General features: G+C 73.6%; 37 protein-coding genes. 13 read left to right on the top strand and 24 right to left on the bottom strand.

Annotation, left to right across the window (positions count from 1 at the left end; translation table 11 throughout):
* Positions 1-420: 420 nt before the first annotated feature.
* The 3 genes from ACFWMZ_RS23890 to ACFWMZ_RS23880 all read right to left on the bottom strand — a co-directional run bounded on the left by ACFWMZ_RS23890 (position 421) and on the right by ACFWMZ_RS23880 (position 3,227).
* On the bottom strand, positions 421-1,509 hold the full coding sequence (locus tag ACFWMZ_RS23890) for a branched-chain amino acid aminotransferase (RefSeq protein WP_383179654.1): 1,089 nt from the start codon (positions 1,507-1,509) through the stop codon (positions 421-423).
* 414 nt (positions 1,510-1,923) lie between these two features.
* Positions 1,924-2,964 (bottom strand): 3-isopropylmalate dehydrogenase, encoded by a 1,041-nt coding sequence (locus ACFWMZ_RS23885; protein ID WP_383179651.1) that lies wholly within the window; start codon positions 2,962-2,964, stop codon positions 1,924-1,926.
* Between the two features lie 128 nt (positions 2,965-3,092).
* Complete coding sequence (locus ACFWMZ_RS23880; protein ID WP_383179648.1) at positions 3,093-3,227, bottom strand: hypothetical protein; 135 nt, start codon at positions 3,225-3,227, stop codon at positions 3,093-3,095.
* Between the two features lie 648 nt (positions 3,228-3,875).
* Between ACFWMZ_RS23880 and ACFWMZ_RS23875 the strand changes: the two genes are divergently transcribed.
* The 3 genes from ACFWMZ_RS23875 to ACFWMZ_RS23865 are packed head-to-tail and all read left to right on the top strand — an operon-like array spanning position 3,876 to position 6,678.
* Positions 3,876-4,619, top strand: a complete 744-nt coding sequence (locus ACFWMZ_RS23875) for a CDP-alcohol phosphatidyltransferase family protein (RefSeq protein ID WP_383179645.1) — start codon at positions 3,876-3,878, stop codon at positions 4,617-4,619.
* Positions 4,616-5,479, top strand: coding sequence for a phosphatidate cytidylyltransferase (locus ACFWMZ_RS23870; protein ID WP_383203951.1), 864 nt, complete (start codon positions 4,616-4,618; stop codon positions 5,477-5,479). Before ACFWMZ_RS23875 ends, ACFWMZ_RS23870 begins: the two co-directional genes overlap by 4 nt.
* On the top strand, positions 5,476-6,678 hold the full coding sequence (locus tag ACFWMZ_RS23865) for a 1-acyl-sn-glycerol-3-phosphate acyltransferase (RefSeq protein ID WP_383179640.1): 1,203 nt from the start codon (positions 5,476-5,478) through the stop codon (positions 6,676-6,678). The genes ACFWMZ_RS23870 and ACFWMZ_RS23865 overlap by 4 nt, the downstream gene beginning before the upstream one ends.
* Positions 6,679-6,726: 48 nt before the next feature.
* Here ACFWMZ_RS23865 and ACFWMZ_RS23860 read toward each other — a convergent pair whose 3' ends face one another.
* From ACFWMZ_RS23860 to ACFWMZ_RS23850, 3 genes are all read right to left on the bottom strand, one after another.
* Positions 6,727-7,461, bottom strand: coding sequence for a tyrosine-protein phosphatase (locus ACFWMZ_RS23860; RefSeq protein ID WP_383179637.1), 735 nt, complete (start codon positions 7,459-7,461; stop codon positions 6,727-6,729).
* A gap of 175 nt (positions 7,462-7,636) precedes the next feature.
* A complete protein-coding gene (gene pruA, locus ACFWMZ_RS23855) occupies positions 7,637-9,268 on the bottom strand; it encodes an L-glutamate gamma-semialdehyde dehydrogenase (RefSeq protein ID WP_383203949.1) in 1,632 nt (543 codons plus the stop codon).
* Positions 9,269-9,316: 48 nt separating this feature from the next.
* Positions 9,317-10,243, bottom strand: coding sequence for a proline dehydrogenase family protein (locus ACFWMZ_RS23850; RefSeq protein ID WP_383179631.1), 927 nt, complete (start codon positions 10,241-10,243; stop codon positions 9,317-9,319).
* A gap of 225 nt (positions 10,244-10,468) precedes the next feature.
* Here ACFWMZ_RS23850 and ACFWMZ_RS23845 point away from each other — a divergent pair, with 225 nt between their 5' ends.
* From ACFWMZ_RS23845 to ACFWMZ_RS23830, 4 genes are all read left to right on the top strand, one after another.
* Complete coding sequence (locus tag ACFWMZ_RS23845) at positions 10,469-11,722, top strand: PucR family transcriptional regulator (protein WP_383203946.1); 1,254 nt, start codon at positions 10,469-10,471, stop codon at positions 11,720-11,722.
* Between the two features lie 208 nt (positions 11,723-11,930).
* A complete protein-coding gene (locus ACFWMZ_RS23840; RefSeq protein ID WP_383179625.1) occupies positions 11,931-12,575 on the top strand; it encodes a helix-turn-helix domain-containing protein in 645 nt (214 codons plus the stop codon).
* Positions 12,576-12,691: 116 nt separating this feature from the next.
* Positions 12,692-13,648: a sterol desaturase family protein gene (locus ACFWMZ_RS23835; RefSeq protein WP_383179622.1), complete on the top strand. Its 957-nt coding sequence runs from the start codon at positions 12,692-12,694 to the stop codon at positions 13,646-13,648.
* 178 nt (positions 13,649-13,826) lie between these two features.
* Positions 13,827-14,687 (top strand): putative protein N(5)-glutamine methyltransferase, encoded by an 861-nt coding sequence (locus ACFWMZ_RS23830; RefSeq protein WP_383179619.1) that lies wholly within the window; start codon positions 13,827-13,829, stop codon positions 14,685-14,687.
* A gap of 65 nt (positions 14,688-14,752) precedes the next feature.
* On the opposite strand, the gene serA is transcribed toward ACFWMZ_RS23830, so the two are convergent.
* The 6 genes from serA to ACFWMZ_RS23800 all read right to left on the bottom strand — a co-directional run bounded on the left by serA (position 14,753) and on the right by ACFWMZ_RS23800 (position 24,986).
* Entirely contained in the window at positions 14,753-16,375 is a 1,623-nt protein-coding gene (serA, locus tag ACFWMZ_RS23825; protein WP_383179616.1) for a phosphoglycerate dehydrogenase, read from the bottom strand.
* 331 nt (positions 16,376-16,706) lie between these two features.
* Positions 16,707-17,705 carry a ketol-acid reductoisomerase gene (gene ilvC / locus ACFWMZ_RS23820; RefSeq protein ID WP_383179613.1) on the bottom strand — a complete coding sequence of 333 codons (999 nt, stop codon included), beginning with the start codon at positions 17,703-17,705 and terminating at the stop codon, positions 16,707-16,709.
* Between the two features lie 175 nt (positions 17,706-17,880).
* The gene (gene ilvN / locus ACFWMZ_RS23815) at positions 17,881-18,405 is read right to left on the bottom strand and encodes an acetolactate synthase small subunit (RefSeq protein WP_003951028.1); all 525 of its coding nucleotides are present in this window, start codon (positions 18,403-18,405) and stop codon (positions 17,881-17,883) included.
* 32 nt (positions 18,406-18,437) lie between these two features.
* The gene (locus ACFWMZ_RS23810; RefSeq protein ID WP_383179608.1) at positions 18,438-20,285 is read right to left on the bottom strand and encodes an acetolactate synthase large subunit; all 1,848 of its coding nucleotides are present in this window, start codon (positions 20,283-20,285) and stop codon (positions 18,438-18,440) included.
* Between the two features lie 260 nt (positions 20,286-20,545).
* Positions 20,546-23,590: a putative bifunctional diguanylate cyclase/phosphodiesterase gene (locus tag ACFWMZ_RS23805; RefSeq protein ID WP_383203943.1), complete on the bottom strand. Its 3,045-nt coding sequence runs from the start codon at positions 23,588-23,590 to the stop codon at positions 20,546-20,548.
* Between the two features lie 445 nt (positions 23,591-24,035).
* Positions 24,036-24,986, bottom strand: coding sequence for a 2-hydroxyacid dehydrogenase (locus ACFWMZ_RS23800; protein WP_383179602.1), 951 nt, complete (start codon positions 24,984-24,986; stop codon positions 24,036-24,038).
* An 82-nt stretch (positions 24,987-25,068) separates the two neighbouring features.
* Here ACFWMZ_RS23800 and ACFWMZ_RS23795 point away from each other — a divergent pair, with 82 nt between their 5' ends.
* The 3 genes from ACFWMZ_RS23795 (at position 25,069) to ACFWMZ_RS23785 (ending at position 27,744) form a co-directional block, all read left to right on the top strand.
* Complete coding sequence (locus ACFWMZ_RS23795) at positions 25,069-26,079, top strand: aldo/keto reductase (RefSeq protein WP_383179599.1); 1,011 nt, start codon at positions 25,069-25,071, stop codon at positions 26,077-26,079.
* A 324-nt stretch (positions 26,080-26,403) separates the two neighbouring features.
* Positions 26,404-27,522 carry a PQQ-dependent sugar dehydrogenase gene (locus tag ACFWMZ_RS23790; RefSeq protein WP_383203954.1) on the top strand — a complete coding sequence of 373 codons (1,119 nt, stop codon included), beginning with the start codon at positions 26,404-26,406 and terminating at the stop codon, positions 27,520-27,522.
* A gap of 45 nt (positions 27,523-27,567) precedes the next feature.
* The gene (locus ACFWMZ_RS23785) at positions 27,568-27,744 is read left to right on the top strand and encodes a DUF6191 domain-containing protein (protein ID WP_383179596.1); all 177 of its coding nucleotides are present in this window, start codon (positions 27,568-27,570) and stop codon (positions 27,742-27,744) included.
* Positions 27,745-27,758: 14 nt separating this feature from the next.
* Here the strand turns inward: ACFWMZ_RS23785 and ACFWMZ_RS23780 are convergent, their stop codons facing one another.
* Positions 27,759-30,992, bottom strand: a complete 3,234-nt coding sequence (locus tag ACFWMZ_RS23780; RefSeq protein WP_383203940.1) for an AAA family ATPase — start codon at positions 30,990-30,992, stop codon at positions 27,759-27,761.
* A gap of 605 nt (positions 30,993-31,597) precedes the next feature.
* Between ACFWMZ_RS23780 and ACFWMZ_RS23775 the strand changes: the two genes are divergently transcribed.
* Positions 31,598-31,909: a hypothetical protein gene (locus ACFWMZ_RS23775; RefSeq protein ID WP_383203937.1), complete on the top strand. Its 312-nt coding sequence runs from the start codon at positions 31,598-31,600 to the stop codon at positions 31,907-31,909.
* A 145-nt stretch (positions 31,910-32,054) separates the two neighbouring features.
* Here ACFWMZ_RS23775 and ACFWMZ_RS23770 read toward each other — a convergent pair whose 3' ends face one another.
* The 11 genes from ACFWMZ_RS23770 to ACFWMZ_RS23720 all read right to left on the bottom strand — a co-directional run bounded on the left by ACFWMZ_RS23770 (position 32,055) and on the right by ACFWMZ_RS23720 (position 46,276).
* A complete protein-coding gene (locus tag ACFWMZ_RS23770) occupies positions 32,055-32,666 on the bottom strand; it encodes a hypothetical protein (protein ID WP_383179587.1) in 612 nt (203 codons plus the stop codon).
* A 35-nt stretch (positions 32,667-32,701) separates the two neighbouring features.
* Positions 32,702-34,966, bottom strand: a complete 2,265-nt coding sequence (locus ACFWMZ_RS23765) for an MMPL family transporter (protein ID WP_383203934.1) — start codon at positions 34,964-34,966, stop codon at positions 32,702-32,704.
* Positions 34,967-35,356: 390 nt separating this feature from the next.
* The gene (gene gatB / locus ACFWMZ_RS23760) at positions 35,357-36,865 is read right to left on the bottom strand and encodes an Asp-tRNA(Asn)/Glu-tRNA(Gln) amidotransferase subunit GatB (RefSeq protein ID WP_383179581.1); all 1,509 of its coding nucleotides are present in this window, start codon (positions 36,863-36,865) and stop codon (positions 35,357-35,359) included.
* Between the two features lie 17 nt (positions 36,866-36,882).
* Positions 36,883-37,122 (bottom strand): hypothetical protein, encoded by a 240-nt coding sequence (locus ACFWMZ_RS23755; protein WP_023416869.1) that lies wholly within the window; start codon positions 37,120-37,122, stop codon positions 36,883-36,885.
* Complete coding sequence (gatA, locus tag ACFWMZ_RS23750) at positions 37,119-38,615, bottom strand: Asp-tRNA(Asn)/Glu-tRNA(Gln) amidotransferase subunit GatA (protein WP_383203931.1); 1,497 nt, start codon at positions 38,613-38,615, stop codon at positions 37,119-37,121. The genes ACFWMZ_RS23755 and gatA overlap by 4 nt, the downstream gene beginning before the upstream one ends.
* 5 nt (positions 38,616-38,620) lie before the next feature.
* Positions 38,621-38,917, bottom strand: a complete 297-nt coding sequence (gene gatC, locus ACFWMZ_RS23745) for an Asp-tRNA(Asn)/Glu-tRNA(Gln) amidotransferase subunit GatC (protein WP_003951011.1) — start codon at positions 38,915-38,917, stop codon at positions 38,621-38,623.
* Positions 38,918-39,246: 329 nt separating this feature from the next.
* Entirely contained in the window at positions 39,247-41,424 is a 2,178-nt protein-coding gene (locus ACFWMZ_RS23740) for a putative bifunctional diguanylate cyclase/phosphodiesterase (RefSeq protein ID WP_383179572.1), read from the bottom strand.
* A gap of 228 nt (positions 41,425-41,652) precedes the next feature.
* Entirely contained in the window at positions 41,653-43,839 is a 2,187-nt protein-coding gene (gene ligA, locus ACFWMZ_RS23735) for an NAD-dependent DNA ligase LigA (RefSeq protein ID WP_383203928.1), read from the bottom strand.
* A 20-nt stretch (positions 43,840-43,859) separates the two neighbouring features.
* Positions 43,860-44,873 carry a methionine synthase gene (locus ACFWMZ_RS23730; RefSeq protein WP_383203926.1) on the bottom strand — a complete coding sequence of 338 codons (1,014 nt, stop codon included), beginning with the start codon at positions 44,871-44,873 and terminating at the stop codon, positions 43,860-43,862.
* 96 nt (positions 44,874-44,969) lie between these two features.
* Positions 44,970-45,668 carry an SDR family oxidoreductase gene (locus tag ACFWMZ_RS23725; RefSeq protein ID WP_383179563.1) on the bottom strand — a complete coding sequence of 233 codons (699 nt, stop codon included), beginning with the start codon at positions 45,666-45,668 and terminating at the stop codon, positions 44,970-44,972.
* 59 nt (positions 45,669-45,727) lie between these two features.
* A complete protein-coding gene (locus tag ACFWMZ_RS23720; protein WP_383203923.1) occupies positions 45,728-46,276 on the bottom strand; it encodes a TIGR00730 family Rossman fold protein in 549 nt (182 codons plus the stop codon).
* Positions 46,277-46,361: 85 nt separating this feature from the next.
* Here ACFWMZ_RS23720 and ACFWMZ_RS23715 point away from each other — a divergent pair, with 85 nt between their 5' ends.
* A complete protein-coding gene (locus tag ACFWMZ_RS23715; protein WP_383179557.1) occupies positions 46,362-46,724 on the top strand; it encodes a DUF427 domain-containing protein in 363 nt (120 codons plus the stop codon).
* 55 nt (positions 46,725-46,779) lie between these two features.
* The gene (locus tag ACFWMZ_RS23710; RefSeq protein WP_383203920.1) at positions 46,780-47,553 is read left to right on the top strand and encodes an alpha/beta fold hydrolase; all 774 of its coding nucleotides are present in this window, start codon (positions 46,780-46,782) and stop codon (positions 47,551-47,553) included.
* Positions 47,554-47,573: the final 20 nt, after the last annotated feature.

The raw sequence follows: 47,573 nt of genomic DNA, 5'->3' as shown, positions 1-47,573 counted from the left end.
TGCGGTGAAGACTCGACACCTCCACCACACCGGAGGTCTTCGCCATGATCAAGACCCGTCGGCGTTAACAATGCTCGTGGTCAATACAGCTAGGGCGTCCTGGCGGATGCGTAGGGGTCAGCGGGACGGAGCTGACCCTTACTTCGACCGGCTCCTGCTCGGCATCGCGCAGGGGCAGCGGGCCGGAGATGCCCCTTCCTCCGGCTGGGCCACCCTAGGCCGACGCGCACGGAGCAACGGGCGGCGTACGGGGTAAGGGGTAAGGGACCCGCCGGAAGCGCCCCGTACGCCGCGCGCCCCGCGCCCCGGCACGACGCGAAACGGCCCGCCGCCCCGTGAGATCCACGGGAGCGACGGGCCGCCCCGACCACTCGGACAGCCCGGCCACCGGGCGGCCACCCGGCACCGGACCCGCCCGGCTCACCCCAGCGGGTGCATCCACCCGTGCCGGTCCTCCGCGCGCCCCGTCTGGAGGGCGAGGAGGGCCTCGCGGAGGCGGAGGGTGACCTCGCCGGGCTCGCCGTCGCCCTGGGCCCACTGGCCGGTGGCGGTCTTCACGGAGCCGACGGGGGTGATGACGGCGGCCGTGCCGCAGGCGAAGACCTCGGTGAGGGCGCCGCTGCGGCTGTCCTCGCGCCACTGGTCGATGGAGACGCGGCCTTCCTCCGCCTGGTAGCCGAGGTCGGCGGCGAGGGAGAGCAGCGTGTCGCGGGTGACGCCGGCGAGGAGGGAGCCGGTGAGGGTCGGGGTGACGAGGCGGTCCCCGTAGACGAAGCAGAGGTTCATGCCTCCCAGTTCCTCGACCCACTTGTGCTCGACCGCGTCGAGGTAGGCGACCTGGTCGCAGCCCTCGGCGGCGGCCTCGGCCTGGGCCAGGAGGGAGGCGGCGTAGTTGCCGCCGGTCTTGGCGTCGCCGACGCCACCGGGGACGGCGCGGACGCGGTTCTCGGAGAGCCAGATCGAGACCGGCTTGACGCCGCCGGAGAAGTAGGCGCCGGCCGGGGAGGCGATGACGACGAAGAGGTACTCGTTGGACGGCTTGACGCCCAGCCCGACCTCCGTGCCGATCATGAAGGGCCGCAAGTAGAGCGATTCTTCCCCGCCGTGCGGCGGGACCCACGCCTTGTCCTGGGCGACGAGCAGGTCGCACGCCTCGATGAAGGTCTCGACGGGCAGCTCGGGCATGGCGAGGCGGCGCGCGGAGGCCTGGAAACGCCGGGCGTTGGCGTCGGGGCGGAAGGTCGCCACGGAACCGTCGGGGCGGCGGTACGCCTTGAGCCCCTCGAAGATCTCCTGGGCGTAGTGGAGGACGTTGGTGGCGGGGTCGAGGGAGAGCGGCCCGTAGGGGACGAGCTGGCCGTCGTGCCAGCCGCGGCCCTCGGTCCACTTCACGGTGACCATGTGGTCGGTGAAGTGTCGGCCGAAGCCGGGGCGGGCGAGGATCGCCTCGCGCTCGGCCTCCGGGAGCGGGTGCGCGGAGGGCTTCAGTTCGATCGTCGGCGTCGTCATGAGTGGTGTCCTTCACGTGTGGTGGTGACGGACCGCGCTCACGCCCGTACCCCTGAGTGGCGCGCGGCCGGGGTACTGTCTCGCACTCCGGTCCGCTGCGAACCACACGGACGTCCGGGTATCGCCTCATTTTCCGCGGCCCCACGTTCGATTATCGCGCCGGAAGGGGCGGTGAGGGAACGCCGAGGAGCCCGCCTCCCCCGCCGAACGCGTCACGTGCGGCGACCTGGCCGGCGGGGAGGTGGGGAACGGAGGACGAAGCGGGGGTACGAGACCGCAGACGTACGGCGCCGAGGGCGGTACGGGGTGCGGGGTGAGAGCGGGCCCTGGGTTTCGGCACCCGGGGCCGCCCATGAGGAAGCCGCCGGGTTGTCCCGTGGGGACCCGGCGGCTTCGGGATGCTCGCGCGCCGGGTCAGCCGGCTACTCGTCCGGCGAGCGCGTCGCCGATGGCGTCGGTCGTCCGCGCGGTGGAGTCGCGCTCCGCGAGGTCGGCGGAGACGGCCTCCTCGATGCGGGCGGCCTCGGCCTTGTGGCCGAGGTGCCGCAGCAGGAGGGCGACGGAGAGGATGGTGGCGGTCGGGTCGGCCTTGCCCTGTCCGGCGATGTCGGGGGCGGAGCCGTGGACCGGTTCGAACATCGACGGGAACTCGCCCGTCGGGTTGACGTTGCCGGAGGCGGCCAGGCCGATGCCGCCGGTGACGGCCGCGGCGAGGTCGGTGATGATGTCGCCGAAGAGGTTGTCGGTGACGATGACGTCGAAGCGCTCCGGCTGGGTGACGAAGAAGATCGTCGCCGCGTCGACGTGCAGGTAGTCGGTGGTGACGTCCGGGTACTCGGCGGCGACCTTGTCGAAGGTGTTCTTCCACAGGTGTCCGGCGAAGACGAGCACGTTGTTCTTGTGGACCAGCGTGAGCTTCTTGCGGGGACGCGCCTGGGCGCGGGCGAAGGCGTCGCGGACCACGCGCTCCACGCCGTACGCCGTGTTGACGCTGACCTCGGTGGCGACCTCGGCGGGGGTGCCGGTGCGCAGCGAGCCGCCGTTGCCCGTGTAGGGGCCCTCGGTGCCCTCGCGGACCACGACGAAGTCGATCTCCGGACGGCCGGCCAGCGGGGTGGCGGTGTTCGGGAAGAGCTTCGAGGGGCGCAGGTTGACGTAGTGGTCGAAGGCGAAGCGGAGCTTCAGCAGCAGGCCGCGCTCCAGGACGCCGGAGGGGACCGAGGGGTCGCCGATGGCACCGAGGAGGATCGCGTCGTGGTGCTTGAGCGCTTCGAGTTCCGCGTCGGGCAGGGTCTCCCCCGTGCGGTGCCAGCGGCGCGCGCCGAGGTCGTACTCCTTGGTCTCCAGCTTCACATCCTCGGGGAGGACGGCGTTGAGGACCTTCAGACCCTGGGCCACGACCTCCTGGCCGATGCCGTCACCGGGGATCACTGCGAGATTGATGCTGCGAGACATGGTCGCACCCTACTCCTCGTCCCACGAGGTGACACGGGCCGTCCACGATGCGGACGCCGGGCGAGGCGGACGCGACACACGGCCCCCGCCCGGCTCCCGTGGTGCCGGGCGGGGGCGGACAGGTCCGCTCAGTGGCCGGTCGAGCCGCCGTTGTCGCGGCGGTCGAGGGCGCGCTGGAGGGCGGCGGCGGCGTTGCGGCGGTCGGTCTCGGTGGCCCGGTGGGCGCGGCGGCGGCGGGCGGCGGAGGTCGTCTCTGCGGACATGGGGAGACTCCTTTGAGATCGCTGAGATCACTGGGGCCGGACGGAATCGCCGAATTCGGCGGGAGGCACTGAGCCTGGGCGGAGCAAGGACACACGCTTTGGATCGCTGCAGGTCACCGGGGCCGCACGGGGCGGCTCCAGTACCGAGGACGGTGCGCGGGGCACGGCGGACCGGGCCCAGGAACGAACCGTGATCGGAACCTGCGACCGTGAACCGGCGGCCGTGTTCGCGGCCACCGGGGATCGCACGGGATGTCAAAGCGCCGGAAGGGACGGGGCTCCGGGCCCGCAGGGGTTGCCTGCTCGGGGCGCGGACGCACACCCGTCATTCGCTGGTTCCAGCGAGACGTTCGGCTCCTACAAAGCTAGACCCGCGGCCCGCTTCTGTCTCCACAGTTACTCGGACTTCCTACTATCTGAGACGGCTTCTTCCGAACGCGCCCCCTGAGAGCCGCCTCCGCGCCCCTTCCGCGCCAGCTCACGCCAGGTGCCGACGCCCTGAGCCGCACTCCGCCGACAGGGTGGCGCGCCCCACACCCCACCGCACCGCGACCGCCGACACCCCGGACCCCACCCGGCCGACGTACTCAGAGCCTCTGAGTACCCGCACCGTTCCGGCGGCCGAACCCCGCCGGGAGAGTCGGTCACATGAACGGCCTCTACGCACTCAAGCCCTGGTACGCGGACCGGCTGTCCGGTGTGCGCGGCGCGCTCGCCCGGCGCCGGGTCTCCCCCGACGCCCTCACCGCCGCCGGGATCGCCGCGGCCGCGGCCGCCGGCGCCGCCCTCGCCCTGCTCCCGGCGGGCTGGGCGGCCGCCCCCGTCGCGGTGCTGCTGGCGGCGCGGCTGGCCTGCGCCAACCTCGACGGGGCGCTGGCCCGCGACACCGGCCGCTCCACCCGGCGCGGAGCCCTGCTCAACGAGACGGGCGACCGCGCCGCCGACCTCCTGGTCGTCGCCGCCTTCTGGCCGTTGGCGCCGGGGTGGCTGGTCGCTCTGGCGGCCTGCGCCACGACGCTGCCGTCCTGGGTGTCGCTGGCCGGGGCGACGGCCGGGTCACCCCGTCTCAACGGCGGTCCGGTCGGCAAGACCGAGCGTTGCCTGCTCGTCGTCGTGGCCGCCGCGACCGGCTGGTACGCCCCGGTCCTCGCGGTGATCGCCGCGGGCTCCGCCGCCACGGCGCTGCTGCGCGGGGCGCGCCTCTGGCGGCAACTGGGGGCGGCCGACGAGGCCGGCGACACCCCGTACGAGGCCCCGCTCCCCGCCGACCGGGGCCAGGCCGCCGCCCCGCACGAGGCGCCGCGCCGCGCCGCCGAGGGCACCGCACCGGCCGTGCCCGCCACCCCGCAGCCCCGCGCCGCGCAGGCCCCGCTCGCCGGGAGAACCCGATGACGGCCGCCCTCGCCACCACGGAACTCCTCACCCGCGCCGCCCCCGTCGTCGGCGGCGCGCTGGGCGTCGGCGGAGTCGCCGTCGCCGCGCTCCCCGCCACGGTGCGGCTCCGCGCCGAGCTGCGGCGCCGATGGCGGACCTGGGCCCTGGCGGCGCCACTCTTCCTCGGGGCGTTCCTCGCCGGTCCGCCCGGGACGTTCGGGCTGGCGGCCGGGCTCGGCGCCGTCGCGGTCGCCGAGTACGCGCGGCTGGCCGGGCTGGGCCGGGGCGAGCTGGCGGTGCTGACCGGTGCGGCCGTGCTGCTGCCGCTGCTGGCCTGGCGGGCGCCGGAGAGCCTGGGGGTACGCGCCGCGGCGCTCCTGCTGATCGCGGCGGCGCTGCCCGCGCTGCTCGGCGGGGACGGCGAGCGGGGTTTCACCCGGGCGGGGCGGACCGTCTTCGGGCTGCTCTGGATACCGGTGGCGCTCAGTGGGCTCGTCCTGCTGGGCCCGGCGGCGCTCGCGGTGGGCGTGGCGGTGTCGTTCGGGGACGTCGGCGCGTGGTGCGGCGGAACGGCGCTGGGCCGCCGGGGGCCTCTGGCGCGTCCGCTGTCGCCGCTCTCCCCGGCGAAGACCTGGGCGGGGGTGCTGGGCGCGGCGGTGGCGACCGGTGCCGTGCTGGCGGCGCTGGGCGCCTGGTCGGCGGGGTTGTGGGCGGCGGCGCTCGGCGGCTGCGTCTTCGGGGACCTGCTCGAATCCATGGTCAAGCGCGAGGCCGGGGTGAAGGACGCGGGGAGCTGGTTGCCGGGGTTCGGCGGGCTCCTCGACCGGATCGACTCGCTGCTCGTCGCACTGGCCCTGGCTCTGGTGGTGACGGCATGAGCACGACCGCGCCCCGGACGGCGCTCAGCCCGGCGCGGCGCGCGCCCCGTGCGGGTGCTGTGCTGCGGCGGCTGCTGTGGTGGTGCGTCCTGACACTGACCGGCGGGGTGGAGCGGCGCGGGACGCTGCCGCGCGGCGGATGCGTGGTGGTCGCCAACCACACCTCGCACGCCGACACCGCCGCCCTGCTCGCCACCCTCGACGCGCGGCACGCCCCGCTGATCGGCGCCGCCGCCGACTACTGGTTCGCCTCGCCCTGGCGGCGCCGGATCTGCGGGCGGCTGGCGGCGGGCTTCCCGGTGCGGCGGACCGGCGGCGGCCTCGGCGACCTGCTGGAGCGGACGGCGGAGCTGCGCGCGGGCCGCGCCGTGGTGCTCTTCCCCGAGGGGACACGGGGTTCCGACGGGCGGCTCGGCACCTTTCACCGGGGGGCGCTGCTGCTGGCCCGGGAGGCGGGGGTGCCGGTGGTGCCGGCCGGCATCGCGGGGACGGGGCGGCTGCTGCCCAAGCACGGCCGGCTCCGGCCGGCGCTGGTGCGGGTCCGCGTCGGCGCCCCGCTCGCCCCGTCGGCGGGGCCGGAGGAGGCCCGCGAGGCGGTGGCCGCACTGCACGCCCGTACCGTCGCCGAGCCACTGCGGGACTCGGCGGTGCGGCGCCGGGTCGCGGGGCTGGTCGCCCGGCGGGGCGTGCTCCTGGCGTTCGTCTGGGCGTGCGTGGAGGCGTTGAGCTGGCCGCTGATGCCGGAGCTGCTGCTGGGTGCCGTCTGTGCGGCGGTGCCGCGGGCGGCGCTGCGGGTGTCGCTGGCGGCGCTCGCCGGGAGCGTGGCGGGCGGTCTCCTGGCCCTCCAGCTGGCGGCGGCCGGCGCCGACCTGCCCGCCCCGCTGACGACGGACCGGATGCGCGCCGAGGCCCGCGTGACGCTGGAGCAGCGCGGCGCCCCGGCGGTGCACGCCCAGCCCTGGAACGGCATCCCCTTCAAGGTGTACGCCGCCGAGGCGGGCCGGGCCGGGACGGGCACCGGCGCGTGGCTCCTGCACAGCACGGCCGCGCGCGGCGCCCGCACGCTGGGCGTGGGCGCCGCCTTCGGCCTGCTCGGCTTCCTGCTGCACCGGCTGCGGCGCTGCTACGGGACGTACCTGGTGCTGCTGGGCGGCGGGTTCGCCGTCGGGCTGGGGCTGATCGTGCGCGGCTGGGCGTGAGGGGCCCGTACGGTCAGCCGTACGGGCGCCCCCGTACCGCCACGTGCCTCAGCTCTCCCCCGTGGCCCGCCTCCGCAGCGCCGCGACCGTCGCGTCGGGGACTCCGGCGTCGGTGAGGTAGGCCCCGGCGTCGAACCAGCGGGCGACCTCGGCCATCTCCGTGTACGGGGTGGTGGCGTGGCGGCGGTAGGCGTCCGCCTGAGCGGTGACCTCGTCGGCGCGGCCCATGGCGGCGAAGACCGGGGCCATCCGTTCCTCGCTGAGGGCGTAGTCGGCGGCGATCTCCTCCGGGGTGGCCCCGGCGAGGGAGAGGAGGAGCAGCGAGACGATGCCGGTGCGGTCGCGTCCGGCGGCGCAGTGGAAGAGGACACCGCCCGGCCCGGCTGTGGCGAGTGCCTCGGCGGTGGCCGCGACCCGTTCGGGGAAGTGGTCCAGGAACGGGCGGTAGTAGAGGGGTGTCCCCCAGCGCCAGTCGGTGAACCAGGGCTCCCAGAAGGCGGTGTCCTCGATGCCGTCGAGCGGCATACGGAGCGTGGTCATCCCGTCCGGGCGGGGCGCGGCGTCGGTGCCGAACTCGTCGCCGTTGCGCAGGTCCAGGACGGTGCGCACGCCGTGGGCGTGGGCGGCGGCCCAGCCGTCGCCGGTGAGCTTCTCCACCGAGTCGGCGCGGACGAAGGCGCAGGGGGCGTGGCGGCCGAGGCCGCCGAGATCGCGGACGTTGAAGCAGCCGTCCCACTCCAGGTGGCGGTGGGTGTGCGGATCGGGCGGCGCGGCGGCGGTCAAGGCGGGGTCCCCTCCCTCTGCGCCGGGCGGCCCGGTGCGGCGCCCGGACGCCAGCAGCATAGGGCCCCCGGGGAGGACCGCGGAGATGACACCGCCCCCGTCCGGTCGGGGGAACCGGGCGGGGGCGGGGTGCGGGGGACCGCCGCGTGGGGCGGCGGCCCGATGGGCCGGAAGGTCAGCCCATGTGGGGGTAGCGGTAGTCGGTCGGCGGGACCAGCGTCTCCTTGATGGCGCGGGTCAGCGTCCAGCGCATCAGGTTCTGCGGGGCGCCGGCCTTGTCGTTGGTGCCGGAGGCGCGGCCGCCGCCGAAGGGCTGCTGGCCGACGACGGCGCCGGTCGACTTGTCGTTGATGTAGAAGTTGCCCGCGGCGTAGCGCAGCTTCTCCATCGTGTGGGCGGCCGCGGTGCGGTCGTTGGCGATGACCGAACCGGTCAGCGCGTAGTCGGAGACCGACTCCATCTGGTCGAGCATGGCGTCGTACTGGTCGTCCTCGTACACGTGGACGGCGAGGATCGGGCCGAAGTACTCGGTCGTGAAGACCTCGTTCTCCGGGTCCGTGCAGGCGATGACGGTCGGGCGGACGAAGTAGCCCACCGAGTCGTCGTAGCTGCCGCCCGCGATGATCGTGCAGCTCGGGTCGGCGGCGGCGCGGTCGATGGCGGCCTTGTTCTTGGCGAAGGACCGCTCGTCGATGACGGCGCCGATGAAGTTCGACAGGTCGGTGACGTCACCCATGGCGATGGAGTCGACCTCGGCCGCGAACTCCTCCTTGAAGCCGTTGTTCCAGATCGAGGCCGGAACGTAGGCGCGGGAGGAGGCCGAGCACTTCTGGCCCTGGAACTCGAAGGAGCCGCGGGTCAGGGCGGTCTTGAGGATCGCCGGGTCGGCGCTCGGGTGGGCGACGACGAAGTCCTTGCCGCCGGTCTCGCCGACGAGACGCGGGTAGGTGCGGTACTTCGCGATGTTGTTGCCGACCGTCTTCCACAGGTGCTGGAAGGTCGGGGTCGAGCCGGTGAAGTGGATGCCGGCCAGGTCGCGGTGGTTGAGGGCGACCTCCGAGACGGCGATGCCGTCGCCGGTGACCAGGTTGATGACGCCCTTGGGCAGCCCGGCCTCCTCCAGGAGCTGCATGAGCAGCACGGCGGCGTGGGTCTGCGTCGGGGACGGCTTCCACACGACGACGTTGCCCATCAGCGCGGGCGCGGTCGGCAGGTTGGCGGCGATGGCCGTGAAGTTGAAGGGCGTGATCGCGTAGACGAAGCCCTCCAGCGGGCGGTGGTCCATGCGGTTCCACACGCCCTGGGAGTTGGCCGGGGGCTGCTCGGCGAGGATCTGGCGCGCGTAGTGCACGTTGAAGCGCCAGAAGTCGACGAGCTCACAGGGGGTGTCGATCTCGGCCTGCTGGGCGGTCTTCGACTGGCCGAGCATGGTGGAGGCGGCCAGCGTCTCGCGCCAGGGGCCCGACAGCAGCTCGGCGGCGCGCAGGATGATCGCGGCGCGGTCGTCGAAGGACATGGCGCGCCAGGCCGGGGCGGCGGCGAGGGCCGCGTCGACGGCGTCCTGGGCGTCCTGCTCGGTGGCGTTGGCGCCGGTGCCGAGGACGGCCTGGTGGTTGTGGGGCTGGACGACCTGGAACTTCTCACCGGCGCCGAGGCGCTTGACGCCGCCGATGGTCATCGGCAGCTCGATGGGGTTCTCGGCCAGCTCCTTGAGCTTGGCCTCCAGACGGGCACGCTCGGGGGAACCGGGGGCGTAGCCGTGCACCGGCTCGTTGACCGGGGTGGGGACCTTGGTCACTGCGTCCATGGGTCTTGTGACTCCTTAGTGCGGTGGAAATCTGCCGGCGGGAGGGACTCAGCCCTTGGTGAGCATCGAGCGGGCGAAGAACAGGAGGTTGGCGGGCTTCTCGGCGAGGCGCCGCATGAAGTAGCCGTACCAGTCGGTGCCGTACGCGGTGTAGACGCGCATGCGGTGGCCCTCGGCGGCGAGGCGGTGGTGCTCGTCGCTGCGGATGCCGTAGAGCATCTGGAACTCGTAGTCGTCCAGCTTGCGGCCGGCGCGGTGGGCCAGCTCCTGCGCGATGGCGACCATGCGCGGGTCGTGCGAGCCGACCATCGGGTAGCCGTCGCCGTCCATGAGGATGCGCAGCACGCGGACGTACGCCTTGTCGATGTCGGCCTTCTCCTGGAAGGCGACGGAGGCGGGCTCCTTGTAGGCGCCCTTGACGAGGCGGACGCGGCTGCCGGCGGCAGCCAGGCGGCGGGCGTCGTCCTCGGTGCGGAACAGGTACGACTGGATGACGCAGCCGGTCTGCGGGAAGTCCTTCCGCAGCTCCTCGTGGATGGCGAACATCGAGTCGAGGGTGGTGTGGTCCTCGGCGTCGAGGGTCACGGTGGTGCCGATCGCGGCGGCGGCCTCGACGACGGGGCGCACGTTGGCGAGGGCCAGCTCGTGGCCGTTCTCCAGCGCCTGGCCGAACATCGAGAGCTTGACGGACATCTCGGCCTTGGTGCCGTGGCCGAGTTCCTTGAGCTGCGCGATGAGCTCCAGGTAGGCGTCGCGGGCGGCGGCGGCCTGCTCGGGCTTGGTGATGTCCTCGCCGACCACGTCCATGGTCAGCTCCAGACCGCTCGCCACGGCCTCTTCCACGATCGGCACGATCTCGCCGACCGTCTCCCCGGGGATGAACCGGTTGACGACCTGCTTGGTCACCGGGGCGGCCGACACGAGGCGGCGCATTTTGTCGCTGCGCGACGCGGCGAGGATCACGGGACCCAGCACGGGCACCTCCACTTGCACGAGAGATGGGCCGCCCCTGCCCGCGGTCGGCCCTTGTGGGGCATACGGCGCGGGCGCGCCCGGATGGGGCACATCGGGAACAGCATGTTCAACCACCTTGAATCTAAGGATGCCGCTCCCCGCTTGCCATCTACAGCTGTCACGCATCCGTGGCCGCGATCTCAGACATATGTATGACCGGGGCGCGCGCCGGGTCACAATGGGAGCGTGCGCAGCGACTACCAGGACCTGGTCGACGAGATCTCCGAGCTGCTCGGCGCCCCGGCCACACTGGAGAACCGGGACTTCGAGCTGATCGCCTTCGGCTCCCACGAGGGCGGCGGCGACCTGGACACCGCCGCCCTGGACCCGGTCCGCACCCGCTCGATCCTCACCCGCCGCTCCACCGCGCAGGTCCGCGCCTGGTTCGAGGCGTACGGCATCGCCCGCGCCACCGGCCCCGTGCACATCCCGGCCTCCCCGGAGGCGGGCGTGCTGCGCGGCCGGATCTGCCTCCCGGTGCGCCACCGGGGGATCGTCCGGGGATACGTCTGGCTGTTGGACACCGATCCGCGCCCCTCGCCCGAGCAGCTCGACGCGGCGATGGCGGTCACCGCCCGCATCGGTACCCTCCTCGCCGACGAGGCGACGGCCGGGGAGGACGTGACCCGCGAGTTCCGGGCGGTGCTGACCGCCGCCCCCGGCTGGCAGCACGACCAGGCGCACGCCGCGCTGAGCGCCGCCCTCGGCTCCGAGGCCGACCGGCTGCACGCGGTGGTCTGCGTCGGCCCGTGGCCCTTCGAGGAGCCGCCCGGCGTGGGCCGCCTGCCCGGCGCGACGGCGCTCTGCGTGCTGCCCGCTCCGCAGGGGAGCGAGGCGGCGTTCGGGCCGCCGCCGGCGAACCCGGCGGCTCCGGGCGCGGCCACGCCGGGGGCACCGGCCGGGCAGCGAGGCGAACCCGACGCCCCCGCGCCCGCCCCGGCGGTCCTCGCCGCCCTGGTCCGGCTGCGCACCGCGGGCGCGCTCGGCCCCGCCGAGACCGCCGCCGAACGCCTGCGCGCGCTCTCCGGCGCGGCCGCCGCCGGGGTGGGGACGCCGCGCACCGGCATGGCCCAGACGGCGCGCGCCTGGCGCGAGGCCGTCGCCGCGGCGCGCGCCGCGCACGCCGAGCCCCGGCTGGGCCCCGTCGCCCACTGGTCCGCCCTCGGCCCGTACCGCCTGCTGACCACCCTGTCGGCGTCCACCGCGGCCGACCCCGCCACCGCCCCGCTGCTGACCGGAGCGCACCGGGAGCTGGCCCGCACCGCCGAGACGTACCTGGACCACGCGGGCCAGGCGGGCCGCACCGCCGCCGCCCTCGGCGTCCACCGGCAGACCCTCTACTACCGCCTCTCCCGCGTCGAACAACTCACCGGCCTCGACCTGGACGACGGCGAGGACCGCCTCCTCCTCCACATGGCACTGAAGGCGGCGCGGCTCTGACACCGCCACGGCTGTGACGACAGGGCGACCGACGGGGCGACGGGGCGACGGGGCGACGGGGCGACGGGGCGACGGGGCGACGGGGCGACGGGGCGACGACGGCAAACGCGCAGGTCGCGCGCCTAGTACGGAGCAGGCGCCGGGCCCCGCACGGAGCGCGCACCGCAGGCCCCGCCCCCGCTCCCCCGCCCCTCGATAGGCTTCCCCCGTGACCAGCGCGCAGCCCAGCCCCGGAGCCGAGACCAGCAACAGGACCAGGACGGGTACCAAGGGGGTGGCCCGCGCCGACCGCGAACGGCAGATCGTGCGGCTCGCCGTCGAGGAGTTCGGGGTACAGGGGTACGCGCGCGCCTCGCTGGCCGCCGTCGCGGAGCGGGCCGGGATCTCCAAGCCGCTGATCTACACCTACTTCACCTCGAAGGACGGCCTCGCCGCCGCCGGCGCCCACTACGCCGGGGAACTCCTGGTGAGCAAGGTCGAGGCCGCGCAGACGGCGACGACCGCCGAGGCCCGCGCCCTGGACACGCTGGCCGCGATCTTCTCCGTACTGGACCACTGCCGCCGCGCCTGGTCGGTGGTGCACGACACGACGCTGCCTCAGGGCGGCGCGGCGTACGCGGCGGCGGCGCGTTACCGGGAGCGGCTGGCCGAGATGGGCGCCGTCGGCACCGCGGAGATCCTGCGGGCGGCGGGCGACGACGACCCGCTCGACCACGACCTGCTGAGCGCGGTCTGGCAGCACGCGGTGACCGCCGTCGTCCAGTGGTGGCTGGACCACCCGGAGCAGACCGCCGCCGACATGTCGGCCCGCTCCGCCCGCCTGCTGCGCTCCGTCCTGGGCCCCCAGTCCTGAGCTGACGTCCCGCCCTTCTCACCGAGCACCGGCTGCGCGAACCATTGACCGCGAATTGACCTCTGAGTAACTTACTCCACAGTCAATTACCGACGGGCCGACCCCGAGGAGCCGCGATGCTGTCCGACCTGTGGGACGTGATCAACACCCCGTTGCTCTACGCCACCCCGTTCTTCGCCCTGTTCGCCGGCATCGAACTCGCCTCGTTCACCCTGCTCGACCGTGGCGAACGCCGCGAGTCCGGCCCGTCCGACGGGCCGACCGAACCCCCCGCGGGCGACCGCGTGAAGGGCTACGCCTGGCCCGACTCCCGCACCAACCTGGTGATGGGCATGGGCTCCCTCGTCTCCACCGCCGTGCTGAAGGCCGCCACCCTGGTCCTCTTCGTCTACCTCTACGCGGCGTTCGCCCCCTGGCACCTGCCGACCGACACCTGGTGGAGCTGGGTCCTGCTGCTGGTCGCCGTGGACCTCGCCTGGTACACCAACCACCGCTTCTCGCACCGCGTGCGGATCGGCTGGGCCGGGCACCAGGCCCACCACTCCAGCGAGTACTTCAACTTCACCACCGCCGTCCGCCAGAAGTGGAACCCGTGGTCGGAGGCGATCTTCTGGGCGCCGCTCCCGCTGCTCGGCTTCGCCCCGTGGACCATCTACGTGGCCTTCTCCTTCAACCTCATCTACCAGTTCTTCACCCACACCGAGGCGGTCGGCAAGCTCCCCCGCCCCGTCGAGTTCGTTCTCAACACCCCCTCGCACCACCGCGTCCACCACGCCAGCGACCCCGAGTACCTGGACAAGAACTACGGCGGCATCCTCATCGTCTGGGACCGCCTCTTCGGCACCTTCCAGGAAGAACTGCACCGCCCCACCTACGGCCTGACCAAGCCCGTGGACACGTACAACGTCTTCAGGCTCCAGTACCACGAGTACGGCAACATCCTCGCCGACGTCCGCTCGGCGCCCCGCCTCCGCGACAAGCTCGGTTACGTCTTCCGGCCGCCCGGGTGGAAGCCCGCACCCCCGGCCGGGGCGGACGACGGCGGGGCGCTCGCGCCGGCCGGAGGGAGCTGAGTTCCGCCCGGTCCGGGCCGCGCCCCGGTGGTACGGTGGCGCAGCCCGTTCCGGGCCCTGGCCAAGGAGGTGAGACCGATCCCCGTGCGTATCCACCGGGTGTTCCCGTCCGCCTCACCGTCGGCCTCTCGACGCTAGAGCCGCGCGGAAGCACACCGAAGGCTTCCGAAAGGCCGTCATGTCCTCCTCCCGCAGCACCCCTTCCCCGTCCGGCTCCCCCTCCGGGGCGGACGCTCCCGTCCCGGCCGCCGCCGTCGAGGCGGCCACCGTCCGGCTGCGCCGGGCCGGGTGCGTCTTCGCCGAGGAGGAGGCGGCCCTGCTGACCGAGGCCGCCCTCGCCACCGGCGGCGGCGCGGCCGCGCTCGACCGGCTCGTGGAGCTGCGCGCCGTCGGGCAGCCGCTGGAACACGTCGTCGGCTGGGCCGAGTTCGCCGGGCTGCGGATCGCGGTCGGGCCCGGCGTCTTCGTCCCCCGGCGCCGCACCGAGTTCCTCCTCTCCCTCGCCCGCGACCTGCTCCTGCGCGCCCCCGGTCCCGTGCCGGTCGTCGTCGACCTCTGCTGCGGCTCGGGTGCGGCGGGCGCCGCGCTCGCCGTCTCGGGGCGCCGGGCCGAGGTGCACGCCGCGGACATCGACCCGGCCGCCGTCGGCTGGGCCCGGCGCAACCTCGGCGACCGCGGCCAGGTCCACGAGGGCGACCTGTACGCGGCACTCCCCGCCGACCTGCGCGGCACGGTCGCCGTCCTCGTCGCCAACGTCCCCTACGTGCCGACCGCCGACATCCCCCTGCTGCCCGCCGAGGCCCGCACCCACGAACCGCTGGTCGCCCTCGACGGCGGCGGCGACGGGCTCCAGGTGCTGCGGCGGGTCGCCGCCGAGGCGGGGCAGTGGTTGGCCCCGGGCGGCACCCTGCTGGTCGAGACGACCGAACGGCAGGCGGCCGCCGCGCGCGAGGTGGTGCGCGCGGCGCGGCTGACCGCGGCGCTCCACCACGACGACGAACGGGCCGCCACCGTGGTCACCGGCACCCGCCCCGGCTGACCGGACGCCGCAGGGCCCGTACCACCGAGGCGGTACGGGCCCTGCGAGGCGTTGCGGGAGGAGCGTCAGTCGCCGAGGTCGACCGCGCGGGCCACCGAGGCGCCGATCTCGTCGGCCAGTTCGGTGAGGACGGCCTGCGAGACGGTGTCGTCCACGGTCAGGACGGCGAGCGCCTCGCCGCCGACGGTGGCGCGGGAGACCTGCATGCCGCCGATGTTGACGCCGGACTCGCCGAGGACACGGCCGACCGTGCCGACGACGCCGGGACGGTCCTCGTACCGCAGGACGACCATGTGGTCGGCGAGGGAGAGGTCCACGTCGTGCTCGCCGATGGCGACGATCTTCTGGAGGTGCTTCGGCCCGGCCAGCGTGCCGGAGACGGAGACCTCCTGGCCGCCGGTGAGGGTGCCGCGCACCGTGACCACGTTCCGGTGGTCGGGCGACTCGCTGCTGGTGGTCAGCCGCACCTCTACGCCGCGCTCCTGCGCGAAGAGCGGGGCGTTGACGTAGCTGACGGTCTCGTCGACGACGTCCTCGAAGACGCCCTTGAGGGCGCTGAGCTCCAGCACCTTCACGTCGTGCTGGGTGATCTCGCCGTACACCTCGACGTCCAGACGCGAGGCGACCTCACCGGCGAGCGAGGTGAAGATGCGGCCGAGCTTCTCGGCGAGCGGCAGGCCCGGGCGGACGTCCTCGGCGATCACGCCGCCCTGGACGTTGACCGCGTCGGGGACCAGTTCGCCGGCGAGGGCGAGCCGCACCGAACGGGCCACCGCGATACCGGCCTTCTCCTGCGCCTCGTCGGTGGAGGCGCCGAGGTGCGGGGTGGCGACGACCTGGTCGAACTGGAAGAGCGGGGAGTCCGTGCAGGGCTCCTTCGCGTACACGTCGAGACCGGCGCCCGCGACCCGGCCCTCCTTGAGGGCGGAGGCCAGGGCCTCCTCGTCCACGATGCCGCCGCGCGCGGCGTTGACGATGCGGACGGACGGCTTCACCTTGTGCAGCGCCTCGTCGCCGATGAGGCCGAGGGTCTCCGGCGTCTTCGGGAGGTGGACGGTGATGAAGTCCGCGACCTCCAGCAGCTCGTCCAGGCTCAGCAGCTTGACGCCCATCTGCGCGGCCCGCGCGGGCTGCACGAAGGGGTCGTACGCGACGATCTTCATGCCGAAGGCGGACATGCGCTGGGCGACCAGCACGCCGATGCGGCCGAGGCCGACCACGCCGAGGGTCTTCTCGGCCAACTCCACGCCGGTGTACTTGGAGCGCTTCCACTCGCCGTTCTTGAGCGCCGTGTTCGCCTGCGGGATGTTGCGGGCGGTGGCGACGATCAGGCCGCAGGCCAGTTCGGCGGCGGTGACGATGTTGGAGGTGGGGGCGTTGACGACCATCACGCCGGCCTTGGTGGCGGCGGAGACGTCGACGTTGTCGAGGCCGACGCCGGCGCGGGCGACGACCCTCAGCTTCGTGGCGGCGGCGATGGCTTCCGCGTCGACCTTGGTGGCGGAGCGGACGAGGATCGCGTCGACATCGGTGATGGCGGAGAGCAGCTCGCCTCGGTCGGCGCCGTTGCACTGGCGGATCTCGAAGTCCGGGCCCAGAGCGTCGACGGTGGCCGGCGACAGCTCTTCAGCGATGAGTACGACCGGTTTGGCGGGGTTCGAGCTCACGTGAGTCCTCACAAGTCCCATTGCGGACGGCCGTCCCGACGGCCGCATGCGGTGGAGGGTAGCCGCGTGGAGAGACGCACGACGCTGTGGGCCTGCAAACGCGTATGTCTGTGCAGTGTAGTGGTGCCGGGGTGCTCTCCTCCGCTCCTCGGCGGAAGGATCACCCGTACGAGGTTGGACATCCTGTCCGAACCGCTGACGGGCCCCCACACACACTCCGACAAGCCGTCCCCGGCGGGCGGGAACGGCGCGCGGCACCACCGTACGCCGGTGCACCGCGGCGGCGCGAGCGGACCCGCACCGGCGTGCGCGGGGTGGGGCCGGAGAGTCCCGGCCCCACCCCGCCGAGGACTTACGCCTCCTCGTCGACCCAGCTCATGAGCTTGCGCAGCTCACGGCCAGTGGTCTCCAGGAGGTGGTTCTCGTCGGCCTTCTTGTACTCGTTGTACTTGGGCAGGCCGGCCTGGTACTCGGCCATCCAGTTGTTGGCGAAGGTGCCGTCCTGGATGTCGGCGAGGACCTTCTTCATCTCGGCCTTGGTGGCGTCGGTGATGATCCGCGGGCCGGTGACGTAGTCGCCCCACTCGGCGGTCTCCGAGATGGACCAGCGCATCTTCTCCAGGCCGCCCTCGTACATGAGGTCGACGATGAGCTTCAGCTCGTGGAGGCACTCGAAGTAGGCGATCTCCGGCTGGTAGCCCGCCTCGACGAGGGTCTCGAACCCGGCCTTCACCAGGGCGGAGGTGCCACCGCAGAGGACGGCCTGCTCGCCGAAGAGGTCGGTCTCGGTCTCCTCGGTGAAGGTCGTCTTGATGACGCCGGCGCGGGTGCCGCCGATCGCCTTGGCGTACGACAGGGCGAGGGCGAACCCGCTGCCCGTGGCGTCCTGCTCGACGGCGACGATGCAGGGGACGCCGCGGCCCTCTTCGTACTGGCGGCGGACCAGGTGGCCGGGGCCCTTGGGGGCGACCATGCAGACATCGACGCCGGCCGGGGGCTTGATGAAGCCGAAGCGGATGTTGAAGCCGTGGCCGAAGAAGAGCGCGTCGCCGTCCTTGAGGTTGTCCTTGACGGACTCCTCGTAGACCTTCGCCTGGATCGGGTCCGGGACGAGGATCATGATGACGTCGGCCTCGGCGGCGGCCTCGGCGGGCGTCACCACGCGCAGGCCCTGCTCCTCGGCCTTGGCCTTGGAGTTGGAGCCCTCGTGGAGGCCGACCCGGACGTCGACGCCCGAGTCGCGCAGCGACAGCGCGTGGGCGTGCCCCTGGCTGCCGTAACCGAGGACCGCGACCTTGCGGCCCTGGATGATGGACAGGTCGGCGTCGTCGTCGTAGAACAGCTCGGCCACTGGGAATCTCCTTGGTGTGCTGATGATGCGTCCCACCGTACGGCGGGCGGGGTGGTGGACGTGTCCGGGTCTCGCGATGCGGGCGGCGCGGGCCGCCCGTACCGGGCGAACGAGAGGCGTCCTCGGGGGATGCGCGCGGGGCGTGCGCGCCGATGTGCGCGGCGCGCGGCGCCCGTTACGCGCTGCGGTCCAGCGCGCGCAGCGAGCGGTCCGTGATGGAGCGCGAGCCGCGTCCGACGGCGATGGTGCCGGACTGCACGAGTTCCTTGATGCCGAAGGGCTCCAGCATCCGCAGCATGGCCTCCAGCTTGTCGCTGGAGCCGGTGGCCTCGATGGTGACGGCCTCCGGGGAGACGTCCACGGTCTTCGCACGGAAGAGCTGGACGATCTCGACGATCTGCGAGCGGGTCTCGTTGTCCGCGCGGACCTTGGCGAGGACGAGTTCGCGGTGGATGGCCGAGCCGGGTTCCAGCTCGACGATCTTCAGGACGTTGACCAGCTTGTTGAGCTGCTTGGTGACCTGTTCCAGCGGGAGGGATTCGACATTGACCACGATGGTGATGCGGGAGATGTCGGGGTGTTCGGTGGTGCCGACGGCGAGCGAGTCGATGTTGAAGCCGCGGCGGGAGAACAGGGCGGTGATCCGGGCGAGGACACCGGGCTTGTTCTCCACCAGGACGGAGAGGGTGTGCTTGGTCATGGGCGTCGTTCTCTCTCTGCGTTCGGCGCGGCTCAGTCGTCGTCGTTGTCGCCGAAGTCGGGGCGGACGCCGCGGGCGGCCATGACCTCGTCGTTGGAGGTGCCGGCGGCGACCATCGGCCAGACCATGGCGTCCTCGTGGACGATGAAGTCCACGACGACCGGGCGGTCGTTGATCGCGTTGGCCTTGGCGATGACCGCGTCCAGCTCGTCCGGCGACTCGCAGCGCATCGCGACGCAGCCCATGGCCTCGGCGAGCTTGACGAAGTCGGGGACGCGGGTGCCGGTGTTGGGCTGGTCGGCGCCCTCGGGACCGGCGTGCAGGACGGTGTTGGAGTAACGCTGGTTGTAGAAGAGCGTCTGCCACTGGCGGACCATGCCGAGGGCGCCGTTGTTGATGATGGCGACCTTGATCGGGATGTTGTTCAGCGCGCAGGTGGTCAGTTCCTGGTTGGTCATCTGGAAGCAGCCGTCGCCGTCGATGGCCCAGACCGTGGCGTCGGGGCGGCCGGCCTTGGCGCCCATGGCGGCCGGGACGGCGTACCCCATCGTCCCGGCGCCGCCGGAGTTGAGCCAGGTGGCGGGCTGCTCGTACTCGATGAAGTGGGCGGACCACATCTGGTGCTGGCCGACGCCCGCGGCGAAGACGGTGTTGTCGGGGGCGAGCCGGCCGATCCGCTCGATGACGTGCTGGGGGGCCAGCATGCCGTTCTCCGGCTGGTCGTAACCGAGCGGGTAGGTGTCGCGCCAGCGGTTGAGGTCCTTCCACCAGGCAGTGTAGTCGCCGGTGCGGCCGTCGGTGTGCTCGGCCTGGACGGCCTGGACCAGGTCGGCGATGACCTCGCGGGCGTCGCCGACGATCGGCACGTCGGCGGCGCGGTTCTTGCCGATCTCGGCCGGGTCGATGTCGGCGTGGACGATCTTGGCGTACGGGGCGAAGCTGTCGAGCTTGCCGGTGACGCGGTCGTCGAAGCGGGCGCCGAGAGCGACGATCAGGTCGGCCTTCTGCAGGGCGGTGACGGCGGTGACCGCGCCGTGCATGCCGGGCATCCCCACGTGCAGCGGGTGGCTGTCGGGGAAGGCGCCGAGCGCCATCAGGGTGGTGGTGACGGGGGCGCCGGTGAGTTCGGCGAGCACCTTCAGCTCGGCGGTGGCGCCGGCCTTGACGACGCCGCCGCCGACGTACAGCACGGGGCGCTTGGCGGCGGTGATGAGCTTGGCGGCCTCGCGGATCTGCTTGGCGTGCGGCTTGGTGACCGGGCGGTAGCCGGGCAGATCGGTCTGCGGGGGCCAGCTGAAGGTGGTCTTCGCCTGGAGGGCGTCCTTGGCGATGTCGACCAGGACGGGGCCGGGGCGGCCGGTGGAGGCGATGTGGAACGCCTCGGCGATGGTGTGGGGGATGTCCTCGGCCTTGGTGACGAGGAAGTTGTGCTTGGTGATCGGCATGGTGATGCCGCAGATGTCCGCCTCCTGGAAGGCGTCCGTTCCGATCGACTTGGCGGCGACCTGGCCGGTGATCGCGACCAGCGGGACGGAGTCCATGTGGGCGTCGGCGATCGGGGTGACCAGGTTGGTGGCACCCGGGCCCGAGGTGGCCATGCAGACCCCGACCCGGCCGGTGGCCTGGGCGTATCCGGTGGCCGCGTGCCCCGCGCCCTGCTCGTGGCGGACCAGCACGTGGCGGACCCTGGTGGAGTCCATCATCGGGTCGTACGCCGGCAGGATGGCGCCGCCGGGGATGCCGAACACGGTGTCGGCGCCCACTTCCTCAAGAGAGCGAATGAGGGACTGCGCACCCGTGACGTGCTCGACGGGCGCGGACTGCGGTCCGGAGGAACGGGGCCGCGGCGTCGGATGAGCCCCGGTGGCCTGCTCGGTCATCTGCGTGTCTCTTCTCGAAGCTGAGGGTGTGTGCGGGTTTCAGGCGGTTCTGTACGGGTTTCCCCCGGCCGCCCGGCGGGTTCTTTGCGGGCTTTTGGGAGCACCTGTGCAACAAAAAACCCCTCGTGCCAGGTGGCAAGCGAGGGGAGCGCGTCGGATACGTTCGCCGGACGGATGTCCTGGCTTCAGCCGACGCGCTTTCCAAGTACGAGAATTCGGGTGCGCATGGCACTGACCCTCTCCCCGGCGTGCGGCGACTGTCAAGTAGGTGGGACAGGAGTCTCATGATGTGGTCCCAGAGGGCGGGGCCCGCGCGGCGGCCCCGCCGCCGCTGCCTGCGCGACCGCGGTCCCGGCGCCACGCCGTGTGACCAGGCTCGCACCGCCGCCCGGCCCCTGCGGCTCACCGCCGGGCAGCCCGGCGCCACCGGGGGCGGCGGGGACGAGGGCGGCCTGCGGCGGACCCTGCGGGGTGGGGACGACCGGGCCGGTGGGGAGCGCGTAGGTGCCGTGGGTCAGGCTGCGGCGCAGGCGGTACTCGTCCAGGTGGCCCGCGAAGGCCATGCCCTGGGCGTGGGTACACCCCATCGCCCGCAGCGCCACCACCTGCTCGGGGCGGTCGACGCCCTCGGCGACGGTCTGGAGGCCGAGGTCGGCGGCGATCCGCAGGACCCCGGCGGTGATCTTGTGCTGGCGGGCCGACTCGACGACCCCCTCGACCAGGCCCCGGTCGAGCTTGAGTATGTCCACCGGGAGGCGGCGCAGGGCTTCCGCGGTGGCGTGGCCGCCGCCGAAGCCGTCCAGGGCGATGCGGACGCCGAGCCTGCGCAGCGCGGTGAGGCGCTGCTCCAGGGCGTCCGAGGGGACCCCGCCGCCGCTGTCGGCCAGCTCCAGGATCAGCCCGCCGGAGGGCAGCCCGTACCTGGTCAGCAGCGCCTCGACTGCGTAGGGGGGTGCCGCCCGGTCGAGCAGGCGGCGGGCGCCGAGGCGGACGACGACCGGCGCGGCGTGGGCGGAGCGGTGCCGCTCGGCGGCCTGGGCGACGGCCTGCTCCAGAGTCCAGCGGCCGAGGTCGGCGGCGCGGTCGCCGTTGTCCGCGACGCGGAGGAACTCGGCGGGGGTGAAGAGGATGCCCTGCCCGGAGCGCCAGCGGGCCTGCGCGGCGACGGCGGCCACCTTGCCGGTGGTGAGGTCGACCACCGGCTGGTGGAGCAGGGCGAACTCGCCGGCGTGCAGCGCGGAGCGGAGCCGGGAGGCCAGCTCGGCCTTGCGGACGACGTCGGCCTGCATCTGCGGGGCGTAGAGCACGACCCGGTCCTTGCCCGCGGCCTTGGCGCGGTACATGGCGAGGTCGGCGTTGCGCAGGAGTTCTCCGGCGTTCTGGCCGGGCTCGGCGAAGGCGACGCCGATACTGGCGGCGACCCGGACATCGTTGCCGTCGATGGTGTAGGGCTCGGAGAGGCGTTTGCGGAGGCGGTCGGCGAGCTCCTGGATGTGGCCCTCGCGGGCGGGGCGGTCCTCGCCGGTGTCGCCGAGGATGAGGGCCGCGAACTCGTCGCCGCCGAGGCGGGCGGCGGTGTCGCCGGAGCGCACGGCCTCGGCGAGGCGGCGGGCGGCCTGGATGAGGAGTTCGTCTCCGGCCTGGTGGCCGATGGTGTCGTTGACCGCCTTGAAGCCGTCGAGGTCGATGAAGAGGACGGCGGCGCCGCGGTCGCCGCTGCGGCGGCCGGTGAGGGCCTGGCTGACGCGGCGGGTGAACAGGGCGCGGTTGGGCAGGTCGGTGAGCGGGTCGTGTTCGGCGCTGTGCTGTAACTGTGCCTGGAGACGGACCCGTTCGGTGACGTCGCGACTGTTGAAGATCAGGCCGCCCTGGTGGCGGTTGACGGTGGACTCGACGTTGAGCCAGGTGCCGCGGCCGGACTGGAATCGGCACTCGATGCGGGTGGTGGGCTCGACCGCCGGGTCGGCGGCGAGGAAGCGGCGCACCTCGTGGACCACGCGGCCGAGGTCGCCGGGGTGGATGTGGGCGGAGAGCTCGGTGTCCTCCAGCTCGGAGGCGTCCCGGCCGTAGACCCCGGAGGCGGCGGGGCTGACGTAGCGCAGCGTGCCGGTGGGGTCGGCGATCATGATGACGTCGCTGGAGCCCTGCACCAGGGAGCGGAAGTGGTTCTCCTGGTGGGCGAGTTCACGGGTCAGGGCGATGTTGTCGATGAGCATGATGCCCTGCCGCACGACGAGGGCGAGGACCACGGTGCAGGCGGTCACCAGGACGACGCGGTCGACGCTGCGGCCGTTGACCACGTTGTAGAGGATGCCGAGGGTGCAGACCGCGGCCGCCAGATAGGGCGTGAGGGCGGCGAGCGAGCCGGTGATCGGGCTGGTGCGGTCGTGCGCGGCGGTGGCCGAGTGCCCGCCGGGCCGGACGGCGCCGGGCCGGGCGTCCTGGGCCGGGGGCGCCTCGGGGGCGCCGCGCTCGCTCTCGCGGTGGCGGCCGACCCAGGGGGCGTAGGCGAGGAGGAGCGAGCCGGCGAACCATCCGGCGTCGAGGATCTGGCCGGAGCGGTAGCTGTTGTGCAGGAGCGGTGAGGTGAACAGGGCGTCGCAGAGCACCGTCAGGGCAAGGGCGCCGATGGCGGTGTTGAGCGCGGAGCGGCCTGCCGAGGAGCGCCGGAAGTGGAGCGCCAGGATCATGCTGACGAGCGCGATGTCGAGCAGTGGGTAGGCGAGGTTGAGCGCGGCGTAGGAGACGCTGCCGCCCTCGATGTCGGCGGTGTGGGCGAGCGCCAGCGACCACGCGAGGGTCAGCAGGGAGCCCCCGATGAGCCAGGAGTCGAGGGCGAGGCAGACCCATCCGGCGCGGGTGACGGGGCGCTTGGCGAGGACGAGCAGCCCGACCACGGCGGGCGGCGCGAAGCAGAGGAAGAAGACGTCGGCGATGCTGGGGCTCGGGACCTCGGTGTCGAGGACGACCTCGTACCAGCCCCAGGCGGCGTTCCCCAGGGAGGCCATGGCCGAGGAGATGCCGAAGAGGATCCAGGCCGGGCGGAAGCGGCTGCCGCGGGTGCGGGCGTAGAGGAAGCAGGAGACGGCGGCGGTTCCCGCGGCGACGCTGAGGCCGAAGTCACCCATCGCCATGGAGAGCCGGGGCGAGCCCCAGCCGAGGACGGCGCCGACGGCGTACCCCCCGCAGACGAGGGCGAGGAGGAGCTGACCGAGGACTCCTGGGCCGGGACCGCGGACGGGCTCCGGGGCGGGGGCCGCGGTGGGGGCGGCCGGTGCGGCGGGCATGACGCCGGGGCCGGTCACCGCGGGTCCCCTCGGCGAGGTGCCGTGCGGTCGGCGGGCCGGAGGTCCGGCGGGCGGGGCCGTCCGCCCCGGCGGCGCCCGTGGGTCCGGGCGGTCCGGTGTCGCGTCGGATCATGGGTGTCTGGGCCGTACAGCATCCGTCGCCCCCCTCGCGGTTCTTGGCTTTCTCTCCCCTGGCGCCTGTCGTCCTGGCGCCACCCCTGCCGCGACGATACACCAGGACGGTCACTCAGGGACAGGGGTCACCTACATACAGTAACCGAACGTGGCCGTTGACCACCCCTAGCGCCCGATTCGCTGCGGAGCGTGGCCATTCGGGGCTCTCGCGGGCCCTTGCCCGGCAAGGCGCGCCCTCCGGGCAAGGGGCTCCGTGGCGGCCGCACATGCCTCCGGCAACCGCGCCACGCGGCGGCGCGGTGCGCGGAACGGCGGGTGCCCCCTTAGTTCAGGAGGTCGTGTGCACCACGTTGTCGAGCGGCTCGCCCGCCGTCCAGCGGGTGAGCTGACGCGCCAGCAGCCGCTTGGCGCGCGGCAGGAACGCGGACGTCGAGCCGCCCACATGGGGGCTGATGAGCACTCCCGGAGCGTGCCACAGCGGATGCCCCGCGGGCAGCGGTTCGGGGTCGGTCACGTCCAGGGCGGCGGTGAGCCGTCCGCTCTCCACCTCCGCGAGGAGCGCCTTGGTGTCCACGACGGGACCCCGGGCGACGTTGACGAGAAGGGCGCCGTCCCGCATCCGGGCGAGGAACTCGGCGTCGGCCAGCCCCCTGGTGGCCTCGGTCAACGGTGTGGAGAGGACCACCACGTCCGCCTCCGGGAGCAGCGAGGGCAGTTCGGTGAGCGGGCGCACCGGGCCGCGCTCCGTGTCACGGGCGGAGCGCGCGACGCGCAGCACCCGCGCGCACTCGAAGGGCGCGAGCCGGTCCTCGATCGCCGAACCGATCGAGCCGTACCCGACGATGAGCACGGTCCTGTCGGCGAGCGCGGGGTAGAAGCCGGAGCGCCAGTCCTCCTGGCGCTGGCCCTCCACGAAGCGGGGGATGCCGCGCAGCGAGGCGAGTATCAGGGCGAGGGTCAGTTCGGCGGTGCTCGCCTCGTGGACACCGCGCGCGTTGCACAGGCGCACGCCGGGGCGGAGCGGCTCCATCCCGGCCTGGACATGGTCGACGCCCGCGGAGAGCGTCTGGACGACCTCGGCCCGCGCCATCCCGGCGAGGGGGCGTACGGCGATCTCCGCGCCCTTGAGGTAGGGGACGACGTAGAACGCGCAGTCGGCGGGGTCGGCGGGGAAGGCGTCGCCGCCGTCCCAGAAGCGGTAGGTGAGGCCGTGCTCGGCGGCGGACGGCAGGCCCGGTATCTCCTCGGGCGCGAACGGGAGCCACACATCGGTAGTCATGGTCAGGAGGCTATGCGAAGCGCCTGGAGGGCCAGAGGTTACGTTGGGGTCGCTCGGAGGCGCAGCGGGAGGGTCAGGCCAGGTGGAGCGCAGGACGATCGGCGCGACGGCGCTCGAAGTCGGGGCCGTGGGGCTCGGATGCATGCCGATGAGCTGGGCGTACGCCGCCTCGCGGCAGCGCGGGGAGGAGTCCCTGCGGGCGCTGCACACGGCGCTGGACGCCGGGGTCTCGCTACTGGACACGGCCGACATGTACGGCCCCTTCACCAACGAGCTGCTGCTCGGCCGGGTGTTGCGCGAGCGGCGCGCGGACGCGTTCGTGTCGACCAAGTGCGGGCTGCTCGTCGGTGACCAGCACATCGTGGCCAACGGCCGCCCGGGGTACGTGAAGCGGGCGTGCGACGCCTCACTGCGGCGGCTGCAGACCGATGTGATCGACCTGTACCAGTTGCATCGCGCCGACCCCGAGGTGCCCGTGGAGGAGACCTGGGGCGCGATGGCGGAGCTGGTCGCGGCGGGCAAGGTGCGGGCGCTCGGGCTGTGCGCGGTCGGTGCGCGGGGCGGCCGCCGGGGCAGCGGTGGGCGGCTCGACGGTGAGGCGCTGTACGCGGGAACGATTCGCCAGCTGGAACGGGTCCAGCAGGTGTTCCCGGTGAGCGCCGTCCAGGCCGAGCTGTCGGTCTGGTCGCCGGAGGCGCTGGCCACGCTGCTGCCCTGGTGCGCCGCGCGCGGCGTGGGCCTGATGGCGGCGATGCCGCTGGGGAACGGTTTCCTCAGCGGCACGCTGCGGCCCGGTGAGGGGTTCGAGCCCGAGGACCTGCGGGCCCGCCATCCCCGGTTCACCGCGGAGATGATGGCGGCCAACCAGCCTGTCGTGGCGGGGCTGCGGCGGGTCGGGGAGCGGCACGGGGCGACACCGGCGCAGGTGGCGCTGGCGTGGGCGCTCGGGCGGTCGCCGCTGGTGGTGCCGGTGCCGGGGGCGAAGCAGGCCCGGTGGGTCGGGGAGAACGCGGCGGCCGCCGGGCTGCGGCTGACCGCGCGGGACCTCGCGGAGATCGACGGGCTGCCTCCGGCGCAGGGGTCGTGGGACTGAGGTCCGGCCGGGGCCGCCCGGCCGGCCGTCCGCTCCCCGGCCTCCTCCGCCGCCCCCGGGCGGGTGGCGCGGTGCGCGCCGTTGACGGTCCGGGGTGCCCCGGAAGGCTGAGAAACCGGGCACAGGGCGTTCGGGTTCGCGGCCGATCGGAGCGTTCCGCGCATTCCGGTGGGAGCGGCGGGTTAGGAACCAACCATCACCGTCGTGAAGGGACCGATCATGCCGACCACTCCGCCCGCCCTCCTCACCCCTCCGCCGCGCCCCGCACCACCGGGGCGGTCCGTGCGCCGCCGGCCGCTGGGAGCCCTCACGGCGGCGGTGGCGATGGCGGTCCTGGGGGCCGGCTGCTCCTCGGACTCCTCCGAGCCGGAGGGCGGATCCTCCTCGGGCGCGGCGAGCCCGTCCGGTTCGGCGTCGTCCTCCGAGACCTCCGACGCGCCGCCCGACAAGGGGTCGGTGGACGTGCTCCGCACGGTGGCGACCGGCCTGAAGTCCCCGTGGGGCCTGGCCCCGCTGCCGGACGGGAACCTCCTGGTCGCTTCTCGGGACGAGGGGGAGATCGTCCAGGTCGACGGCGAGTCGGGGAAGACCAGCGAGGCCGGATCGGTGCCCGGGGTGGACGCCGAGGGCGAGGGCGGCCTGCTGGGCCTCGCCCTCTCCCCCGGCTACGCCTCGGACCAGTTGGTGTACGCCTACTTCACCACCGAGTCGGACAACCGCGTCGCGAGCATGCGGTACGACCCGAAGAAGCCCCCCGGGGAGCGGCTCTCCGCGCCGAGCACCGTCTTCAAGGGCATCCCCAAGGGCTTCACGCACAACGGCGGCCGGATCGCCTTCGGCCCCGACAAGATGCTGTACGTGGGCACCGGCGAGTCGGGCGACGAGGGCCTCGCCCAGGACAAGGAGTCCTTCGGCGGGAAGATCCTGCGGATGACCCCGGACGGCGAGCCGGCCGAGGGGAACCCGGACGCGGACTCCGTGGTCTGGTCGTACGGCCACCGCAACGTCCAGGGTCTGGCCTGGGACGAGGACCGGCGGTTGTGGGCCTCGGAGTTCGGCCAGGACACCTGGGACGAGCTGAACCACATCGTGAAGGACGGCAACTACGGCTGGCCGGACGTGGAGGGCGAGGGCGACGGAGAGGGCGACTTCCGCGACCCGGCGGAGCAGTGGCGTACCGCCGACGCCTCACCGAGCGGCATCGCGGTCGCCGAGGGCTCGGTGTGGATGGCCGGGCTGCGCGGCGAGCGGCTGTGGCGCATCCCGCTCTCCGGCGGCAAGCCGTCGGCCGAGCCGCAGGCGTTCCTGGAGGGTGAGTACGGCCGCCTGCGCACCGTCGTCTCAGCGGGCGGCGACAAGCTGTGGGTGGTGACCAACGAGACAGACGGCAGGGGTTCCCCGGAGAAGGGCGACGACCGGATTCTGGAGGTGCGGGTGCGCTGATCGTGCAGAAGCCGGAGCAGCACCCCGCGCCATGGAGGTGGTCACGTGTTCAACCTCATCGAGCAGCTCTTCGCTCCCGGACGGCGTCACACCGAGGAGGAGAAGAAGCGCTTGGAACTGACGCGGGTGGACGCCGACTCGGCCGATCCGGGAACCGGGCCGATCGACCTCGCCTCGGGGCACGTGGTCATCCGGGTGCCGGGTCGGCGGCAGGGGGAGTGAGGGGCGCAGCCGCCTCACCCGGCGGGTGAGGCGGCCCCGGACATCGGCTCCACTCCGCCCGTCCCGGCCACCGCCTCCACCCCGCCCTGCGGGCCTTCCCCGTCCCGCTGCTCCCCCTGGCCCCGCTGCTCCCCCTGGCCCCGCTGCTCCCCCTGGTCCCGCTGCTCCTCCTGCACCAGCCGCAGCCGGTGCGCCACCGCAGCGGCCTCGCCCCGGCTGGAGACCTCCAGCTTGGCGAGGATGTGGGAGACGTGGACGCTGGCGGTCTTGGGGGAGATGAAGAGTTCGGCGGCGATGTGGCGGTTGGTGCGGCCCGCCACCAGCAGCCGCAGCACCTCCCGCTCCCGGCGGGTGAGGCCCAGCGCCTCGGCCGGGTCGGTGGGGACCTGCGGCAGCGCCTTCGCCCCGGGCCGGGTGCTGAGGGAGAGGCGGGCCCGGCGGGCGAGGAGGTCGACGCCTTCGGCGAGGGGCCGGGCGCCGAGGCGGCGGGCGGTGGCGCGGGCGGAGCGCAGGAGTTCGGCGGCCTGCGTCCGGCCGGGGCCGGGCCGGGCGCCGGAGTCGGCGAGGAGGGCTTCGGCGTACCGGAGTTCGACCCGGGCGAGGTCCCAGGGGCGCTCCAGAGGAAGGAGTTGCCGGTGGGCCTCGGTCCAGTCCGCCACGGTGTCGCGGGCCTCGGCGCGCCGGAGTTCGGCGCGGACCCACACCGCGTGGGCCTCGCAGACCGGCACGAAGGTCACGAGGTTCTTGGCGAGGTGACGGAGAAGGGCGAGGAAGTCGGCGCGGCCCTCCTCCGTGCCGGGCAGGCCGCGGGCGTCGGACTCGACGGTGGCCGCCGTGACCAGCAGGGGCCAGGCGTACCGCTGCGTGCCGGGCGGGAAGCCGGGCTCTGCGGCGGCGCGCAGTTCGGCCCGGGCGTCGAGAATCCGGCCTTCGGCCGCCGCGATGCCGAGGCGGGCGGTGGCCAGGGGCAGGGCGTGCTGGGGCATGGCCCCGTGGCTGCCGACGCGGCTCCGGGCGAGGGCGAGCTCCCGGACGGCGGTGGTGAGGTCGCCGCGGGCCAGGGCGACGACGGCACGGGTGTGGGAGGCCATGCCCGCGGGCTTGGCCTGCCCGGTGAGCCCGGCGGTGGCGTCGGCGCTGCGCAGTGCCTCGTCCCAGCGGCCGAGCGAGAGCAGCGACTCGGCGTGGTTGGCGTGGATGAAGGTGGCGCTGAAGAGCAGCCCGTAGCGGTGGCATTTCCTCAGGCCCTCCTCGATGAGGGCGGCCGCCTCGGCGGAGCGGCCGATGCCCTCCAGGTGGGAGGGGAGGTTGACGTAGCAGCGGCCGATCTGGTGGGGGCGTTCGCGGCGCAGGGCGTCGGCGAGCACCTCGCGGAGTTCGGTGAGTCCGGTCTCGATGTCGCCGGAGTCGACGCGCAGTCCGGCGAGGGTGCCGCGGGCGGCGAGTTCGACGTCGTCGTCGGCACCGACCATCCGCGCGTACTGGACGGCGCGTTCGGCGGCGGCGAAGGCCTCGGGTCCGGGCCGGTGCAGCATCCACCAGGAGGCGAGGCAGGAGAGCACCTCGGCGTGCATCTCGGAGGGCGGCAGGCCGCGGACCAGTTCCTGGGCGGTGTGGAGTTCCTGCCAGCCGTCACCACGGCCGACGCTCTCGGCGACCCGGGAGCGCTGCACCCAGAACCAGGCGGCGAAGAGCGGTTCGTCCCAGGCCGCGCCGGTGCCGGTGGCCGGTTCGCCGAGCATCCGGACGGCACGCTTGGCGATCTTGTAGGCGCGTTCGCGCTGGCCGCAGAGGCGCCCGGCGACGGTGGCGTCGGCCATCAGGTGGAGGTAGCGCAGGGGTGCGTCGGGCCCCTCGCCGGTGCCGGGGCCCCGGCGGGCTGTCACATGCGGGTAGACCTCGGCGTGGTCGGCGCTGCGCAGGGCGTCGCGGATCTCCTCGGGGACGCTGTCCCAGAGTTCCATGGCGCGTTCCAGGAGCGAGAACTGCTCCGCGTACGCGTGCCGCCGGCGTGCCTCGGCGGCCGCGCGCAGTACGGCGGGCAGAGCCTTCGCGGCGTCGTGGGCGCGGTACCAGTACCCGGCGAGGCGGGTGGCGTACGCGTCGGGGGCGACCAGCGCCGGGTCGGCGGCGAGCGCCTCGGCGAACTGGCGGCCGATGCGGGTGCGTTCGCCGGGCAGCAGGTCGTCGGTGACGGCCTCGCGGACGAGGGCGTGGCGGAAGCGGTAGCCGTCACCGTCCGCACTGGGCAGCAGGATGTGGGCGCCCACGGCGGCGCGGAGCGCGTCGAGCAGCTCGGTCTCGGGGAGCCGGGCGACGGCGGCGAGCAGGGCGTACTCGGTGGTGGGCCCGCCTTCGGCGGCCAGCCGGACGAGGTGCTGGCTGCGTTCGGGAAGTGCCTCGACCCGGACGAGGAGCAGGTCGCGCAGGGAGTCGGTGAGCCCGGTCTGGCAGCCGGAGCTCGCGGCGACGGTCAGCTCCTCGACGAAGAAGGCGTTGCCCTCGGAGCGGGTGAAGACGTCGTCGACCAGGGATTCGTCCGGTTCGGCGGCGAGGATCCCGGCGAGCTGACTGGCGACCTCGGCGCGGTTGAAGCGGGGCAGTTCGAGACGTTGGACGGTGCGCAGCCGGTCGAGTTCGGCGAGGAGGGGCCGCAGCGGGTGGCGCCGGTGGATGTCGTCGGCGCGGTAGCTGGCCAGGACGAGCAGGCGGCCGGTGCGCAGCGTACGGAAGAGGTAGGCGATGAGGCGGCGCGTGGAGGCGTCGGCCCAGTGCAGGTCCTCCACGACGAGGACCACGGTCCGTTCGGCGGCGAGGTGTTCCAGGAGCCGTGCCGTCAGGTAGAAGAGACGGGCCGTGCCCTCCTCGCCGGACCGCCCGCTCGGAGCCTCACCGAGATCGGGAAGGAGCCGGGCCAGCTCACCCTCCTGCCCGGCGGCCCCGGCTGCGAACTCCTCGGGCAGCAGGCGGCGCAACGTACGCAGCACGGCGGCGAACGGCGCGAACGGCAGCCCCTCGGCCCCGCTCTCCACACAGGCGCCGAGAGCGACGCACTCCCCCTCCCGCCCGGCCTCGGCGGCGAACTCCTCCAGCAGCCGGGTCTTTCCGACCCCCGCCTCGCCGCCGATCAGCAGCGCCTGCGGCTCACCGGTCCGAGCCGCCGTCAACGCCCCCCGCAGCGCGCCGAGTTCCCCCACGCGCCCAACAAAGACAGGACTGACCGACTTGTGTTCCACGCCCGCGAGCATCGCACACGTGGCCCCCGCCACGGAGGCCCGGAGGGGCAGCGCCTCGCCCCGCCCCGCCGGGTGTCCGCGCCTCACGCGGCTCTGCCGTACGGCGGCCGGGTCTCCCGCTCTCCGGGTTCCTGCCCGTCCGACGGTCGCCCCTCGCCACCCCGGCGCCGCTCCACCCGCCGGACAAGCCGGTCCCGCGCCGCCTCCTCGATGAGTTCGGCGGAACGAAGCCGGTACAGCGCGTAATCAAACACAAGATCCCCCAGTCCTGGCGAGCCGCCAGGCGCTTCCCCGGCGACACCCCGACTGTCCCCGCCCAGCCCGGCCCCCCGCATCGGGAAGACGACCGATCCCCCACGCCGCCGGGCCTTAGCCCACACCCTCGACCGCCTTAGCCCACCCGGCCGACCCCTACGACGCCCCCTAAGCCAGCAGGCCGAACGGCCACCGCACCCTCCGACATCCCGCCCACCACTTCAGCGAGCCGCCGACGCCCGCCCGCCGCACGCCGAGCGAAAGCGAAGCCCGGCCGGCGCTCGAGGCCCGTCGATGACGCGACCACACATCCGGAGCACCCCGCACGACACCCCGCGCCCCGACCCCGCAGAGTGGACCTCATGCCCCGCCTCCCCGCCACCTGCCCCCACACCCACCTCTTCCGAGGCGCCCGAGTCCTGGTGGAGGAACTCCCCGACCCGCCCGGCTACGCCACCACCCCCCACCCGCTGGACCTGGCCCTCCGCTTCTCCGACGACTCCCCCGCCGACGGGGAGGTCCTCGTCTCCCCCACATCGGGCGACATGGTCCTCGCGGTGGGCACCTACACCACCGAGGCGGGCACCACCCTCCCGACCAGGACCTGGCTGATCAGCGAGGTGAGCCCGCTGGAGACCCAGGTCGAGCTGAAGATCGGCGTACGCGTCGGCTGAGCCCGTCCCGCCCGACATCCGTACGACCTCCGTACGACCTCCGTACGACGAGGAGGCCCGCGCCCCCGAGAGCGGCGGCCACCGAACGCGACGACGCCCCGCCCCGCGCAAGCGGGACGGGGCGAAGGCTCACCTTGCGAGGCGCTCACCCCGCCGACGGCAGCCCCAGCAGCAGCCCCGTGTACTTGGACAGGGCCAGCAGCACCCCGATGAGGCCGACGGCCACCCCGGCCCAGGCGGCGGAGCGCACCCAGACGGGCCCGGTCCGCGCCGGCCAGTAGGCGACCCGGAGCACCACGCCGATGCCGACGAGCAGCCCGGCCGCCGCGAAGGCCCCGCCGACGAGGGCGGCCGCCTCCCACGAGTCGCCGTAGATGGCCTGCACCTGGTCGGCGACACCGGCGCCGGAGGAGGTCTCCAACTGGCCGATGAGCGAGGCGCGGGCGGAGGCGATGGTCCCCAGCCAGCCCCCGGTCAGCGAGACGACGCCGAGCACGACGGAGACGATCGCCGCGGCCCCGGCCGCCATCCCCGTACGCGCCGACGCGACGACGGCGCCGTCGGCCCCGGCCGCGCCCTCGTCGCCATCGCTCTCCCCGTCCGCGACGCCCGCCCCGGTGTCCGCCCCCGCCGCCGGTCCCTGGGCCGGCTCCGCTCCGCTCTCCTTCTTCTCGCCGAGCGTCTTCTCAGGGGTCTCGTGCTGCTCGTCCTCCGCTCCGTTCGCCGGGCGCTTGCCGTCAGCCGTCTTGGTATCCATGCCAGGCACCGTACGGACGGAGTCTGAGAGTCCGCTTAACGGACGGCGGTCGGTCCCGCGGCGGCCCGCTCCGGGTCGGCCGCGGGGCGCGGCTCCCCGTCCGGCGGGCGCGGAACCGGTACGGCGGCCGGGCGCCCGGCCCGGTGCTCGGGCGGTCCCTCGACGCTGACGCGGGGCAGGACGCGGTCCAGGGAACGCGGCAGCCACCAGTTGGCGCGGCCCAGCAGGTGCATGAGGGCGGGGACCAGCAGAGTGCGCAGGACGAAGGCGTCGAGGGCGACGGCGACGGCGAGCGCGATCCCGAACATCGCGATGAGCCGGTCGCCGCTGAGCACGAAGGCGAGGAAGACGGAGATCATGATGACGGCGGCCGAGTTGATGACCCGGCCGGTCTCGGCGAGGCCGACCCGGACCGCCCGGGCGTTGTCGCCGGTGGCCAGCCACTCCTCGTGCATCCGGCTGACCAGGAAGACCTGGTAGTCCATGGAGAGCCCGAAAAGCACCGAGACCATGATCACCGGCAGGAACGGCTCGATCGGGCCCGAACTGCCGAGGCCGAGGAGTTCGCTGCCCCACCCCCACTGGAAGATCGCCACCACCACGCCGAAGGCTCCGGCGACGGCCATGACGTTCATCAGCGCGGCCTTGAGCGGGATCCCGACCGAGCGGAAGGCGAGCAGCAGCAGGGCGAAGCCGAGGCCGATGACGGTGCCGATGAAGAGCGGCAGCTTGCCGACGATCAGCTCGGCGAAGTCGTCGTAGGCGGCGGTGACCCCGCCCACCATGAGGTCGAGCCCGGTGCCCGCCTCGGCACGCGGCAGCACCTCGGCGCGGAGCCGGTCGACCAGCGCGCTGGTCTCCTCGGACTGCGGCGAGGAGGTGGGGACGACGGTGAGCAGGGCGGTGTCGGAGGCGTCGTTGAAGACGACGGGGGTGACGTCGGCGACGCCATCGGTCTGCCGGAGCGTCTGCTCCAGGCCGTCGAGGGCTAGCCGGTCCTGGGCGCCGCCGACCTCGGTGACGAGGGTCAGCGGCCCGTTGACGCCGGGCCCGAAGTCGTCGGCGAGCAGGTCGTACGCCTGGCGGGTGGTACTGGTGGCCGGATTGTTGCCCTGGTCGGAGGTGCCGAGGTGGAGGGTGAGCATGGGCAGCGCGAGGACGGCCATGAAGGCGGTGGCGAGGACGCCCAGCAGCTTGGGATGGCGCTCGACAAAGCCCGACCAGCGAGCGGCGAACCCGGTGGGCTCCTCCGGCCGCGGCCCCTCGGCGGCCAGCCGTCGCCGCTCGCGGCGGCTCAGCGCACGCCGCCCGATGTACGCGAGGAGCGCCGGCAGCAGGGTGAGGGAGGCGGCGACCGTCAGCAGCACCGTGAGGGAGGCGGCGATGGCGACGCCGTTGAGGAACTCCAGGCGGAGGATGAGCATGCCGAGCAGGGCGATGCAGACGGTGGCCCCGGCGAAGACGACGGCCCGCCCGGTGGTGGCGACGGCGCGCGCGGCGGCCGCCTCGACGGCCAGGCCCTGCCTCAGCCCGGTGCGGTGCCGGGTGACGATGAACAGGGCGTAGTCGATGCCGACGCCGAGGCCGATCAGCATGCCGAGCATCGGGGCGAAGTCGGCGACGGTCATGACGTGGCCGAGCAGCACGATCCCCGCGTAGGCGATGCCGACGCTGACCAGGGCGGTGGCGATCGGCAGCAGAGAGGCGGCGAGGGAGCCGAAGGCGAGGAAGAGGACGACGGCGGCCACGGCCACACCGATCAGTTCGGCGGTGTGCAGGGCGGGGGCCTCGGTGAGGGCGACGGCGGAGCCGCCCACCTCGACCTGGAGTCCACCGCCGCCGGCGGCGTGCGCGGCGTCCACCACGGCCTGGGCCTGGGCGGGGTCGATGTCGCTGCTCTGGGCGGCGAAGGTGACGGTGGCGTAGGCGGTGCCGCCGTCCTCGCTGACGCCGCCGCCGGGGCCGGTGCCCGCCTCGGCGTAGGGCCCCGCGACCGAGGCGACGCCCGGCAGACCCGCGATGCGGTCCAGCGCGTGGGTCATGGTCTGCTCGACGTCGGCGGCCCGCACGGAGCCGGCGGGGGCGTGCCAGACGACGGTGTCGCTGTCTCCGGCGAGGCCGGGGAAGCCGCGTTCGATGAGGGCCGTGGCGTCGCCGGACTCGGTGCCGCCCGCCGCGTAGTCGTTGGTGTACGCCGGTCCCGCCAGCCCGGCCGCGGTACCGGCACCGCCGAGGACGAGCAGCCAGAGCAGGACGGCCAGGAGGCGGTGGTGCATGCACCAGCGGGCGAGTGCGGCCACGGACGTGCTCCCTCGGGGGTCGTGCTTCACCGGGGAGCCGCCGGGCAGGGGGGTGCCCGGGTGGGTACGGCCCGCGAGAAAGCGTGAGCAGTGGTGCCACTTTGGCAGGGGAAAAAGATCCTTTGACTGTTTCGTGCGCTTCGTCACAGCGCCCGTGTCGCACCGTGACGGCCCGTCCCGGCAGCCGCACGCTCCGCACGGGCCGACTCCCCCGGACTCTCCTTCACAGCCCCGCCGGGGTCTCGCGCGCCCCGGCCTGAAAGCGCCGAGGGACGCCCCGTACCTCCTGGTACGGGACGCCCCTCGGGGTGCACTGCGGCGGCGTCAGCCTCTCCGGCCCGCCACGCGTGCCGTGCCGGTGTCAGCCGTCGACGCCGGACAGGGCGCCGCTCAGCCCTCGACGCCGAGCTGCGCGAGGATCAGCTCCTTCACGCGGGCGGCGTCGGCCTGGCCGCGCGTCGCCTTCATGACGGCGCCGACCAGGGCGCCGGCGGCGGCGACCTTGCCGCCGCGGATCTTGTCCGCGATGGCCGGGTTCCCGGCGATGGCCTCCTCGACGGCGGTGGTGAGCGCGCCCTCGTCGGAGACGACCTTCAGGCCGCGCTTCTCCACCACGGCGTCGGGGTCGCCCTCACCCGCGAGGACGCCCTCGATGACCTGGCGGGCCAGCTTGTCGTTGAGGTCGCCGCCCTTGACCAGCTCGGCGACCCGGGCGACCTGCGCCGGGGTGATCGGCAGGCCCTCCAGAGGACGGCCGGTCTCGTTGGCGTTACGGGCCAGCTCACCCATCCACCACTTGCGCGCGGCGGCCGCGTCGGCGCCCGCCTCGATGGTGGCGACGATCGGGTCGATCGCCCCGGCGTTGAGGATCGACTGCATGTCGTGCTCGGAGACGCCCCACTCCTCGCGGAGCCGGTTGCGGCGCACGCGGGGCAGTTCGGGAAGGGCGGCGCGCAGTTCCTCGACCCACTCACGCGGCGGGGCGACCGGCACCAGGTCCGGCTCGGGGAAGTAGCGGTAGTCCTCGGCGTTGTCCTTGATGCGGCCGGCCGTGGTGGAGCCGTCCTCCTCGTGGAAGTGCCGGGTCTCCTGGACGATGGTGCCGCCGGAGGAGAGGACCGCGGCGTGCCGCTGGACCTCGAACCGGGCGGCGCGCTCGACGGAGCGGAGCGAGTTGACGTTCTTCGTCTCCGAGCGCGTGCCGAACTCCTGCTGCCCCTTGGGGCGCAGCGAGAGGTTGACGTCGCACCGCATCTGGCCCATCTCCATGCGGGCCTCGGAGACGCCGAGCGCCTTGATCAGCTCGCGGAGCTCGGCGACGTACGCCTTGGCGACCTCCGGGGCCCGCTCGCCCGCGCCCTCGATCGGCTTGGTGACGATCTCGATGAGCGGGATGCCCGCGCGGTTGTAGTCGAGCAGGGAGTGGGACGCGCCGTGGATACGGCCGGTGGCGCCGCCGACGTGGGTCGACTTGCCGGTGTCCTCCTCCATGTGGGCGCGCTCGATCTGCACCCGGAAGACCTCGCCGTCCTCCAGCTGCACGTCGAGGTAGCCGTCGAAGGCGATGGGCTCGTCGTACTGGGAGGTCTGGAAGTTCTTCGGCATGTCCGGATAGAAGTAGTTCTTCCGGGCGAAGCGGCACCATTCGGCGATCTCGCAGTGGAGCGCCAGGCCGATCTTGACGGCCGACTCCACGCCGACGGCGTTGACGACCGGCAGGGAGCCGGGCAGGCCGAGGCAGGTGGGGCAGGTCTGCGAGTTGGCGTCCGCGCCCAGCTCCGTGGAGCAGCCGCAGAACATCTTGGTCTTGGTGCCGAGCTCGACATGGACCTCCAGGCCCATGACGGGGTCGTACGCCGCCAGCGCGTCGTCGTACGGCACCAGGTCAGTGACAGTCACGGTGAAACTTTTCCCTCTCAGCCCAGCAGGACGTCGTCGTCGCCGAGGCGCTTGAGCTCACGCACGAGCAGGGCGACGCCGGTGACGATCCCGGCCGCGGTCGCGACCGCGTCGACCAGGCTCAGCGTGTCGTGATCGTGGCGGGCGGCCTTCATCTGCTTGTAGACGCTCAGGGCGCCGAAGGCGGTGGTGCCGATGGACAGGTACGTACCGGCCTTGGACTTCTTGAAACCCTTGGCCTTGGACAGTGCGCTCACAGGGACGGAGCCTCCTCCAGCAGCGGATGACCCCACTGTTCCACGAAGGCGGCCTCGACGGCTGCCCCGACCTTGTACAGCCGGTCGTCCTTCATGGCGGGGGCGATGATCTGGAGCCCCACCGGGAGGCCGTCCTCCGGCGCGAGGCCGCAGGGCAGCGACATCGCGGCGTTGCCGGCCAGGTTGGCGGGGATGGTGCAGAGGTCGGCGAGGTACATCGCCATCGGGTCGTCGGCCCGCTCCCCGATGGGGAAGGCGGTCGTCGGGGTGGTCGGCGAGACGATCACGTCGACCTCCTCGAAGGCCCGCTCGAAGTCGCGCGTGATGAGCGTGCGGACCTTCTGCGCGGAGCCGTAGTACGCGTCGTAGTAGCCGGAGCTGAGCGCGTACGTGCCGAGGATGACGCGGCGCTTGACCTCGTCGCCGAACCCCTCCTCACGGGTGATGGCGGTGACCTCTTCGGCCGATCGCGTCCCGTCGTCGCCGGCCCGCAGGCCGTAGCGCATGGCGTCGAACCGGGCGAGGTTCGAGGAGCACTCCGAGGGGGCGATCAGGTAGTACGCGGAGAGCGCCAGGTCGAACGAGGGGCAGTCCAGCTCGACCACGGTGGCGCCGAGCTTGCGCAGCAGCTCCACCGACTCGTCGAACCGCTGCACCACACCGGCCTGGTAGCCCTCGCCGCGGAACTGCTTGACCACGCCGACCCGCATCCCGGCGACCGAGCCGTTCCGGGCGGCCTCGACCACCGGCGGGACGGGGGCGTCGATGGAGGTCGAGTCGAGCGGGTCGTGCCCGGCGATGGCCTCGTGCAGCAGCGCCGCGTCGAGCACCGTACGGGCGCAGGGCCCGCCCTGGTCGAGGGAGCTGGAGAAGGCGACCATGCCGTAGCGGGAGACGCCGCCGTAGGTCGGCTTGACGCCGACGGTGCCGGTGACGGCGGCGGGCTGGCGGATGGAGCCGCCGGTGTCCGTGCCGATGGCCAGCGGCGCCTCGAAGGCGGCGAGCGCGGCGGAGGAGCCGCCGCCGGAGCCGCCGGGGATGCGGGTGAGGTCCCACGGGTTGCCGGTGGGGCCGTAGGCGCTGTTCTCGGTGGAGGACCCCATGGCGAACTCGTCCATGTTGGTCTTGCCGAGGATCACCACGTCGGCGTCCTTGAGCCGCTGGGTGACGGTGGCGTCGTACGGCGGGATCCAGCCTTCGAGGATCTTCGAGCCGACCGTGGTGGGAATGCCCTCGGTGGTGAAGATGTCCTTCAGCGCCAGCGGGACGCCGGCGAGCGGGCCGAGCTTCTCGCCGGCCTCCCGCTTGGCGTCGACGGCACGGGCCTGGGCGAGGGCGCCCTCGCGGTCGACGTGGAGGAAGGCGTGGACCTTCTCGTCGACGGCCTCGATCCGGGCCAGGTGGGCCTCGGCGACCTGGACGGCGGTGAGTTCGCCGGAGGCGATCTTCGCGGCCGTCTCGGCCGCGGTGAGCTTGATGATGCTGTCCGTCATGGCGGTCAGTCCTCCCCGAGGATCTGCGGCACCTTGAAACGCTGCTGCTCCTGGGCGGGTGCGCCGGAGAGCGCCTGCTCGGGGGTGAGCGACGGACGGACCTCGTCCGCGCGCATGACGTTCGTCATCGGCAGCGGGTGGGAGGTCGGCGGAACGTCTTGGCCGGCGACTTCCGAGACGCGGGCGACCGCGCCGAGAATGTCGTCGAGCTGTCCGGCGAAGTGTTCGAGTTCTTCGGCCTTGAGCTCCAGACGCGCCAGCCGAGCGAGGTGAGCGACCTCCTCGCGCGTGATGCCAGGCATGCGGCGATCCTCAGGGTGAGAGTGGCGGGTGTGCGGACCCAATCCTATGGGGCCGCACCACCACCCGACGAAACGCTCCCACGATCGGCCGGGCGGGTGACGGTGCCAGGGGCGCGACCGGCTCGCGCCGGGCCATACGAAAGCGCCCACCGCAAGCCCGGCCGGCGCTTGAGGCCCTTGACGACCGGCAGGGACCAGCGGGGACCAGCAGACCCCGGCCAACCCCAGCCCGGCCGGCGCTTGAGGCCACCACTGACCGGCACGGCCGAGCGGCGCCCGGCCGAACCCGGTGGCCGAACGGCACCGGCCGCGACGAGAAGGGGCGAACGTTACTGCGGAGGCCCGGACCGCACGGCGTGACCGCTCGCGCGAGCCGCCGCGGCCTCCGCGGCGAGATCGACGGGCCGCCGCCACCCCCGGGACCCACGTGCCCGCAACCAGGCCGTGGTCTCGTCGGGCGGCATCGCGGCAGCGACCAGCCAGCCCTGCACCGCGTCGCACCCCAGGTCGCGCAGCCGCTCCCAGGTCTCGTCGTCCTCCACGCCCTCGGCGACGACCAGCAGGCCCAGCGAGTGGGCGAGGTCGACGGTGCAGCGGACGATCTCCGCGTCCTCGGTGTCGACGGCGAGGCGGGCGACGAAGCTGCGGTCGATCTTCAGTTCGCTGACCGGCAGCCGCCGCAGGTGGACCAGGGAGGAGTAGCCGGTGCCGAAGTCGTCCAGGGACATCTTCACGCCGTGCCCGGTCAGCCCGGCGAGGGTGTCGGCGGCCCGCTGCGGGTCCTCCAGCAGGACGTGCTCCGTTATCTCCAGCTGGAGCGACCCGGCCGGCACGCCGTGCCGGGCGAGCCGGGCGGCGACGGCGCCCGCGAAGCCGGGACTGTGGACGTCGCGCGGGGAGACGTTGACCGCGACGGGGACGTTGAGCCCCTGGGCGCGCCAGCGGGCCACCTGGGCGAGGGCGGTCTCCAGGACGTACTCGGTGAGATGAGGCATCAGCCCGGAGGACTCGGCGATGGCGATGAACTCGTCCGGGGGGACCCGTCCGCGCTCCGGGTGGACCCAGCGCACCAGCGCCTCAAGACCGGCGACGTGGCCGTCGAAGCGGACCTTCGGCTGGTAGTGCAGCTCGACCTCGCAGGCGTCCAGGGCGCGGCGCAGGTCGCCGAGGAGGCCGAGGCGGTCGGGGGTGTTGGAGTCGCGCTTCGACTCGTAGACCTCGACGCCGGTGCGGTCCCGCTTGGCCTGGTACATCGCCACGTCGGCGCGGCGCAGCAGGCCCTCCGCGTCCTGGGCGTGCTCCGGGTAGACGGCGACCCCGGCGCTGGCCTCCAGGACCAGGGTGAGGCCGTCCAGGTCGAGCGGGGAGCCGAGTTCGGCGACGAGGCGGCGGGCGACGCGCTGGGCGGCGGTGGTGGAGTCGGCCACCGGGAGCAGGACCGCGAACTCGTCGCCGCCGAGCCGGGCCGCCTCGGCGCCGCGCGGCAGGGCGGGGCGCAGCCGTTCCGCTATCTGCAGCAGGAGCCGGTCGCCCGCGAGGTGGCCGAGGGTGTCGTTGACCGAGCGGAACCGGTCGAGGTCGATGAGGACCAGCGCGGAGCGGGTCCCGGCCTGCTCGGCCTCGTCGAGGGCGGTCCAGATCCGCTCCAGCAGCCACTGGCGGTTGGGCAGGCCGGTGAGCGGGTCGCGCAACTGCTCCTCGGCGCGGGCGCGGGCGATCCAGAGCGTGGAGTCGAGGGCGATCAGCGGGATGGAGAAGAGCGGCAGCAGCACCGGCAGGGCGACGGCGACCACGCAGATCAGCGGGGCGATGCCGAGCAGGGCGACGCCGACCAGGCTCTGCCGGATCACGGCGGTGCGGGTGACGGTCGGCAGGGTGCCCGGGGTCGGGGTGTGGACCAGCCACAGCAGCAGGCGGGTCATCAGCAGGTATCCCGCGGCGGCGAAGAGGACGCCGGTGCCGGTGGCGAGGGTCCAGCTCCGCGGGTCCCAGGGGTGTTCGACGCTGGGGGTGACGCCGGTGAGGGTGAGCAGGAGGGCGGCGGCGCCGATACCGAGGATGTCGACGGCGCCGTGCAGCAGACCCTGGCGCCAGCGGTGCCGTCGGGCGACGCCGACCAGGACCACGACGGTGATGCTGACCAGCCCGGCCGGGACCCAGCCGTAGAGGAGCAGGACGGCGAGGGTCAGGGCGGCGCCGGAGCCGGTCCCGCCCCACCAGCGGTCGCGGCCGAGGGCGACCAGGTGGCCGACGACGATGCCGGTGAGGACGGCGAGCGCCCAGCCGGCGGCACCCGCCGGGAAGAGGGCGTGACCGGTGGCGACAGCACGGACGATGCCGGTGACGAGGACGACGGCGGCGAGCGCGATGACGGCGACGGGGAGCAGAGGGGAGAGGCCCTCGGCGCGGCCGGGGGCGTGCGGGGCCCGACGCGCGCCGGCGCGTGCGGCGATGGTGCGGCGCAGGCGCGGCCATGAGGCCGGTGCGGCGCTCTCGGTCGGTTCCATTCCCGTCCCTCTCCCAGCCGACAGGTGCCGCGGGTGCGGGGCCGACGGCCTTGACTGTCACCGCCTGGGTGCCCGCCCGGCCCCGTGAGTCGGCCGGGCACCGCGAGGCGCGTCCCCCAACAGTAGGCCGCTCAGGGCCTTCACGGGCACCGGTCGGGGACGGTTGCCCGAATGAGACCCGGCCACCCGGATGCATCTGGTATGCGCCGAACGGGTGGCCCGCGGGGGTCATTCCGGAAGCGGAAGTGCCACTTCACGTGCGGCGTCGGGGCCTTGTTCGAGGAGGACGGCGAAGCCCGCCTCGTCCAGGACCGGCACCTTGGCCTGCATGGCCTTGTCGTACTTGGAGCCGGGATTGTCGCCGACGACCACGAACGAAGTCTTCTTCGAGACAGAACCTGTCACTTTGGCGCCCCGGCTCTGCAGAGCTTCCTTGGCATTGTCCCTGGTGTGGTGTTCGAGGGTGCCGGTGACGACGACGGTCAGGCCCTCCAGCGGACGGGGGCCCTCGTCCTCGCCGGCGGACTCCTCCTCCATGCGCACGCCCGCCTCGCGCCACTTGCGGACGATCTCGCGGTGCCACTCCTCGGCGAACCAGCTCTTTAGGGAGGCGGCGATGGTCGGGCCGACGCCCTCGGTCTGCGCCAGCTCCTCCTCGGTGGCGGCCTCGATCCGCTCGATCGAGCGGAACTCGCGGGCCAGCGCCTGGGCGGCGACCGGGCCGACGTGGCGGATGGACAGGCCGGTGAGGACGCGGGCGAGCGGGCGCTGCTTGGCCTGCTCGATGTGGTCGAGCATGGCGAGGGTGTTCTTCTTCGCCTCGCCCTGCTTGTTGGCGAAGAAGGTGACGATCTTCTCCTCGCCGGTCTTCGGGTCGCGCTTGGGCAGGCCGCTGTCCGGGTCCAGGACGTAGGAGCGGATGGGCAGGAGCTGGTCGACGGTGAGGTCGAAGAGGTCGCCCTCGTCGCGCAGCGGCGGCTCGGCGGGCTCCAGCGGCTGGGTGAGGGCGGTGGCGGCGACGTATCCGAAGTTCTCGATGTCCAGGCTCTTGCGGCCCGCGAGGTAGTAGATCCGCTCGCGCAACTGGGCGGGGCAGGAGCGGGCGTTGGGGCAGCGGAGGTCGATGTCGCCCTCCTTCATCGGCTTCAGCGGCGTGCCGCACTCGGGGCACTCGGCCGGCATGGCGAAGGGCCGCTCTGTGCCGTCCCGCAGGTCGGCGACGGGGCCGAGGATCTCCGGGATGACGTCACCGGCCTTGCGCAGCACGACGGTGTCGCCGATGAGGACGCCCTTGGCGCGGACGACCTCCTGGTTGTGCAGGGTGGCGAACTCGACCTCGGACCCGGCCACGGTGACCGGCTCGACCTGGGCGTACGGCGTGACGCGGCCGGTGCGGCCGACGCCGACGCGGATGTCGATGAGGCGGCTGTTGACCTCCTCGGGCGGGTACTTCCAGGCGATGGCCCAGCGGGGGGCGCGGGAGGTGGAGCCGAGGCGGCCCTGGAGGGGGATCTCGTCCAGCTTCACCACGACGCCGTCGATCTCGTGCTCGACGGAGTGCCGGTGCTCGCCGTAGTACCGGATGAACTCGCGGGCGCCGTCGAGGCCGTCCACGACCTTGTTGTGCCGGGCGGTGGGCAGGCCCCACTCCCTCAGCAGGTCGTAGGCGTGGGAGAGGCAGTCGAGGGTGAGGCCTTCGAGGGCGCCGATGCCGTGGACGACCATGTGCAGGGGGCGCGTCGCGGTGACCCGGGGGTCCTTCTGGCGCAGGGAGCCGGCGGCGGCGTTGCGCGGGTTGGCGAAGGGCTTCTCCCCCGCTTCGACCAGGCGGGCGTTGAGCTTCTCGAACTCCTCCATCGGGAAGAAGACCTCGCCGCGGATCTCGACCAGGGCGGGCAGGTCGTCGCCGTGCAGGTGCTCGGGGATGTCGGCGACGGTGCGGACGTTCGGGCTGATGTCCTCGCCGACGCGGCCGTCGCCGCGGGTGGCGGCACGGACGAGGCGGCCGTGCTCGTAGGTGAGGTTGACGGCGAGTCCGTCGACCTTCAGCTCGCAGAGGAAGTGGTAGCCGGGGGCGCCGACCTCCTTGGCGACGCGGTCGGCCCAGGCGGCGAGTTCCTCGTCGTCGAAAGCGTTGTCGAGGGAGAGCATGCGCTCGCGGTGCTCGACGGAGGTGAACTCCGTCTCGTACTGCCCGGCGACCTTCTGGGTGGGCGAGTCAGGGGTGCGCAGGGGCGGGTACTGCTCCTCCAGCTCGGTGAGGGAGCGGAGCAGCTGGTCGAACTCGGCGTCGCTGACGACCGGCTGGTCCTTGACGTAGTAGCGGAAGCGGTGCTCCTCGACCTGTTCGGCGAGGTGCTTGTGCCGCTCCCGCGCGTCCGCGGGAACGCCTGCGTTCTGCTGTTCGCCGGCCACTGTCCTGTCCTCCCGTTTCGTCACTCCGGGTTGTCCGCGAGTGAGTTCGCCGCCTGGACGCAGTGGGCGAGCGCCGCACGGGCGTAGCCGGGCGAGGCGCCGGCCAGACCGCACGACGGGGTGAGTGCCACCGCCTCGGTGAGCAGCCCCGGATTCAGCCCCAGCCTGCGCCACCACGTCCTGACCCCCATGACGCTACCGGCCGGGTCCGACAATGCGGTGTCGGTACCGGGCACGACACCGGCGAGCAGCCGGAACCCGGCCTCGACGCCCTCACCCAGCGCCTCGTCGTCACCCTCGGTGAGGAGGGAGAAATCGAACGAGGCGCCCGCGAATCCGGCGCGGCGCAGCAGGCCGAACGGGACGGACGGAGCGCAGGAGTGCACGATCGCGGGCCCGTCGTGGACGGCGGCGGTCTCGCGCAGCGCCGACTCCACGAGCTGCCGGTCGACGGCGCGGTAGGTGCGGTAGCCGCTGGCGGTGCGGACGGCGCCGGTGAGGACGGCGGTCAGGGAGGGCTCGTCGAGCTGGAGGACGAGGCGGGCGCCGGGGACGCGGCGGCGCACCTCGGCGAGGTGGTCGCGGAGCCCTTCGGCGAGGGAGGCGGCGAGGTCGCGGCAGGCGCCGAGGTCGCCGAGGCAGGCCTCGCCGCCGCGGGTCTGGAGGGCGGCGGCGAGCGTCCAGGGGCCGACGGCCTGGACCTTGAGCGGGCCCTCGTACCCCTGGGTGAACTCCTCCAGGGCGTCGAGGTCCTCGCGGAGCCAGGAGACGGCGCGGCGCATGTCGCGGCCCGGGCGGTCGGCGATGCGCCAGCCGCTGGGCTCCAGCTGGGTGTGGACGTCGACCAGGAGTCCCGCGGTGCGGCCCACCATGTCCGCGCCGGGCCCCCGGGCGGGGAGTTCGGGCAGGTACGGCATGCCCTCGCCACCCGCGAAGGTGCCGGTCACGGTCTTGGCCGCCTCGCGGGCGTCGCCGCCGGGCATCGAGCCGATGCCGGTGGCGCGGAGGGTGCGGAAGTCGTCGGTGTCGCTCACGCCGGACAGGCTACGGGCCCGGGAGCGCGGCCGGCACCGGGAGGGCGGGGTGCGGCGCCGGGGCGGGGGCGTCCGGCCCGCCCCGGTACGGGCGGGTCAGCCGCGCGGGCGGATGGTGAGGTCGTTGATCACCGCGTCGGCGGGCAGGTCGAGGGCGGTGAGCAGGGCGGTGGCCACCGAGTCGGGGCTGATCCACTGGGCGGGGTCGTATTCCTTGCCCTCCTGCTGGTGGATCTTCTGCTGCATGGCGCTGGCGGTGCGGCCAGGGTAGACCGAGGTGACGCGGACGCCGTGCGGTTGCTCCTCCTGGCGCAGGGCGTCGGCGAGGGCCTTGAGGCCGTGCTTGGCGGCGGCGTAGGCGGCCCAGCCGCCGTTGGCGCTGAGGCCCGCGCCGGAGTTGACGAAGGCGACGTGGCCGTGGGTGAGGCGCAGCTGCGGCAGGAAGTGGCGGGTCAGCTCGGCGGGGGCGAGGAGGTTGACGTTGAGCTGGTGGCGCCAGCTCTTCGGGGTGAGCTCGCCGACGGCGCCGAGGTCGACGACGCCCGCGATGTGCAGGAGCGAGTCGATGCGGTCGGGCAGGCTCTGGTGGGAGAGCGCCCAGGAGATCCGGTCGGGGTCGGCGAGGTCGGCGACGAGGGTGCCGGCGCCGGGGTGGGCGACGGCCAGTTCCCTGGCGCGGCCCGCGTCGCGGGCGACGAGGACGAGGTGGTCGCCGCGCTCGTGGAGGCGGCGGGCGACGGCGGCGCCGATGCCGGAACCGGCGCCGGTGATCACATGAGTAGCCATGGCCCGCATGATCCCACCGGGCGCCGCGGACCGGCCAGCCGGCATGGACGCGGGGCGCCCCGCCGGCCCTACTGCACCCCGGCGCTCTCCTCCAGGTGGGCGAGGGCGCCGACGGGCTCCTCGGCGAAGAAGACCAGTTCGGTCAGGGGCAGCGGCAGGAATCCCTCGTCCTCCATCCGCTGGAACTGCTCGCGCAGGCCGTCGTAGAAGCCGGCGGTGTTGAGCAGCACGACGGGCTTGGTGTGCAGACCGTGCTTCTTGAGTTCGAGGATCTCGGTGGCCTCGTCCAGGGTTCCGGTGCCGCCCACCATGATCACGACGGCGTCGGCGCGGGCGAGGAGGTGCGCCTTCCGCTCGGCCAGGTCGGCGGTGACGATCATCTCCCCGGCCTCGGCGGGGACCGGGCGCGCCGAGGCGGCGAGGAACTCCACGGAGACCCCGAGGAGCCGGCCGCCGGACTCCTGCACGCCGTCCGCCACGACCTTCATGAGCCCCTTGTCGGAGCCGCCCCACACCAGGGTGTGGCCGCCCTTGCCGAGGAGTTCGGCGAACTCGCGGGCGGGCCGCGTGTAGCGCTCGGGCAGGTCGGCGGCGGACAGGAAGACGCATATGTTCATGGCCGCAACCTATCGCCCGCGCGGGCCGGCGCAGAAGCCGCGTACCGGACAGCTCCTGTCGGTGGCCGGGAGTACGGTCGGGGGCATGACTCAGGGACACGGAGACGACACCGCGCGCGGCCACCGGATCACCGTCGAGCAGGCCCCCGTGCACGTCCGGGTGGTGCGGGACGGGCAGGTGGTCGCGGAGAGCCGCCGCCCGCTGCTGCTGCACGAGACGGGGCTGCCCGTCCGGTACTACCTGCCGCCCGAGGACGTCCGCACCGAGCTGCTGGAGCCCTCGGACACCCACACGGTCTGCCCCTTCAAGGGCACCGCCTCCTACTGGTCGCTGCCGGACGAGCCCGACCTGGTCTGGGCGTACCCGGAGCCGATCGAGGCGGTCGCCGAAATCAAGGACCACTTCTGCTTCTACGGCACGGAGGTGGTCGAGGAGCCCACCGGGTGACCTCCCGGGCGCGGCCCGTGTGGTGAGCGGCGCCTCTTCGGGCAGGCTGCCCGGTATGGACACAGTGGTTTCCCAGGACGGCACGCCGATCGCCTACGAGCGCCGGGGCGAGGGCCCCACGCTGGTGCTGGTCGGCGGTGCGATGACGACCGGGGAGCATGCCGCGCCGCTGGCCGGGCTGCTCGCCGGTGACTTCGCGGTCGTGACCTACGACCGGCGGGGGCGCGGCCGCAGCGGCGACACGCGGCCCTACACGGTGCACCGCGAGGTGGAGGACCTCGCGAAGGTCGTCGGGGCGGTGGGTGCGCCCGCCGCGCTCTACGGCGTCTCCTCGGGGGCGGCGCTGGCGCTGCACGCGGCGTCGGCAGGGCTGCCGGTGAGCCGGATCGCGCTGTACGAGCCGCCGTTCACCATCGGCGAGGCGGACCCCTCGCGGCGGGAGGCGTACCGGTCGCGGCTGGTGGCGCTGCTGGCGGCGGACGACCGGGGCGGGGCGGTGGAGCTGTTCATGACGCACATCGGGCTGACCCCGGAGATGATCGCGGGGGCCCGCCAGTCCCCCGCCTGGCCCGGCCTGGAGGCGGTCGCGCCGACGCTGGCCTACGACGACGAGGTGCTCGGCGACGGCGGCCCGCCGCTGGACCGGCTCGCCCTGGTGTCGGTGCCGACGCTGGTCATGGCCGGTTCGGCGAGCCCGCCGGCGATGGGCGAGGCGGCGCGCACGGTGGCGGGGGCGCTGCCGGACGCCGAGTACCGGGAGCTGGACGGGCAGACCCACGACGTGGCCCCCGAGGCGGTGGCGGCGGTGCTGCGGGAGTTCCTGCGCTGAGGGGTGCGGCGGGCCCGGAC

Source organism: Streptomyces sp. NPDC058373 (assembly GCF_042723275.1).
In the GTDB taxonomy this organism is placed as follows: domain Bacteria; phylum Actinomycetota; class Actinomycetes; order Streptomycetales; family Streptomycetaceae; genus Streptomyces.
The sequence above is the reverse complement of the archived record's forward strand: the minus strand, read 5'-3'. Positions and strand labels throughout refer to the sequence as shown.

Bases quoted from the DNA above. Each gene is read 5' to 3' on its own strand.
- ACFWMZ_RS23890 (WP_383179654.1), bottom strand. From the start codon at position 1,509: ATGACGACGCCGACGATCGAACTGAAGCCCTCCGCGCACCCGCTCCCG.
- ACFWMZ_RS23885 (WP_383179651.1), bottom strand. From the start codon at position 2,964: ATGTCTCGCAGCATCAATCTCGCAGTGATCCCCGGTGACGGCATCGGC.
- ACFWMZ_RS23880 (WP_383179648.1), bottom strand. From the start codon at position 3,227: ATGTCCGCAGAGACGACCTCCGCCGCCCGCCGCCGCCGCGCCCACCGG.
- ACFWMZ_RS23875 (WP_383179645.1), top strand. From the start codon at position 3,876: ATGAACGGCCTCTACGCACTCAAGCCCTGGTACGCGGACCGGCTGTCC.
- ACFWMZ_RS23870 (WP_383203951.1), top strand. From the start codon at position 4,616: ATGACGGCCGCCCTCGCCACCACGGAACTCCTCACCCGCGCCGCCCCC.
- ACFWMZ_RS23865 (WP_383179640.1), top strand. From the start codon at position 5,476: ATGAGCACGACCGCGCCCCGGACGGCGCTCAGCCCGGCGCGGCGCGCG.
- pruA (WP_383203949.1), bottom strand. From the start codon at position 9,268: ATGGACGCAGTGACCAAGGTCCCCACCCCGGTCAACGAGCCGGTGCAC.
- ACFWMZ_RS23835 (WP_383179622.1), top strand. From the start codon at position 12,692: ATGCTGTCCGACCTGTGGGACGTGATCAACACCCCGTTGCTCTACGCC.
- ACFWMZ_RS23830 (WP_383179619.1), top strand. From the start codon at position 13,827: ATGTCCTCCTCCCGCAGCACCCCTTCCCCGTCCGGCTCCCCCTCCGGG.
- serA (WP_383179616.1), bottom strand. From the start codon at position 16,375: ATGGGACTTGTGAGGACTCACGTGAGCTCGAACCCCGCCAAACCGGTC.
- ilvN (WP_003951028.1), bottom strand. From the start codon at position 18,405: ATGACCAAGCACACCCTCTCCGTCCTGGTGGAGAACAAGCCCGGTGTC.
- ACFWMZ_RS23810 (WP_383179608.1), bottom strand. From the start codon at position 20,285: ATGACCGAGCAGGCCACCGGGGCTCATCCGACGCCGCGGCCCCGTTCC.
- ACFWMZ_RS23800 (WP_383179602.1), bottom strand. From the start codon at position 24,986: ATGACTACCGATGTGTGGCTCCCGTTCGCGCCCGAGGAGATACCGGGC.
- ACFWMZ_RS23790 (WP_383203954.1), top strand. From the start codon at position 26,404: ATGGCGGTCCTGGGGGCCGGCTGCTCCTCGGACTCCTCCGAGCCGGAG.
- ACFWMZ_RS23780 (WP_383203940.1), bottom strand. From the start codon at position 30,992: ATGCTCGCGGGCGTGGAACACAAGTCGGTCAGTCCTGTCTTTGTTGGG.
- ACFWMZ_RS23775 (WP_383203937.1), top strand. From the start codon at position 31,598: ATGCCCCGCCTCCCCGCCACCTGCCCCCACACCCACCTCTTCCGAGGC.
- ACFWMZ_RS23770 (WP_383179587.1), bottom strand. From the start codon at position 32,666: ATGGATACCAAGACGGCTGACGGCAAGCGCCCGGCGAACGGAGCGGAG.
- gatA (WP_383203931.1), bottom strand. From the start codon at position 38,615: ATGACGGACAGCATCATCAAGCTCACCGCGGCCGAGACGGCCGCGAAG.
- gatC (WP_003951011.1), bottom strand. From the start codon at position 38,917: ATGCCTGGCATCACGCGCGAGGAGGTCGCTCACCTCGCTCGGCTGGCG.
- ACFWMZ_RS23740 (WP_383179572.1), bottom strand. From the start codon at position 41,424: ATGGAACCGACCGAGAGCGCCGCACCGGCCTCATGGCCGCGCCTGCGC.
- ACFWMZ_RS23725 (WP_383179563.1), bottom strand. From the start codon at position 45,668: ATGCGGGCCATGGCTACTCATGTGATCACCGGCGCCGGTTCCGGCATC.
- ACFWMZ_RS23720 (WP_383203923.1), bottom strand. From the start codon at position 46,276: ATGAACATATGCGTCTTCCTGTCCGCCGCCGACCTGCCCGAGCGCTAC.
- ACFWMZ_RS23715 (WP_383179557.1), top strand. From the start codon at position 46,362: ATGACTCAGGGACACGGAGACGACACCGCGCGCGGCCACCGGATCACC.
- ACFWMZ_RS23710 (WP_383203920.1), top strand. From the start codon at position 46,780: ATGGACACAGTGGTTTCCCAGGACGGCACGCCGATCGCCTACGAGCGC.